The sequence below is a fragment of the Streptomyces qinglanensis genome (assembly GCF_900111245.1).
Classification (GTDB): Bacteria; Actinomycetota; Actinomycetes; order Streptomycetales; family Streptomycetaceae; genus Streptomyces; species Streptomyces qinglanensis.
Genome location: NZ_FOGO01000005.1, coordinates 168,798 through 226,468 on the forward strand (window position 1 = coordinate 168,798; position 57,671 = coordinate 226,468).

The 57,671-nt window shown below is 70.2% G+C and carries 46 protein-coding genes, 1 tRNA gene, 2 pseudogenes and 2 CRISPR repeat arrays (2 of these 51 cut by a window edge); of the genes and pseudogenes, 22 read left to right on the forward strand and 27 right to left on the reverse strand.

The window, feature by feature from the left end:
- Window positions 1-858 carry the 3' portion of a PAC2 family protein gene (locus tag BMX65_RS13285; protein ID WP_075000454.1) on the forward strand. Its footprint begins 129 nt before the window's first position, so 858 of the gene's 987 nt are visible here — the last part of the coding sequence; its start codon lies off the left edge, out of view; it ends in the stop codon at window positions 856-858.
- Between the two features lie 87 nt (window positions 859-945).
- Here the strand turns inward: BMX65_RS13285 and mshC are convergent, their stop codons facing one another.
- From mshC to BMX65_RS13305, 4 genes are all read right to left on the reverse strand, one after another.
- Entirely contained in the window at window positions 946-2,175 is a 1,230-nt protein-coding gene (mshC, locus tag BMX65_RS13290; RefSeq protein WP_075000455.1) for a cysteine--1-D-myo-inosityl 2-amino-2-deoxy-alpha-D-glucopyranoside ligase, read from the reverse strand.
- A 221-nt stretch (window positions 2,176-2,396) separates the two neighbouring features.
- Entirely contained in the window at window positions 2,397-3,392 is a 996-nt protein-coding gene (locus tag BMX65_RS13295; protein ID WP_075000456.1) for an SCO1664 family protein, read from the reverse strand.
- Complete coding sequence (locus BMX65_RS13300; RefSeq protein ID WP_019356417.1) at window positions 3,356-3,946, reverse strand: DUF3090 domain-containing protein; 591 nt, start codon at window positions 3,944-3,946, stop codon at window positions 3,356-3,358. The genes BMX65_RS13295 and BMX65_RS13300 overlap by 37 nt, the downstream gene beginning before the upstream one ends.
- Before the next feature lie 75 nt (window positions 3,947-4,021).
- Window positions 4,022-4,726 (reverse strand): histidine phosphatase family protein, encoded by a 705-nt coding sequence (locus BMX65_RS13305; RefSeq protein ID WP_075000457.1) that lies wholly within the window; start codon window positions 4,724-4,726, stop codon window positions 4,022-4,024.
- Window positions 4,727-4,836: 110 nt separating this feature from the next.
- Between BMX65_RS13305 and corA the strand changes: the two genes are divergently transcribed.
- The gene (gene corA / locus BMX65_RS13310) at window positions 4,837-5,832 is read left to right on the forward strand and encodes a magnesium/cobalt transporter CorA (RefSeq protein WP_075000458.1); all 996 of its coding nucleotides are present in this window, start codon (window positions 4,837-4,839) and stop codon (window positions 5,830-5,832) included.
- A 97-nt stretch (window positions 5,833-5,929) separates the two neighbouring features.
- On the opposite strand, the gene BMX65_RS13315 is transcribed toward corA, so the two are convergent.
- On the reverse strand, window positions 5,930-6,721 hold the full coding sequence (locus tag BMX65_RS13315) for a hypothetical protein (protein ID WP_075000459.1): 792 nt from the start codon (window positions 6,719-6,721) through the stop codon (window positions 5,930-5,932).
- A 326-nt stretch (window positions 6,722-7,047) separates the two neighbouring features.
- Window positions 7,048-8,100 (reverse strand): LLM class F420-dependent oxidoreductase, encoded by a 1,053-nt coding sequence (locus BMX65_RS13320; protein WP_075000639.1) that lies wholly within the window; start codon window positions 8,098-8,100, stop codon window positions 7,048-7,050.
- An 86-nt stretch (window positions 8,101-8,186) separates the two neighbouring features.
- On the opposite strand from BMX65_RS13320, the gene BMX65_RS13325 reads away from it, so the two are divergent.
- Together BMX65_RS13325 and BMX65_RS13330 are read left to right on the forward strand one after the other, a co-directional pair.
- Window positions 8,187-9,242 (forward strand): aldo/keto reductase, encoded by a 1,056-nt coding sequence (locus tag BMX65_RS13325; RefSeq protein WP_075000460.1) that lies wholly within the window; start codon window positions 8,187-8,189, stop codon window positions 9,240-9,242.
- Complete coding sequence (locus BMX65_RS13330) at window positions 9,239-11,485, forward strand: helix-hairpin-helix domain-containing protein (protein ID WP_075000461.1); 2,247 nt, start codon at window positions 9,239-9,241, stop codon at window positions 11,483-11,485. The genes BMX65_RS13325 and BMX65_RS13330 overlap by 4 nt, the downstream gene beginning before the upstream one ends.
- A gap of 45 nt (window positions 11,486-11,530) precedes the next feature.
- Here the strand turns inward: BMX65_RS13330 and BMX65_RS13335 are convergent, their stop codons facing one another.
- Entirely contained in the window at window positions 11,531-12,385 is an 855-nt protein-coding gene (locus BMX65_RS13335; RefSeq protein WP_075000462.1) for a hypothetical protein, read from the reverse strand.
- A gap of 47 nt (window positions 12,386-12,432) precedes the next feature.
- Here BMX65_RS13335 and BMX65_RS13340 point away from each other — a divergent pair, with 47 nt between their 5' ends.
- On the forward strand, window positions 12,433-12,621 hold the full coding sequence (locus tag BMX65_RS13340; RefSeq protein ID WP_075000463.1) for a DUF5703 family protein: 189 nt from the start codon (window positions 12,433-12,435) through the stop codon (window positions 12,619-12,621).
- Between the two features lie 248 nt (window positions 12,622-12,869).
- Here the strand turns inward: BMX65_RS13340 and BMX65_RS32850 are convergent, their stop codons facing one another.
- The 3 genes from BMX65_RS32850 to BMX65_RS13355 form a co-directional block, all read right to left on the reverse strand.
- Window positions 12,870-13,781 (reverse strand): chaplin, encoded by a 912-nt coding sequence (locus tag BMX65_RS32850; protein WP_075000464.1) that lies wholly within the window; start codon window positions 13,779-13,781, stop codon window positions 12,870-12,872.
- 168 nt (window positions 13,782-13,949) lie between these two features.
- Window positions 13,950-14,183, reverse strand: a complete 234-nt coding sequence (chpH, locus tag BMX65_RS13350; RefSeq protein WP_019356427.1) for a chaplin ChpH — start codon at window positions 14,181-14,183, stop codon at window positions 13,950-13,952.
- A gap of 256 nt (window positions 14,184-14,439) precedes the next feature.
- Window positions 14,440-15,771, reverse strand: coding sequence for a M20/M25/M40 family metallo-hydrolase (locus BMX65_RS13355; RefSeq protein WP_075000465.1), 1,332 nt, complete (start codon window positions 15,769-15,771; stop codon window positions 14,440-14,442).
- A 139-nt stretch (window positions 15,772-15,910) separates the two neighbouring features.
- Here BMX65_RS13355 and BMX65_RS13360 point away from each other — a divergent pair.
- A tRNA-Leu gene (locus BMX65_RS13360) sits at window positions 15,911-15,995 on the forward strand.
- Between the two features lie 888 nt (window positions 15,996-16,883).
- On the opposite strand, the pseudogene BMX65_RS33520 reads toward BMX65_RS13360, so the two are convergent.
- The 9 genes and pseudogenes from BMX65_RS33520 to cas3 all read right to left on the reverse strand — a co-directional run.
- Window positions 16,884-17,545 (reverse strand): annotated as a pseudogene (locus BMX65_RS33520) (transposase); the annotation flags it as partial.
- A 498-nt stretch (window positions 17,546-18,043) separates the two neighbouring features.
- A CRISPR array of direct repeats spans window positions 18,044-20,268; the repeat unit is 28 nt; unit sequence GGAACATCCCCGCGGGCGCGGGGTCGAC.
- A gap of 18 nt (window positions 20,269-20,286) precedes the next feature.
- A complete protein-coding gene (cas2e, locus tag BMX65_RS13375) occupies window positions 20,287-20,595 on the reverse strand; it encodes a type I-E CRISPR-associated endoribonuclease Cas2e (RefSeq protein WP_075000468.1) in 309 nt (102 codons plus the stop codon).
- Window positions 20,592-21,572: a type I-E CRISPR-associated endonuclease Cas1e gene (gene cas1e, locus BMX65_RS13380; RefSeq protein WP_075000469.1), complete on the reverse strand. Its 981-nt coding sequence runs from the start codon at window positions 21,570-21,572 to the stop codon at window positions 20,592-20,594. The genes cas2e and cas1e overlap by 4 nt, the downstream gene beginning before the upstream one ends.
- A gap of 3 nt (window positions 21,573-21,575) precedes the next feature.
- Window positions 21,576-22,325, reverse strand: a complete 750-nt coding sequence (gene cas6e / locus BMX65_RS13385) for a type I-E CRISPR-associated protein Cas6/Cse3/CasE (RefSeq protein ID WP_075000640.1) — start codon at window positions 22,323-22,325, stop codon at window positions 21,576-21,578.
- A gap of 5 nt (window positions 22,326-22,330) precedes the next feature.
- Complete coding sequence (cas5e, locus tag BMX65_RS13390; protein ID WP_075000470.1) at window positions 22,331-23,131, reverse strand: type I-E CRISPR-associated protein Cas5/CasD; 801 nt, start codon at window positions 23,129-23,131, stop codon at window positions 22,331-22,333.
- Complete coding sequence (cas7e, locus tag BMX65_RS13395; RefSeq protein ID WP_075000471.1) at window positions 23,128-24,279, reverse strand: type I-E CRISPR-associated protein Cas7/Cse4/CasC; 1,152 nt, start codon at window positions 24,277-24,279, stop codon at window positions 23,128-23,130. Before cas7e ends, cas5e begins: the two co-directional genes overlap by 4 nt.
- A gap of 49 nt (window positions 24,280-24,328) precedes the next feature.
- Window positions 24,329-24,964: a type I-E CRISPR-associated protein Cse2/CasB gene (gene casB, locus BMX65_RS13400; protein ID WP_075000472.1), complete on the reverse strand. Its 636-nt coding sequence runs from the start codon at window positions 24,962-24,964 to the stop codon at window positions 24,329-24,331.
- Window positions 24,957-26,660, reverse strand: coding sequence for a type I-E CRISPR-associated protein Cse1/CasA (gene casA, locus BMX65_RS13405; protein ID WP_075000473.1), 1,704 nt, complete (start codon window positions 26,658-26,660; stop codon window positions 24,957-24,959). The genes casB and casA overlap by 8 nt, the downstream gene beginning before the upstream one ends.
- 217 nt (window positions 26,661-26,877) lie before the next feature.
- Window positions 26,878-29,760, reverse strand: a complete 2,883-nt coding sequence (gene cas3 / locus BMX65_RS13410) for a CRISPR-associated helicase Cas3' (RefSeq protein ID WP_275435048.1) — start codon at window positions 29,758-29,760, stop codon at window positions 26,878-26,880.
- Between the two features lie 384 nt (window positions 29,761-30,144).
- A CRISPR array of direct repeats spans window positions 30,145-30,967; the repeat unit is 28 nt; unit sequence GGAGCATCCCCGCGGGTGCGGGGTCGAC.
- Between the two features lie 1,093 nt (window positions 30,968-32,060).
- On the opposite strand from cas3, the gene BMX65_RS13415 reads away from it, so the two are divergent.
- Window positions 32,061-33,953, forward strand: a complete 1,893-nt coding sequence (locus BMX65_RS13415) for an ABC transporter ATP-binding protein (protein WP_239501885.1) — start codon at window positions 32,061-32,063, stop codon at window positions 33,951-33,953.
- Window positions 33,950-34,876, forward strand: coding sequence for a phosphotransferase (locus BMX65_RS32855; RefSeq protein WP_162637628.1), 927 nt, complete (start codon window positions 33,950-33,952; stop codon window positions 34,874-34,876). The genes BMX65_RS13415 and BMX65_RS32855 overlap by 4 nt, the downstream gene beginning before the upstream one ends.
- Before the next feature lie 246 nt (window positions 34,877-35,122).
- Here the strand turns inward: BMX65_RS32855 and BMX65_RS13430 are convergent, their stop codons facing one another.
- Together BMX65_RS13430 and BMX65_RS13435 are read right to left on the reverse strand one after the other, a co-directional pair.
- Entirely contained in the window at window positions 35,123-35,812 is a 690-nt protein-coding gene (locus BMX65_RS13430; RefSeq protein WP_075000474.1) for a type 1 glutamine amidotransferase domain-containing protein, read from the reverse strand.
- A gap of 86 nt (window positions 35,813-35,898) precedes the next feature.
- Window positions 35,899-36,492: a TetR/AcrR family transcriptional regulator gene (locus BMX65_RS13435; RefSeq protein ID WP_075000475.1), complete on the reverse strand. Its 594-nt coding sequence runs from the start codon at window positions 36,490-36,492 to the stop codon at window positions 35,899-35,901.
- Between the two features lie 96 nt (window positions 36,493-36,588).
- Between BMX65_RS13435 and BMX65_RS32860 the strand changes: the two genes are divergently transcribed.
- From BMX65_RS32860 to BMX65_RS33940, 11 genes are all read left to right on the forward strand, one after another.
- Window positions 36,589-36,735 carry a hypothetical protein gene (locus BMX65_RS32860; protein WP_162637627.1) on the forward strand — a complete coding sequence of 49 codons (147 nt, stop codon included), beginning with the start codon at window positions 36,589-36,591 and terminating at the stop codon, window positions 36,733-36,735.
- A 313-nt stretch (window positions 36,736-37,048) separates the two neighbouring features.
- A complete protein-coding gene (locus tag BMX65_RS13440; protein ID WP_075000476.1) occupies window positions 37,049-38,608 on the forward strand; it encodes a sodium-dependent transporter in 1,560 nt (519 codons plus the stop codon).
- Between the two features lie 3 nt (window positions 38,609-38,611).
- Entirely contained in the window at window positions 38,612-38,743 is a 132-nt protein-coding gene (locus tag BMX65_RS33935; protein ID WP_275435047.1) for a hypothetical protein, read from the forward strand.
- Window positions 38,744-39,457: 714 nt separating this feature from the next.
- Window positions 39,458-41,005 (forward strand): sodium:solute symporter family protein, encoded by a 1,548-nt coding sequence (locus tag BMX65_RS13445; RefSeq protein ID WP_075000477.1) that lies wholly within the window; start codon window positions 39,458-39,460, stop codon window positions 41,003-41,005.
- The gene (locus tag BMX65_RS13450; RefSeq protein WP_075000478.1) at window positions 41,002-41,580 is read left to right on the forward strand and encodes a sigma-70 family RNA polymerase sigma factor; all 579 of its coding nucleotides are present in this window, start codon (window positions 41,002-41,004) and stop codon (window positions 41,578-41,580) included. The genes BMX65_RS13445 and BMX65_RS13450 overlap by 4 nt, the downstream gene beginning before the upstream one ends.
- Window positions 41,577-41,900: a hypothetical protein gene (locus tag BMX65_RS13455; RefSeq protein ID WP_075000479.1), complete on the forward strand. Its 324-nt coding sequence runs from the start codon at window positions 41,577-41,579 to the stop codon at window positions 41,898-41,900. The genes BMX65_RS13450 and BMX65_RS13455 overlap by 4 nt, the downstream gene beginning before the upstream one ends.
- A gap of 180 nt (window positions 41,901-42,080) precedes the next feature.
- The gene (locus tag BMX65_RS13460) at window positions 42,081-42,338 is read left to right on the forward strand and encodes a DUF3311 domain-containing protein (protein WP_177214263.1); all 258 of its coding nucleotides are present in this window, start codon (window positions 42,081-42,083) and stop codon (window positions 42,336-42,338) included.
- 549 nt (window positions 42,339-42,887) lie between these two features.
- Window positions 42,888-44,588 (forward strand): carbon starvation CstA family protein, encoded by a 1,701-nt coding sequence (locus BMX65_RS13465; protein WP_075000480.1) that lies wholly within the window; start codon window positions 42,888-42,890, stop codon window positions 44,586-44,588.
- A complete protein-coding gene (locus tag BMX65_RS13470; RefSeq protein WP_019359067.1) occupies window positions 44,585-44,842 on the forward strand; it encodes a cory-CC-star protein in 258 nt (85 codons plus the stop codon). Before BMX65_RS13465 ends, BMX65_RS13470 begins: the two co-directional genes overlap by 4 nt.
- Entirely contained in the window at window positions 44,833-45,822 is a 990-nt protein-coding gene (locus BMX65_RS13475; protein WP_075000481.1) for an ArsA family ATPase, read from the forward strand. Before BMX65_RS13470 ends, BMX65_RS13475 begins: the two co-directional genes overlap by 10 nt.
- Before the next feature lie 275 nt (window positions 45,823-46,097).
- Window positions 46,098-46,232, forward strand: a complete 135-nt coding sequence (locus BMX65_RS33940; protein ID WP_275435046.1) for a hypothetical protein — start codon at window positions 46,098-46,100, stop codon at window positions 46,230-46,232.
- 66 nt (window positions 46,233-46,298) lie between these two features.
- Here the strand turns inward: BMX65_RS33940 and BMX65_RS13480 are convergent, their stop codons facing one another.
- Entirely contained in the window at window positions 46,299-47,960 is a 1,662-nt protein-coding gene (locus BMX65_RS13480) for a tetratricopeptide repeat protein (protein ID WP_075000482.1), read from the reverse strand.
- 699 nt (window positions 47,961-48,659) lie between these two features.
- Here BMX65_RS13480 and BMX65_RS34280 point away from each other — a divergent pair.
- A pseudogene (locus BMX65_RS34280) lies at window positions 48,660-49,247 on the forward strand (3'-5' exonuclease); the annotation flags it as partial.
- A gap of 183 nt (window positions 49,248-49,430) precedes the next feature.
- On the opposite strand, the gene BMX65_RS13485 reads toward BMX65_RS34280, so the two are convergent.
- Window positions 49,431-51,140: an AAA family ATPase gene (locus BMX65_RS13485; RefSeq protein ID WP_079171868.1), complete on the reverse strand. Its 1,710-nt coding sequence runs from the start codon at window positions 51,138-51,140 to the stop codon at window positions 49,431-49,433.
- A 318-nt stretch (window positions 51,141-51,458) separates the two neighbouring features.
- Between BMX65_RS13485 and BMX65_RS32865 the strand changes: the two genes are divergently transcribed.
- Window positions 51,459-51,626 carry a hypothetical protein gene (locus tag BMX65_RS32865; RefSeq protein WP_162637626.1) on the forward strand — a complete coding sequence of 56 codons (168 nt, stop codon included), beginning with the start codon at window positions 51,459-51,461 and terminating at the stop codon, window positions 51,624-51,626.
- A 392-nt stretch (window positions 51,627-52,018) separates the two neighbouring features.
- Here the strand turns inward: BMX65_RS32865 and BMX65_RS13490 are convergent, their stop codons facing one another.
- The 4 genes from BMX65_RS13490 to BMX65_RS13505 form a co-directional block, all read right to left on the reverse strand.
- Window positions 52,019-52,405 carry a hypothetical protein gene (locus BMX65_RS13490; protein WP_075000483.1) on the reverse strand — a complete coding sequence of 129 codons (387 nt, stop codon included), beginning with the start codon at window positions 52,403-52,405 and terminating at the stop codon, window positions 52,019-52,021.
- Window positions 52,406-52,958: 553 nt separating this feature from the next.
- Window positions 52,959-54,008, reverse strand: coding sequence for a baeRF2 domain-containing protein (locus tag BMX65_RS13495; RefSeq protein ID WP_075000484.1), 1,050 nt, complete (start codon window positions 54,006-54,008; stop codon window positions 52,959-52,961).
- 673 nt (window positions 54,009-54,681) lie between these two features.
- A complete protein-coding gene (locus tag BMX65_RS13500) occupies window positions 54,682-55,512 on the reverse strand; it encodes an alpha/beta fold hydrolase (RefSeq protein WP_075000485.1) in 831 nt (276 codons plus the stop codon).
- 744 nt (window positions 55,513-56,256) lie between these two features.
- Window positions 56,257-57,519: an APC family permease gene (locus tag BMX65_RS13505; RefSeq protein ID WP_079171869.1), complete on the reverse strand. Its 1,263-nt coding sequence runs from the start codon at window positions 57,517-57,519 to the stop codon at window positions 56,257-56,259.
- A gap of 105 nt (window positions 57,520-57,624) precedes the next feature.
- Here BMX65_RS13505 and BMX65_RS13510 point away from each other — a divergent pair, with 105 nt between their 5' ends.
- On the forward strand, window positions 57,625-57,671 hold the start of the coding sequence (locus tag BMX65_RS13510; RefSeq protein WP_075000645.1) for an Lrp/AsnC family transcriptional regulator. It continues 442 nt past the right edge of the window; the window shows 47 of its 489 coding nt (coding positions 1-47); the start codon lies at window positions 57,625-57,627; its stop codon lies off the right edge, out of view.

Sequence of the window (57,671 nt, forward strand, 5' to 3'; positions counted from 1 at the left end):
GTGTTCGCCGCGCTGGACGCGGAGGACTACTACGACTTCCAGGTGAACCGCCCGCAGGTCTTCCTGGAGGACGGTGTCCGCAAGGTCACCTGGCCCACCACGCGGCTGTCCGTCGTCCGGGTCGAGGACGCGGACGGCAAAGGCAGGCGGCGCGACCTGGTCCTGGTGCGCGGCATCGAACCGAGCATGCGGTGGCGCTCGTTCTGCAACGAGATCCTGGGGTTCGCGCACGAGCTGGGGGTCGAGCTCGTGGTGGTGCTGGGCTCCCTCCTCGGTGACACTCCGCACACCCGGCCGGTCCCGGTCACCGGGGTGACCTCGGACTCCGACCTGGCCCGCACCATGAACCTGGAGGAATCCCGCTACGAGGGGCCGACCGGGATCGTCGGCATCCTCCAGGAAGCCTGCACCCATGCGGGCGTGCCGGCGGCCAGTCTGTGGGCGGCCGTACCGCACTACGTCTCCCAGCCGCCCAACCCCAAGGCGACGCTCGCCCTGCTCAACCGGCTGGAGGACCTGCTGGGGGTGCGCGTCCCGATGGGTGAACTGACCGAGGACGCCCGGGCCTGGCAGATCGGTGTCGACCAGCTCGCGGCGGAGGACAGCGAGGTGGCCGAGTACGTCCAGTCGCTGGAAGAGGCCCGGGACACGGCCGAACTGCCGGAAGCCTCGGGAGAGGCCATCGCCAAGGAGTTCGAGCGCTACCTGCGGCACCGCGACGGTTCCGGCTCCGCCGACGGCGGCTCGGTGCCCGGCACGTCCCCCTCGCTGCGGGACCCGGGGCACCAGCCCCCTCCCCCGCCGCCCAAGCCCGGCGGCGAGCCGCCGCGGCCCGGTGAGCCGGACGAGGAGGAGTGACCGGCGGGCCGTCGCGGCGCCGCACGGCCCGGAGGTGACGGGCCTCCCGGCCGCGGGATCGGCCGGGAGGCGGGAAACAGCGGACGGTTACAGCGCGACGCCCAGCAGCGCGTCGACCGTGCGGGAGACCAGTCCGGGAGCGCCCTCGTCGGTGCCGCCCCGTTCGGCCTGCTGCTCGGCCCACGCGTCGACGGCGGCCAGCGCGGCGGGAGCGTCGAGGTCGTCCGCGAGCGCGGTCCGTACCGCCTCCAGCATGGCCTCGGCGGGCGGGCCGTCCGGCCGCGAGACGGCCGAACGCCAGCGGTCGAGACGCTGCTGCGCCGCCTCCAGCACCGCGTCGGTGTACTCCCAGTCGGCGCGGTAGTGGTGCGCCAGCAGGGTGAGCCGGATGACGGCCGGATCGACGCCGTCCTTCCGCAGCTTCGAGACGAAGACGAGGTTGCCCTTCGACTTGGACATCTTCTCGCCGTTCAGCGCGACCATCCCCGCGTGCACATAGCAGCGCGCGAAGGGGAACTCGCCGGTCAGCGCCTGTGCGTGGGAGGCGCCCATCTCGTGGTGCGGGAAGGCCAGATCGGATCCGCCGCCCTGGACGTCGAAGCCCATGCCCAGGTGTTCGAGCGCGATCGCCACGCACTCGATGTGCCAGCCGGGCCGTCCGGGGCCCAGCGTGCCGCCGTCCCAGTGGGGTTCGCCCTCCCGGGCCGCCGTCCACAGTTGCGGGTCGAGGGGGTTCTTCTTACCGGGGCGCTCGGGGTCGCCGCCGCGCTCGGCGGACAGCAGCCGCATCGTTTCTGCGTCGTAGTGCGAGACGGTTCCGAAGTGGGCGTCGGACTCGACCGAGAAGTAGATGTCGCCGTCGAGTTCGTAGGCGGCACCCATGTCCCGCAGCCGCTCGACCAGCGGCACGATGTGCGGGATGGACTCCACGGCGCCGATGTAGTGCTTCGGCGGCAGCATCCGCAGGGCCGTCATGTCCTCGCGGAACAGCGCGGTCTCGCGCTCCGCGAGCGCCGTCCAGTCGATGTTCGTCGCGGCCGCCCGCTCCAGGAGTGGATCGTCCACGTCGGTGACGTTCTGTATGTAGTGCACCTGGCGCTTGGTGTCGAGCCACACGCGCTGTACGAGGTCGAACGCGTTGTAGGTCGCCGCGTGTCCGAGGTGGGTGGCGTCGTAGGGGGTGATGCCACACACGTAGAGGCGGGCGACAGGACCGGGGGTGAGGGTCACTCGGCCACCGGTCGCGGTGTCGTGGATGTCGAGGTCGCGGCCCTGTCCAGGCAGGACGGGGACCTCGGTAGCGGGCCAGGCATGCATGCCTTGAGCCTAACCCGGACTGGTGTTCCGTATCCGTCCGGATGGACGCCGTTCGAGGCCGGCAGGCCCACAGACCCGTCCCGGGCTCGCACAACTGTCCGAGGGTCGGGTGCGGCCGGACTCCGGAGCCGGAGGGCAACCGGACTCCGGGGGCCGGAGCGGGCGGACTCCGGGGGCCGAAGCGGCGGACTCCAGGGGGCCGGAGCGCGGGCGGCCGGAGGTCAGACGGGCGGCCAGGGGATCGCGGGCCACTCACCGCTCGGCAGCGGATGCCGTCCGGAGCTCAGCAGCGCCTCCACCCGCTTGCCCACGGCCTGCACCTCGGCCGGAGTGAGCAGCTCGGCCAGCCGCGCCGCCAGCGGAGCCTCTGCGGCGTCCGCAGGGCCGACCGGGGCGGCGCGGTCGGCGCAGAGCGCGGCGGCGAGGCTGCGCAGCGCCTCGACGGCCTCACCGGTCAGTTCCTCGCCCGCCCAGCCCCACAGCAGGGTGCGCAGCTTGTCGTCCACGTGGAAGGTGACACCGTGGTCGATGGCGTACAGCGCGCCGTCCGGCCGGGGCAGCAGATGGCCGCCCTTGCGGTCGCCGTTGTTGAGCACGGCGTCGAGCACCGCCAGCCGACGCAGCCGCGGGTCGTCCGCGTGCACGAGCAGCGCGGTGCGGCCGCCGCCGACGTCCGCGAAACCGACCGCCTTCCAGCCCTCACCCGGCTCCTCGCCGTCGACCAGCGCGAGCAGCGGTGCCGGCTCCTCCTCCGGCCCGCTCTCCGGCTCACCGTCCGGCCCGCTCTCCGGCCCGCTGTCCGACGCGGCTTCGGCCGCCTCCCCGGACGGTGCGTCCCCGTCGTCGTCATCGGCGGTGTCCGGCGGCTCGCCCACCCACGCCTGGCACATGCCCGGGCCGTAGGGGCCGTCCCGCAGCACGGTGGCGGGTATCAGATCCCAGCCGGTGGCGCGGGAGACCTCGTAGGCCGCGACCTCGCGCCGGGCGAGGTTGCCGTCGGGGAAGTCCCACAGCGGCCGCTCACCGGCGACGGGTTTGTAGACGCAGGGCAGGCTGCTGCCCTCGTGCTCGACGGTGCCGAACAGCACGGTGTTGGACGCGGCAGTGATCTGTCCCCGCACCGTGAGCGTGCCCTGCCGCAGCAGCTCGCGGGTGGCCTCGGCGGCCGGTGCCGTGCCGCTCATTCGCCCCGGCGGTATCCGTTCTGGCGCGGACATACGTGTCCCTCCGGGTCGAGCGGCAGGCTGCACAGCGGGCACGGCGGACGGCCCGCGTTGACGACCTCCATCGCCCGCTTGGCGAAGGCGCGGGCCATGTTCCCGCTGATCCGGACCCGGAGCATCGGGGGCCCGTTCTCGTCGTCCTGGAGCAGCCGCTCCTCCGCGTCGGCCAGGTCCTCGTCCTCGCCGGGCTCCAGTTCCACGATGGCCTGCGCCTCGACGACCATCCGCTCGCCGTCGCCGTCCCAGGCCAGGGCCATGGTGCCGACCCGGAACTCCTCCTCGACCGGGCTCTCCAGCGGCCCGGTGTCATCGACCTCGGAGGGGGCGACGGCGGGCACGGGCGCACTGCCGCCGGAGCGGCGCACCACCTCGTCCAGCAGCTCGTCGATCCGTTCGGCGAGCGCTTCTACCTGCGCCTTCTCCAGGGCCACGCTGGTGGTGCGGCCGCCCGCACTGGCTTGGAGGAAGAAGGTGCGGCGGCCAGGCAGACCGACGGTACCGGCGACGAACCGGTCCGGCGGGTCGTACAGAAATACCTGACGGGACACGTTCTGCTCCGTTGGGTTCGACAGCTTGAGTGGCTTCGGACATCCGCACCCTACTGTGCGTTCCGATCATCGTGCTCATGCGCTTCCGCCAACGGTCGCGTCACCCTCCCCCGCACCTGAGGAGCCGCCCTGCTCGCCCGTTTTCTCCGGTGGCGCGAGGGAGGCCAGCTCCCCGGTGTCGCCGAGCCGCAGCACGAAGGGGCGCAGCGGAGTGTAGGTGAGGGCCGTGGCCGAGCAGGGGGAGACGGATATCCGCTGGAAGAGGTCGAGGTGCATGCCCAGCGCGTCCGCGACGATCGACTTGATGATGTCGCCGTGCGAGCACATCAGATAGACGGCGTCCGCGCCGTGCTCGGCTGCGATGCGGGCGTTCCAGTCGCGGACCGCGTCCACGGCGCGCGCCTGCATGGCCCGCAGCGACTCCCCGCCGGGGAAGGCGGCGGCGGACGGGTGGCCCTGGACGGTGGCCATGAGGGGCTCGTCGTTCAGCTCGGCGAGCTTGCGGCCCGACCAGTCGCCGTAGTCGCACTCGGTGATGCGGTCCTCGGTGTGCACGGGCAGTTCGGGGCGGGCCGCGGTCAGCGGCGCGAGGGTCTCCTGGCAGCGGCGCAGCGGGCTGCTGACCGCGGCGGCCAGCGGGAGGTCGCGGAGCCTGCCGGGCAGACCGGCGGCCTGCTGCTGGCCGTGTCCGTCCAGGGCGACTCCGGGGGTGCGGCCGGCCAGCAGTCCGTCGGTGTTCGCTGTGGACCTGCCATGGCGTACGAGGATCAGCGTCGGCATGCCGCAACCCTAAGCGAGGCGCTGTCGGCGGCGCCGGGTGGTTCTCGTGGCGGCACCCTCTCTGGTTCTCGTGGCGGCTTCCGGTTGTGCGACGGCCCGGGCAGGGCAGAATGCGAAAAGTGATCGTCGACTGCGCGCTCTACCGGCAGGGGCGCCGAGCCGAGCGCCCGGAGGACTTCTCGGCGGCGCTGCGGGAGGCCCGGTCCGCGGCCGAGACGTTTCTGTGGATCGGTCTGCACGAGCCGACCGAGGCCGAGTTCGACCGCGTCACCCGGGACTTCGGACTGCATCCGCTGGCCGTCGAGGACTCGCTGCACGCGCATCAGCGGCCGAAGCTGGAGATCTACGCGGACTCGCTCTTCCTGGTGCTCAAGCCGGTGGACTACGACGAGGGCGACAGCACACTCAGCACCGGTGAGCTGATGGTGTTCGTGGGCGACTCGTTCGTGCTGACCGTCCGGCACGGCCGGACCAACCCGCTCGGATCGGTGCGCGCCCGGCTGGAGGGCGATCCGGAGGTGCTGCGGCACGGTCCCACGGCCGTGATGTACGCGGTCAGCGACACCGTGGTCGACCACTACCTGGAGGTCGCGGCGGCACTGCACACCGACCTCGAGGAGTTGGAGTCCACGGTCTTCGCCCGGAACGCCCGGGCAGGCAGCCGGGACACGGCGAGCCGGATCTACGAGTTCAAGCGGCGGGCGCTGGAGTTCCGCCGGGCGACGACGCCGCTGACCGACCCGATCACCCGGCTGACGGGCGCCCGGGTCCCCTTCGTGCACAAGGACGCGCGGGTGTTCTTCCGGGACGTGGCCGACCATCTCTCGCGGGTGAACGAGCAGGTGGAGTCCATCGACCGGCTGCTGACGGACATCCTGTCCGCCTACCTGGCGCAGATGGGGGTGCGGCAGAACGACGACATGCGCAAGATCTCCGCCTGGGCGGCGATGTTCGCCGTGCCGACGGCCCTCGCGGGGGTGTACGGGATGAACTTCGCACATATGCCGGAGCTGCACCAGGTGTGGGGCTATCCGGTGACCCTGCTGCTGATGGTGACGATCTGCGTGGTGCTCTTCCGGATCTTCAAACGCCGCGACTGGTTCTAGCGTCTCCGCACAGCAGCGGAGGCGCAGCCCTGGTTCCCGCTCCCCGGGGTGGCGTGTGCCGGCGGCGGTCGGCGCGGGGCTCAGGCGTACGCGGGGCTCAGACGTACTCGGCCGCCGCGCCCGACTGACCGGTGCCCAGTGCGTCGCGCCGCTCGGGCATCCGGAGGGCGACCAGCCGGCGCCAGCCGCCCAGCCGCTCCCAGCCGTACCGGCCGTGGATCCCCAGCGCGACCAGCCCGTACCGGAGCCCGGACCAGCCCAGGATGCGGGCCATCCGGCTCATGACGGCCAGGCTGACGTCCCGGTAGACCTTGATCTCGGCGTGCGCGCTCTCGCGCAGCAGGGCGTGGATGGTGCGGGCGTGCCCGGCGCGGGCCAGGCGCAGCAGTTCCTCGTGGCAGTAGGCGAGGTGGTCGTCCTCGTCCCGGGAGATCATCCGCACCGCACGGCCGAGTTCCGGGTGGTCGCCGACCGCCTTGGTGAGCAGGGCCATCTCCTCGGAGGCGCGCTGCTCGGTGACCCGGCTGTGGGCCAGGTAGGCGAGCACGTCGTGCTCGGTCAGCGGCTCGTCCCGGCGCAGCTTCTCGTGCGCCAGGCCGATCCCGAGGCCCTCCAGGATCATCGTGTAGTCGGTGTCGTCGGGGATCTCGGCCGCCTCCAGGCCGCGCTTGTTCAGCAGCGCGAGGAAGATGCGGCCGTGCTTGTCCTCGTCGGCCCCGTGCCGGACGATCTTGGGGGCGAGGTGGCGGGCGCTGTCGGGGACGAGCGCGGCGATGCGGCCGTTCTCCCAGCCGCCCTGCGCCTCGCCGCTGGCGGCGATCGAGCAGAAGAGCCGGAAGGACTCGTCGTTGTCGAGGATTTCCTGGAACAGACTCCTGGCCGAGAGCATCGCCGCCACCTCCGTGCACGAGTTCCCATACAGCACGACATCCGCGAAGAACGAGTCAAATGCCGCTTACGCGAACAGGCAACACGTGAGCGGTCCGGCTGCGCCGAACGCGGGAGCCCCGCGACCCGCCGGCGTAACCGCACCGGCCGGGCCGCGTTGTGCTCCATGACGGCCGTGGCGGGGTCGCCCCGAGCCCCCACCACGGCCGCAGAATTCTTCGGGCGCGTTACGCCTTCGGGCTGTACGGCGCCCTCGCACCCGGCAGCACGGCCGGGTGCCGCTCGGATCCGACGAAGCGGCCCGGGCGGGATTCCTGCGCGCTGCCGCTAGGCGGCGACCCCGGCCTGCTCCAGCGCGTCGACCCCGGCACGCAGCCCGGCCAGCCGCTCCTCCAGCGAGAACCCGGCGGGGGCCAGCGAGAGCGTCGTCACCCCGGCGTCCGCGTAGGCCCGCATCCGCTCGGCGATCCGCTCGACGGGGCCGATCAGGGTGGTGGAGTCGATCAGCTCGCGCGGGATCGCCGCCGCGGCCCCCTCCTTGTCCCCGGCCAGGTACTTCTCCTGGACCTCGGCGGCCTCCTTCTCGTAGCCCATGCGCTGGGCGAGCTTGTTGTAGAAGTTCTGCTTGCGGCTGCCCATGCCGCCCACGTAGAGCGCGGTGTAGGGGCGGAAGAGGTCGGCGAGCGCGTCGATGTCGTCGCCGACGGCCATCGGGACGGTCGGGCACACGTCGAAGCCCTCCATCGTCCGGCCCGCGGCCTCCCGGCCGGCCCGCAGATGCTGGAGCGTGGTCTCCTCGGCGTGCTCCGGGGAGAAGAAGACCAGCAGCACACCGTTGGCGATCTCGCCGGTCTGCTCCAGGTTCTTGGGGCCGATCGCCGCGATGTAGAGCGGGATCTCCTCGCGCTCCGGGTGGACGGTCAGCTTGATCGGCTTGCCGGGTCCGCCGGGCAGCGGAAGCGTCCAGTGCTGTCCCTCGTAGGACAGTCGCTCCCGGGACATGGCGCGGCGGATGATCTCGACGTACTCGCGGGTGCGGGCCAGCGGCTTGTCGAACTTCACCCCGTACCACCCCTCGGACACCTGCGGGCCCGAGACGCCCAGGCCCAGCCGGAAACGGCCGCCGGAGAGCGAGTCGAGCGTGGCGGCCGTCATGGCGGTCATGGCAGGCGCCCGAGCCGGGATCTGGAAGATCCCGGAGGCCACGTCGATCTGCTCGGTGTGGGCCGCCACCCAGGTGAGCACGGTAGCGGCGTCCGAGCCGTACGCCTCGGCCGCCCAGCACACGTCGTAGCCGAGCCGGTCGGCCTCCTGTGCGACGGCGAGGTTGTCCGCATCCATCCCGGCACCCCAGTAGCCGAGGTTGATGCCCAGTCGCATCCCCATCCCGCACCCACTTCCCTTACTGATCAGTAATGTCCCTGACCCCCGGACTCTAACGCCTGCCACAACTACGCTCAACGCCCATGGAGCGAAGGCACCTCGGCCGCACTGGCCTGCGCGTATCCCGGATCGGACTGGGCACTCTGAGCTGGGCGCGCAGCGGCGGGACCGGCGGAGGCGAGCGCGCGGACCCCGGCACGGGACACGAGGCGCACCTGCGGCACGACCAGCACGTACGCAACGCCGCCGACCAGCTCAAGACGTTCTGGGAAGCGGGCGGCACGCTCGTGGACACCGCGGATGTGTACGGGGACGGCGAGGCCGAACACCTGCTGGGGCGGCTGATGCAGGACCTGGTGCCGCGCCGCGACCTGGTGATCGCCACCAAGGCCGGGGGCGTGCCCGATCCGCACCGCCCCTTCGACTGCTCGCGCGGCCACCTCCTGTCCGCGCTGGACGCCTCCCTCGACCGGCTGGGCACCGACCACGTGGACCTGTGGCAGGTGCACGCCTGGGACCCGTACACGCCGCTGGAGGAGACGCTCCAGGCACTCGACACGGCCGTCGGCAGCGGCCGCGCCCGCTACGCCGGGGTGTGCGACTTCTCCGGCTGGCAGCTCGCCAAGGCGGGCACCTGGCAGCGGGCCGCGCCCGGAGTGCGGCAGCCGCTGGCCGCCACCCAGATGGAGTACTCGCTGCTGCAGCGCGGCGTCGAGCGGGAGGTGCTGCCCGCCGCACGGGATCTCGGCATCGGGCTGCTGCCCTCCTCGCCCCTGGGGCGCGGCGTGCTGACCGGCAAGTACCGGGATCCCGGCCCGCCGCCGACCGGGTCGCGCGGCGCCTCCGAGCGGCTGGCCGCGTTCGTGGAGCCGTACCTGGACGGGGCCGCGGCCCGGATCACCGACGCGGTGGCCACAGCGGCCGACGGGCTCGCGCTGCCGCCGCTCCAGGTGGCCCTGGCCTGGGTCCGCGACCGGCCCGGGGTGGTGGCGCCGATCGTCGGCGCACGGACGGCGGAGCAGTTGGCGCAGGCGCTGTCGGTGGAGGGCCTTAGTCTTCCAGACGAAATCCGCGCGGCCCTGGACGACGTCTCGGCCCCCGTGCACCGCTACCCCGACCATGACTGGAGCGAGCTGTGAGCAACGAGAAGGCAGCCGAACTCCTCGCGGCCGTCCGCGCGGTGGAGAGCGGTGAGCGCTCCGCCACCTCCTTCTTCAACGAGCCCGCCGCCGGGCCGGCCGCCCGGAGCGGGCCCCGGGCGCAGCCGGGCGGTCCGGAGTCCGGCGCCGCGGGCGGCCGTGCCGGCGGGGGTCCCGCCGCGATGCCCCCGCCAGGACGTACGGAGCGCCCGGGCCGGCAGGACGGCCCGGTCACCGTCCCTGAAGAGGTGCGCGCCCTGCTGGCCGAGGGCGGGGCCCCGGAGGGGCTGGCCCAGCGCGTGGCCGAGACACTCGGGGAAGGCGCGGACGGCGTGCTGCGCACCGACCCCTGGCAGCTCCTCGCGGTCCCCGGGGTGCTCCCCGAGCAGGCCGACGGCTTCGCCCGAGCGCTGCTCGGCGACGAGGCCGGGCCGGGCGACCCGCGGCGCGCGGTGGCGCTGGTGGTCCGGCTGCTGGAGCGCGCGGCACTGCGGGGCGACACGGTGCTGACACCGGAGGCCCTGGGCCGGGGCCTGTCCGGGCATGCGGTACCGGACCCGGAGGAGGCCGTACGGCAGGCCGTGGAGGCGGGGGCCGTGCTGGTCTTCGAGGACGCACTGGACGCGGGTCCGGTCGCCTCGGCCATGAACGAGAACGACGTCGAGGAGGAGCGCCCGGTCACCGTCCTGGTGGGCCTGGACCGGTACGCGCTCGCGGAGGAGAGCCTCGCCGACGGGCTCGCGCGCCTGGCCGGTACGTTCGCGCCCGCGGAGACGGCGGGCGCCTCGGCGGCCGGTCCGGCGGAGGCGGCAGGCGCCGCGGATACGGCGGATCCCGCGGATCCCGCGGACACGGCGGACACGGCGGACACGGCGGACACGGCGGACCGCGCGCCGAGTGGGGGCGCGGCCGACGACGGCTGGGCGGCTGCCGCCGAGAGCGCCCCCACCTCCTCGGCGCGCGAGCTGATCCGCGCGGTGGCCGGAAGCGGACTGGTCACCCATACCGGTGGTGAGGCGTCCCGCGCGGAGGTCGCCGCCGTGGCCGCCGCCGCAGGGGCACTCGGGCTGCGTGCCGCGGTCCTCACCCATACGGATGAGGCCCGGGAGCGCATGGCCCGCCTCCTCGCCGAGCATCCGGCCTCCTGCCGGGACAGCCATGCGGACAGCAGCGACCCGGACAGCAGCGACCGGGACGGCGGCGCTCCGGCCCCGGCCCCGGTCCCGGCCCCGGACTGCGCCACCGTCGCCGGGGTCCTCGCGGGCACGGAAGGGCCGGAACGGGACGCGGACGGGGCGCTCCTCGTCGACCTGCTGGCCGTCTGCGACGCGCCGCAGTTGGACGCGGAGACGGCCGCGGCACTGCTGGAGGCGCTGCCGGACGGGGCCCGACTGCTGCTCAGCGGAGACCCGGGCGTGCTGGGCGCCGCAGGCCCCGGAGAGGTGTTCGGGGACCTGCTGGCGGCCCGGTACTGCCCGCACGTCGCCTCCCGCACCCCGGACCCCGGGCCGATCGGCGAGCTGGTCTCGGGCGTCGGCATCGGAGAACTGAACCAGGTGGCGGCCCCCGGCAAGGAGGTGGTGATCGTCCCGGTCGCCGACCCCGGTGAGGCCGTGCACCGCACGGTGCAGCTCGTCAAGGACTCGGTGCCCCGCGCCCTCGGCGTCCCGTCCGCCGAGACCCAGGTGATCACTCCCGGGCACGGCGGCTCCGCGGGCACACGGGCGCTCAACGCCGCCCTCAAGGAGCAGCTCAACCCGGGCCCGGGCCGCTTCGGCGGCTTCGACCCCGGCGACCGGGTCGCCCACTCCCCCGCCCCGGGCCGCACGCGCATCGGCACGGTGGCCTCGGCCGGCGCGGAGGGCCTCCAGTTGGCCTGCGGGGACCGCCGGGTGACGGTCCCGCCGGAGCGGGTGCCCGAAACGGTGCGGCACGGCTGGGCCGTGACGGCCCACCAGGCCGCCGGGATCCGCTGGCCCGCGGCCGTCGTGGTGCTGCCCGGGGATGCCACGGAGGCACTGACCCGGGAGTGGGTCTACACGGCCTTCGGCCGGGGCGAGCGCCATCTGTCGGTCGTGCACGGAGCGGGCGACGCGCTCCCCCGCGCGGTGGCCTCGGCCGCGGCACGGGAGCGGACGACCCGGCTGCGGACGCTGCTGACCGAGTCAGCCCGCGCCGCCGAAGCGGCGCGGGCGGCGGAGACGGCCGAGGCAGTACGAGCGGCGGAGGCGGACGACGGCTGAGCCGGAACGGCCGCGACGCCGGAGCGATCCGCCGTGCTGCCCGCGCTACCTGCGGCGGGCGGCGGACACGCCGCTGTCGGCGCCGTCACCGTCCTCGTCGTAGTCGTCCTGGTCGTCGCCCTCCTCGTCGTAGCCGTCCTCGTCGTCCCCTTCCTCGCCGTCCTCGCTTTCCTCGCCTTCGCTGCGGGCCTCGAGAACCAGGTCCTCCTCGTCCTCGTCGAAGACGGAGGAGACGTCGAAACGGCAGATCACGCGCTGCGGGTCCGCCTGGTCGAACGGGGCGGACAGCCACTCACCGGGCTCGGCGGGCTCGTCGACCGCCGTGACCCAGAGGGTGGAGTCCCCCTCCTCCAAGCCGAACTCCTTGTGGCGGGTGGCGATCTCGTCCGGCTCGAACTCGCCGAAGAGCACACCGAGCGCCGCGTGCACGCTGTTGCTCGGTGCCGCGCCCTCGAACCGCTCGTCCTCGGCGGAATCCGGGTCCAGCTCGGTGATCCGCTCGGCCTGGGCCTGCAGCCGGTGCGGCTCGGAGATGACATAGTCCCGCCGGATCAGAACGCTCAGCGCCGTGGGCACATCGGGCCCCGTGTAGGTCGGCAGGCTCTCGCTGCTGGGGATCTCGAACGGGGTGACCTCGTCATAGACCTCGTACAGCAACTCGTCGTAGGTCTCCCCCGCGGCGGCCAGCGCGTCGAAGGCGGCATAGACGGCGGAGTCGAGTTCGGCGGCGTACTGCTCCGCCGACGACGCGTCCCGCTCACCCGCACCGCCCGCTCCGGCAGGCACCCGGGGCTCCCCCGCGCGGCGCTCGACGGCTTCGAGGTGCCGGTCCAGCGCGGCTTTGACCGCTTCGGCGGCGGCGCGTACGTCGGCAGCGGTGGGCTGCGCAGCATCAGACATAGTGCAGACGCTATCGGCAGACGGGGTGCGCACGCACAATAGAGACGATGCCGGAATACGAATTTCGCGACGTGTACGTCCCGCGGGGCGTCTCCCGTAAGGCCGCGACCCAACTGCTGACCGATCAGGCGGAGTACGGGCACTGGGAACTGGCCCGCACCCGGCTGTATCCGGACGGCAGCCGCCGGGTGCGGCTCCGCCGCCGCATCATCCGCCAGCTTCGCCCGACCTGGTGACCGCCGGTCGCGGGTAGCCGCACGGCGAAGGGATGACCGTCGCCGCGGAGCGGGGGAACCGAGGGGGGAAAGCCGGCGGGAGAACCGAGGGGAGAGCAGCCGAGAGGGAACGGGCCCGGCGGTGCGGAGCCCGTTCCCTCGACTTGCCCGGCGCTGCTGCCACGGCTGCGGCGCCGGAGCACCGGCCCGCGCGTCAGGTCGCGGAGTGCCGGTCGATCACAGCACCGGGAGTCGGTGCTGCGCGCTGATCAGCGCTTGGCGGCGGGCCGGGAGCGCCGGTAGAGCACGTATCCCCCGGCGAGCATGCCCAGGCTGACCGGCGCGGCGATGCCGAGCTGCGAGCCGGCACCGGTGTGCGCCAGCTCCCCGCCCGCGTCGTCCCCGGCGTCTTCCGGCGTGTCGGAGACCTGGGCCGCGGCCACGGTCTCCGGCGTGGACGGAGCGTGCACCTCCCCGGAGCTCCCCGGCTGGGTGGGCGTCTCCGGGGTGGACGGCTCACCAGGCTCGTCGGGCGTGGTGGGCTGCTCGGGCTCGTCCGGGTTACCGGGCTCGTCCGGGTTCCCCGGCTCGTCCGGGTTACCGGGCTCGTCCGGGTTCCCCGGCTCATCGGGGTTCCCCGGCTCATCCGGGTTCCCCGGCTCGTCCGGGTTACCGGGCTCATCGGGGTTCCCCGGCTCGTCGGGGTTACCGGGCTCGTCCGGGTACCCGGGGTCGGTGGGTCCCGGGTGCGACGGATTGGCGCAGTCGTTGCCGTGCGCCGGGTTGAGTGCGCCGATCACGTCCACGGTGTTGCCGCAGACGTTCACCGGCACGTCGACCGGCGCCTGTACGTTGTTGCCCGAGCCGACGCCGGGCGAGTCGTGGGCGGCGCCCTGTGCATGGGCCCCGCTTCCGCCCTGCTGGCTGCCGCCGTTGCCGGCGCCGTTCCCGCAACTGTTGCCGGACGCCGGGTTGAGCAGCCCTAGGACGTTGACCGTGTTGCCGCAGATGTTCACCGTGACGTTCACCGGCGCTTGGGCGGTGTTGCCGGAGAGCACTCCCGGCGAGTTCGCGCTGGCGCCCTGGGCGCCGGAGTCTGCGAATGCGGTCCCCCCGGAGACCGCGAGGAGGCCGCCCGCAGCGGCCATGGTGATCAGGCCCTTTCTGGTGCCCTGACGCATGATGTTGGAATCCCTCGCCTAGTGGTGGCTGTTGGTAACCGGCCAGGGGGAGGCGCACCTGCGCGCCCTCCCGCCCCCCGAGACCCGAGGGCCCCGGAGCGCGTGGCGCGTGCTCCGGGGCCGCTCAGGTCCACGTGCCTCACCGATCGCGTCGGATGAGGCGTGACGTCACTGGTTGACGCAGGTGTTGCCGAAGGCCGGGTTCAGCAGCCCGATCACGGAGATCGTGTTGCCGCAGGCGTTCACCGGAACGTGGACCGGGACCTGAACGGTGTTGCCGGAAACGACGCCGGGGGAGTTCACGGCGGCGCCCTGCGCACCGGAGTCGGCAACGGCCATACCCGCACCAGCCAGCACAAGACCGCTGGTGACAGCCGCGGCGGCGATGACCTTCTTGATCATTATTCCTCCTAGTTGGCAATACGACCCCAGCAGGGGGTCGCACTCCCTGTAACGAGGATGGAGGAATGAGGCTACGAACTGACTAGATCATTCACCCGTCCCGGTTACTTCCGCACAGGCTGTCGATTTCAAGCCCCACTGCACCACCCCTTCGGAGGAAACACCCCGGGGAAGCTCGCGAGGATCCGGACGTTGATCGGAAAAGCGCCGGTCACAGCGGGCCGATCAACGCCACGCACCGGTGCCCCGGTGGGCGTCACGCCTGATCCAGGAACCGGTCCAGCACACGGACACCGAACTGGAGTCCGTCGACCGGGACGCGCTCGTCCACCCCGTGGAACATGCCCGCGAAGTCGAGCTCCGGCGGCAGCTTCAGCGGCGCGAAGCCGAAGCAGCGGATTCCCAGGTCGTCGAAGGACTTGGCGTCGGTGCCGCCCGAGAGCATGTACGGCACGGCGCGCGCGATCGGGTCTTCCGCCCGCAGCGAGGACTGCATGGCGTCCACCAGCGCACCGTCGAAGGTCGTCTCCAGCGCCCGGTCGGCGTGCACGTCCTCGCGCCGCACCCGCGGCCCCAGCAGACGGTCCAGATCGGCCAGGAACTCCTCCTCGTGTCCGGGCAGGAACCGCCCGTCCACATGCGCGGTCGCCTGCCCGGGAATGACGTTGACCTTGTAGCCGGCCCCGAGCTGAGTGGGCGCGGCGGTGTTCTGCAGCGTCGCACCGATGATCTTCGCGATGCCGCCGAGCCGGGCGAGCGTCTCCTCCATGTCCTCCGGGTCCAGCTCGACACCGAGCGCGTCGGAGAGCTCGTCCAGGAAGGAGCGGACCGTCTTGGTCACCCGCACCGGGAACCTGTGCCGACCCAGCCGCCCCACGGCCTCGCACAGCTCGGTGATCGCGTTGTCGTCGTTGGTCATGGACCCGTGGCCGGCCGTGCCGTCCACCGTGAGGCGCATCCAGTGCATGCCCTTCTGCGCCGTCTCGACCAGATACAGCCGCAGGTCCTCGTTGACCGTGAAGGAGAACCCGCCGACCTCCCCGATGGCCTCGGTGACCCCCTCGAAGAGGTCCGCGTGGTTGTCGACCAGGTGCCGCGCCCCGTAGACCCCGCCCGCCTCCTCGTCCGCGAGAAAGGCCAGCACGACGTCCCGGGGCGGCTTGCGCCCGGCCCGCATCCGCTCCCGGACCACCGCCAGCGTCATCGCGTCCATGTCCTTCATGTCCACGGCGCCGCGTCCCCACACGCAGCCGTCCGCGATCTCCCCGGAGAAGGGATGCCGCGTCCAGTCGTCGGCATTGGCGGGCACCACGTCGGTGTGCCCGTGGATGAGCAGGGCCGGGCGGGACGGGTCCTCGCCCGTGATCCGCGCCACGGTCGAGGCGCGGCCCGGGCTGGACTCGATGATCTGCGGCTCCAGCCCGACCTCGGCCAGCTTCTCGGCGACGTACTCGGCCGCCGCCCGCTCCCCGGGACCTTCGTTGTTGCCGTAGTTGCTGGTGTCGATCCGGATCAGCTCGCGGCAGAGGTCGACGACCTCGCTCTCGGCGCTAGCGGCACTCGCGGTCGCGGCACTGTCGGCACTCACGCTGCCTCCTCTTCTCGCAGGTAGACCCCCATCCTCCCGCCCGCACCCCGGCGCCCCAAGAGCCGGGTGATCGCAGTCCTCATCAGGTGCTAAGGTTTAACCCGTCGCAAGGCCGCCCACCGGCCCGGCGGCACACCCGGTCGGGGTGGCGGAATGGCAGACGCGCTAGCTTGAGGTGCTAGTGCCCTTTACAGGGCGTGGGGGTTCAAGTCCCCCTCCCGACACACACCATATGTACATGCGGCGGCGGGTCGTGACTCAACAGTCACGGCCTGCCGCCGTTCGTCGTAGGTAAGCGCCAGGCCGAAAGCTTCGTAGATCGGCCGCTTCTCTGCGGGGTCGGCTGCGAGGAGCCGGTCTTTCATGTCACCGAGCGTGCGGATCATGGTTTCCAGCTCAGCTTCGGAAGCGATGCTTTGTGGGCGGCTCCGTTGGGCGCTCCGGAGCCGCTGTTCGACGGCGCTCTTCTCCTGCTGCGTCTCGTTGATCCACTGACCGACCAAGGCTGGGTCCGATCCGGCGTCGAGGGCGGCTCGGTACCCGACGATTCGTCGCTCGCAGTCGGCAAGCTTTTGACGCGCCTCGGCAAGGTCCGGAGATGCCTGTTGTCTCTGCTGGGCGGCGTGCAGCTTACGCAGCGTGTCAGGGAGACGGTCTGGGGAAAAGTGGCGTGCAATCCACCGGTCGAGCTTCGGAACGACGACGGACTCGCGTACATAGACGGTGAGTGGGTGGTCGAGCTGCGCGCTTTTGGCGTACTCGGCTGTGTGGCGGTAGCGGTAATACGGAGCTCCGTTGTTGTGGTTGCCCTGCATCTTGCGTCCGCACAGCGCGTGCCGCATGAGACCACCCAGCGCGTAGGTGCGGTTGCGCTGGCGAGGCTTGCGTTCCACTCCGCCAGTGCTTCGTCGAGCGCGGCGCTTGGTTTGCACGGCGGTGAAGATCGCAGGTTCGACCAAAGGAGTGTGCACAACCTCCGTCGACCACACCCAATCGCTCGGATCGTTCCATTCCAGCTTGGAGCGGTAACCCAAAGTAACGTCTTCGACGTCGACGAGGACGTCTCGCCTGCGTTGCCGATTCCATACTTCGTGGCCCGTGTAACGCGGGTTTTCGTTGGGGCGGATGCGGTGGAACGTGCGGTTGACCAGGTCCTCGGCCGTGGCGACGCCCCGCAGGCGTCTGACCCTGGTGGGCCCGGGCAGACCGTGGATACCGGCCTGCGTCATCAGGACCGAGACGGTCCGCTCGCAGACCTGGATACCCACGGCCATGGTGAGCTCGGCGTGGATCCTGCGGTAGCCGTAGGTGCCCCGGGATGCCACGTGGACCCCGCGGATGAGGCCCGTGAGCCACTCGCGGCGCAGTTGCCGGGGCGTGCTGGGGGTGCGCTTGTGCTTGTAGTAGGACTGCCGGGCGACCCCGGGGATCCGGCAGCGCCTGTCGACCGGAGCCCCGGCATCGACGAGTCGGTCGATCATCGGGTGGAGCCTTTTGGGCGGGGTGTGTCCTCGCCGAGGAACTTCGCCGCCTGCCGGACGATGCCCAGCTCGGTCTCGAGCTCGCGGATCCGCCGGCGGGCAGCCCGCAGCTCAGCGGACTCGCTCGACGGAGTTCCCGGTCGCCGCCCGTTGTCCACGTCGTCCTGCCGCAACCACTTCGACAGCGTGACGGGATGGACACCGAGCTCGACCGCGGTCTGCTTGGCCTGCGTGCCGGCACGGACCAGCGCGACGGCACGCGCCCGGAACTCCGGCGGATAGGGACGAGGCATGACTGACAGCCTTTCGCGAAGGGCTGCCAGTTAGCGACCACATCTGGAACCCAGGACGTGGGGCAGGTCAAGATGTCACCAGACCATGCATCAGCCCCGGGGGTGTTCCGTCCTTTGCTAATGGCCAGAAGAACATCAACACGTGGTCCCCGCGCGCGGGGTCGACCAACGCACGCGTGGGCTGGGTACTCGTTGCGCCGGAACATCTCCGCGGGCGCGGGGTCGACAGCGTGAAGGACTGCTTCTCGCTCTTCGGCACCGGAGCATCCCCGCGGGCGCGGGGTCGACGTGCCCAGCACTGGGCACCCGGCCCCGCCGCCCGGAGCATCCCCGCGGGCGCGGGGTCGACCGTCGCCGACTCGTGCATGCTGCGTGCCATCACGGAGCATCCCCGCGGGCGCGGGGTCGACGGAGTGCACGCCGAACGGGGCGGCAACGGCGGCGGAGCATCGGCGCGGGGTCGACAGAGCCCCGAACTCCTCCCTGTCGGTGCTCGCCGGAGCATCCCCGCGGGCGCGGGGTCGACAACCGCTGGAGCTTGGCGATGCCGTCCTCCGCCGGAGCATCCCCGCGGGCGCGGGGTCGACTGGCGGCTGACCGGTATCGGCGGGTGACGTCGGGGAGCATCCCCGCGGGCGCGGGGTCGACTCGAGATCGAACGTCGACGCGAGGTCGCTCACCGGAGCATCCCCGCGGGCGCGGGGTCGACTACTACCGGAACCCGAACCGGACCGGAGAGGACGGAGCATCCCCGCGGGCGCGGGGTCGACGCGCACTGCCTCAAGCGGCTCCCGCACTCCGAGGGAGCATCCCCGCGGGCGCGGGGTCGACGCGGCGGAGCTGGTGTGCTCGGCGAGGTGGGTCGGAACATCCCCGCGGGCGCGGGGTCGACGGGGAAAAGGTCCGGTACGACACCCACAAGTCGGGAACATCCCCGCGGGCGCGGGGTCGACACCGAGCAGAGCGCGGGCATCACCCTCGCCCAGGGAACATCCCCGCGGGCGCGGGGTCGACGCCTGCACGATGCACCACAGCAGCCCGTGGCGGGGAACATCCCCGCGGGCGCGGGGTCGACGCGTAGGGCCCCCTCTCCCGAAACCGCTGCAACGGAACATCCCCGCGGGCGCGGGGTCGACAACGCCAGCATCATCGGGCCGCACAGCCGGTGGGGAACATCCCCGCGGGCGCGGGGTCGACCAGGCCGGTGGGCTGAGCGTGGGGGAAGGCGCGGGAACATCCCCGCGGGCGCGGGGTCGACGTGGTACGTCGGTGTGAGCTGGGGAAAGTCGCGGGAACATCCCCGCGGGCGCGGGGTCGACGTCGATGGAGTCCTCCTCCCTGCCAGTGGCGGGGGAACATCCCCGCGGGCGCGGGGTCGACCGGCGGGGCCACACCTTTGAACTTGACAGAGGGGGAACATCCCCGCGGGCGCGGGGTCGACGGATCGCGGACCTGGAACAGCAGGTGCGTGACCGGAACATCCCCGCGGGCGCGGGGTCGACCGGCCAGCCTGTCGGCACCATCTGGCGGTGGGCGGAACATCCCCGCGGGCGCGGGGTCGACGACTTCGGGGGGGGAGTGACAGGTGCTCATGCACGGAACATCCCCGCGGGCGCGGGGTCGACTTCTCCGGCGACGCCTCGTTCAGCGGGGCGCAGGGAACATCCCCGCGGGCGCGGGGTCGACGGCCGCAGCCCCGGCAGGCGGTGATGCCCGAGGGGAACATCCCCGCGGGCGCGGGGTCGACGGAGCACGGGCACGACCGAGCAGTGCGCAGAGGGGAACATCCCCGCGGGCGCGGGGTCGACGCTGGTGCCGTACTTCTTCTCCAGCACCCCGTCGGAACATCCCCGCGGGCGCGGGGTCGACCGAGGTGCGCCCCGATGGCGAGGGGCAGAGGTGGGAACATCCCCGCGGGCGCGGGGTCGACCTTGCCCCGGGAGAAGAATGCCTCGTCGTACGCGGAACATCCCCGCGGGCGCGGGGTCGACGTCGCGTACGACATCGCACCGTCGTCCCAGCGCGGAACATCCCCGCGGGCGCGGGGTCGACCGTCCTGGACGCCGCAGCGGCGACCCCTGGGGCGGAACATCCCCGCGGGCGCGGGGTCGACTCGTCCTGGGCGCGGAGGTACCGGAGATACCGAGGAACATCCCCGCGGGCGCGGGGTCGACGTCTTCATGAGCTTGTACGTGGACGGCTTCGGCGGAACATCCCCGCGGGCGCGGGGTCGACATGGAGCGCTTCGCGGTCGACCGCGTCATGTTCGGAACATCCCCGCGGGCGCGGGGTCGACGTCCAGCAGCGCATCGAGGGTGGTGTGCTCCGCGGAACATCCCCGCGGGCGCGGGGTCGACGGGCGAACGCGAGCGTGGCCTGGTCGTCGATGCGGAACATCCCCGCGGGCGCGGGGTCGACCGCGGCCTGACCCACCACGCGCTCCATCACCGCGGAACATCCCCGCGGGCGCGGGGTCGACACCGCTTCTCAGCACGAATCCGTAGTCCAGGACGGAACATCCCCGCGGGCGCGGGGTCGACGGGGCCGGCCGGGCCCCAGACTGCCGGGCGGCAGGAACATCCCCGCGGGCGCGGGGTCGACGCCCACACCCTGCGGCACTTCAAGCGGCTGCCGGGAACATCCCCGCGGGCGCGGGGTCGACGTGGATGTCCCCCGGCCGGAAGACGCCCAGCAGGGAACATCCCCGCGGGCGCGGGGTCGACACTTGCTGAGCAGCGGGTTTATCGCGGTGTGGGGGTGTTTTCGTTCGGTTGGGTTCGGGGGCGGGCGGAGAGGATGAGGCCGTCGAAGTCGATGGGGCGCCAGCGGTCGCGACCTGCGGTACGGGTGGCCCAGCCCTGTTCGTTGGCGGCTGGTTCGACCATGACTGCTTGGCCGTCTCCGATGCGGGTGGCCAGCAGTTCCCATAGTCGGTCGCGGATGCGGCGGCTGGGGTTGCCGACGAAGACTCCGGCGTTGACTTCTACCATCCAGCGAGTGAGGTGGCCGCGCAGTCCTTCGGGGGCGGCGATGAGGAGTATGACCGTCATCGGGCGGGTCCGCTCTCGTCGATTTCGGGGCCGATGACGGCGATGTGGGTGTCCTCGGCGGACCAGTCGGTGCCTCCGGGGACGGTGCCGAGGTGCTCGTCCCACAACAGGTGTGCTTCGGCGTCGTCGATGTCGGTGCCGTCTGGTGTGAGGAGGGTCTTGACGTCTTCGATGATGCGGTTGAGCAGTTTGTCCCGGGCGATGTGGTCACGCAGGCCGAGGCGTGCATCACGTTCGTCCGTGAGGCCGTCGGCGGCCAGATCGAAGGCAAGAGGGATGGTGTAGTCGGCTTTGTAGAGGTCGGCGATGTCGAGGACGAATGAGAGGGCGGAGCCGGTGTGGACGAAGCCGAGGCCAGGGCTGGCGCCGAGCCCGGTGATGACGGCGTGGCAGATGCCGTAGAGGGCGGCGTTGGCTGCGGACAGCAGGCGGTTGAGGTCGTCTCCGGCAGCGTGGGGGTCGCCGGGTTTGTAGATGCGGCCGTTCCACGGCACGCCGGTGCGCTGTGACTGGGTCCGGTAGATCTTGCGGACGCGGGCTCCTTCCCGGCCGCGGAGTTGCTGCATGGTCAGGCCGGAGACGTCTTCGCCGGGAAAGCGCTGGCCGTACATGGCGCGGGCGACGGCGAGGCGTTGCTTGGGTCGGGTGACGAGCCATGCCTGGCGTTGCAGGAGTCCGGCTCCGCGGCTGGGGCCAAGGCCGGCGGCGTACATGCGGACGCCTTGTTCGCCGACCCAGCAGATGGCGGTGCCGGAGTCGGCGAGCAGGCGGATTGCGCCGTGGGTGACGCGTGTGCCGGGGCCGAGGAGCATGACGGCGACCATGGCTGCTGGGACGCGGACGGTTTGCTGTTTGTTGATGATGACGACGGCGTTTTCGTCGCGGTCCAGGTGGCTGCGTTCGACGTACACGCTGGAGACGCGGTCGGCGAGCCGGTGCAGGTCTTGTGGGTCGGCCTTCCACCAGATGTCGGGCACGGCTCAGTTCCTTGTGGCGAGGGGGGCGAGGGTGAGGAGACCGCAGCCGTATGCCTTGGAGGGGCCGATGCCGCCCAGGAGTTTTTCGGTGAACGTGGCGGCGTCGGTGATGCGTAGTCGTCCTTCGAAGGTGACGGCGTGCATGACGACCCGGGCTTCTTTCGATGAGGGTTCTTTGCGGAAGGAGCGGCGGTCTCTGGCGATGATCCGTACGTCGTGGGGTGCTTCGCCCTCGGTGTTGTGGGTGTCTTCGAGGGCAGGTGCTTGGGGGATTTCGAAGCCCCAGCGGTGTGTGCGGGTCAGGAACCAGGCGAGCTGGGTGGTGGCGGTGCGGTGGCCGAGGCGGAAGCTGCGCCGTTCGCCGGCGGCCAGGCGCTCGGCCTGGCGGGGGGTGGGTTTGGCGGGGCGGTTGGTGTTCTGGACGGGGTTCGCGGTCAGCCGGAAGGCGAACTCGCGGCCGAGGGCGAGTTGGTCCAGCAGCGGTTTGTAGTCGCGTATGGCGTGGTGCTCGCCGTCCGCGTCGGGCCAGCCGGCGGCCTCGACGAGGTGGGTCCAGTCCGGGCGGGAGCTGGTGAGGACGAATAGGTGGGGGCGGTGGGGGTTGTCGTCGTCCAGCCGCCAGAGCGTGCGTTCTTCGTCGGGTGTGCCGGGGAGTCCTCCTTGGACGGCGGCGTGCATGGCGCGGGGGCTGGTCAGCAGTTTGCGGCTCTCTGCGCGCAGGGGGTTGATGCGGATGCGGGAGAGGAAGGGCATGTCGGTCACCAGCCCAGGAGGGCGAAGGGGTCGTGGCCGCCGTTGGCGGGCGGCGGTGCGGTGGGGTCGGGGATGAGTCCGGTGGGTGCGCTGAGGTAGGCGTGTCGTACGTGACGGGTGGTGTAGGCCCGGTTCTTCGGGGCGAAGGAGACCGGTACGTCGTCCCGTACGTCCTCTCCCGTCGGGTCGTCGAGGGTCGCGGGGAGGTCGATGCGGTCGGCGTTGCCGTGCTCGCGGCCCCATCGCTTGATGATCCGGCGGGGTGCCTGCCAGGGCGCTTCTCGTAGTGCCTCCTCCAGCGTGCCGGTGCGCAGGCCCAGGTTCATGGGCTGGGCCGGGGTGCAGGAGCGGCGTCCGAGCGCGAGGGGGAAGGCTGGGTGGCGCAGGGCGTGGTCGAGTGCGGTCACCAGTGGCTCGGGGCCGGTGACGGCGGCGAGGAAGACTGCGTCCTGGAGGTAGTAGCGCTGGGTGATGTGGGTGTGCTTGGCGGGTGAGGTGGGTTTCTGGCGTCCTTTGGCGGTGACTGCGGCAGAGAGCAGCGGACGTCCTCGGTAGTCGCTTACGGTGTGGTAATCACGCAGCAGGCTGCCCGGCCGGTCGATGCGAATGCCCAGGTCCAGGCCGGCCAGGTCGTCGAGGTTTGCCTGGCGCGGGCGGCCGGCTGCGGCTGCGAGCAGGCCGATGACGCCGGACTTGGTGGGCTCGGGGCGGGTTTCGCGTCGGTTGTAGGCGCTGCGGTCGCCCCAGGACTGCAGGGGCCCGGCGAGCCGTAGCAGCAGGACGGGGCCGGGCTCGCGGGAGGTCACACCGTCTCCCTTGCCTGTGTGAGGCGGGCGCGGAGACCGGACAGGAGCTCGGGGAAGGCGACCGGTGTGCCGAACGCCTGGGTGAGGGCCTCTGCGGTGTCCTTGGTGCGGGGATCGCCTGTGGTGAAGGTGTGGGTGATGGCGGTGTGGAGAGGCTCGTCGCCCCACATGCGCACCGCTGTGGTGTGCTCCTCGGCGAGACGGCGGGCGGATGCGGCCTGGATACCGGACTCGGCCGGGACGGGTTCTTCGAAGGCGGAGACGAGGTTGACGGGCTGGTCGGTGCGCACGACCACGGCGACGAGGCTGGGGCGGGTGCGGTGGGCGAAGGCGTTCTGGTAGCCGGTCGGGGCGGATCGGGCGAAGCTGTCGACGAACCGGTCGAGTGCGTCGAACACGGCGTCGGTGTCGCCTCCGAGGTTGGCGGTCAGCTGGTCAAGGCCGACGGTGGCGTACCGGTAGAGGGTGGCGGAGTTGAATCCGATGGAGTCGATGTGCCCGGCGCCGGTCTCTTCCTTTTCGTTCTCGTCGTCGACCGCAGTGAAGTAGTCGAATTCGAGTTGTGTTTCATGGGTCGAGAGGGCGTGGGCTACCTGTACGGAAGCGTCGACGTTCAGCGCGGGGATGTCGGCGACCATCCGGCCGAACAGTGCGACGCCCATCGGGTGCCCGGCCTGCAGTGCCGCGGTGACCGGAAGCTCTGTGGCAGCCTCGGCCAGGCCCTTGTCGTCGAGAGCGGCGAGCTCGGCCGCACGGCCGGTGACCAGGGCGGCGATGGCGTCGAGTTGAGCTTGGCCGTAGAAGAGAAGGTAGGCCGTGTCGCCCGCCTTCTTGCCCTGGCTCAGGCCGAGCTGGCCGAGCACCGCGGTGGCGATCCGTGCCGCGGGCTCTGTCTCCAGCCTATTGTTTCGGGCGATGCGTTCGGTGAGCTGGGCCAGGATGCGCTTGGTACGTGTGGCCCGTTCGATCTCGGGGGCCTGGGCGTCGAAGTGCAGCCGCGTGGCGCGTTTCCATGCCTGGGAGGAGACACGCGAGCGGCGCACTCCGCCGTAGACGGCCTCCTTGGGATTTCCCTGATCATCGCGGTTCAGGTTGGCCGGGGGCACGGTCTGTACGACGTGCACGTCGACGAAGCAGTGCGGTGCCATGAAGCTCTCCATGTTGGTCAGGACGGCGGATGAAGGTGGAAAGTGCCGGTCAAGAAGGGGCGGTGGTGGGAGATCCGGCAGGAGCGGTCTCGGTCTTGCCACTCCGGGCCTGGGTCCAGCCGTAGTAGTCCAGGCCCCAGCGCCGGCGTACACGGGAGCGGGAAGGCGGACGCCGCCAGGCATAGAGGTCCTCGCAGAGCCGGTCGTAGTCGAGCGGCTGATCGATGCCCTTGAGCTGCGTGATCAGGCCCCGCAGCCGGTAGTGCAGGGTCTCGGGCGCGGTCGCCGAGAATGCTTGCTCGAAGCGTGAGTCGACGGCCTCCGAACTGGAGCGGTCGTGATGACGCAGCGCGCGCATGGCACGACCGAGGGAGACGCCGCCGCGGTGCATGGGACGCTCTTTGCTCTGCTGATGCAGGCCGAACAGTGCCAGGGCTGCGTGTTCGGCCTCCTGCTCGGCCGAGACCTCGCCGCGCCGTGCGGCGAAGTCGTCGACGGGGCAGGTGTAGAAGGCGAACATGGGCAGCACTGTGCCGACGGGACGGCTCAAGCCCCTGCGCAGGAGGGCCAGATCTTCGCCTGGTGGGCGCTTCTCGGCGGCCGTGCCCTCTTTGCGGTGCCACGTGCCGTCCGTAGCGATGTACTTGTTCCAGATGCGCTGCGTGCGGTGGTCGGTCTCAGACATCGTCGTCTCCCGGCGTATGCGGGCGGCTCGCCTCTCGGCGGTCTTCGGTGGCCCGGTGGAGGATCTCGTTGCAGCGGTTGGTGAAGGACGCTTCGGCCAACGAGGCGCGGTACGTACGGTCCTGCCGGCCTTCGCCCTGGGAGATGGTGCGGCCCGCGTATGCCGCCAGGGGTACGGTCTGCAGCAGGCGATCGGCGATCTCCCAGGCCCTCCGAAGGGCCAGTTGTTCCCACGCGAGCTGCCCGGCCTCGATCGCATCGATGTCTTCGCCCACACGGCGCAGTCCTGCCAGGAGGCGGCGCACCAGCGGGTCCAGGGCGTGCAGGAGAAGTTCACCGGGGCGCTGGCCTTTGTCCCAGGGGATGGGTTCCGCGCCCATGGCGCGCCGCAGATCTGCTGAGAGACGGTTGACGGCCTGGGCCAGTTCTTCGGCCTGTTCTGCTACCTCCAGCACAGCGGCGTGTGCGAAAGTGTCGGCCCCCAGCGCAGCGAGCGGCAGGGGCAGCGCGTCGAACATGACGTCCTCGACGACGGCGGACTGATTGCCGTAGGCCATGCCCGTCAGCTCGACCCGAAGGGGGAAGTCGTCCCCGAGGTCGGCCCGGACCGCACCGGCCTGGTCCAGAAGGATGCTGGTGGCGAACCCTGCCGTGTTCTCACGGGCGTCCCTCGCCTGGCGCTCAGGAGCCAGGAGTGCATCCAGGCCCCGCCAGGCCGCCTTGCCCGGTTGCATGCGCAGCGGCCGGCGCGGCGGTACGGTCTTCCCTTTACGTGACGTGCCGGCACGCGGCTTGCCGGTGGGTTCGAGCCGCCACATGGTGTGCGGGTCGAGTTCAGGTGTGTGTGGCATCCGGTCGCCGGCCGCGACGACGACCCTGGTCACCCGGACCCCCTCGGCTGTCTCTTCGGGGATCAGGCGGATGCGGCGGGACTGCCAGGTCCACACCTCCAGCAGGCCGGCGGGCAGGCGCTCCTGCCACTGAGGTGTGAACACGTCAGCGCGTTTCCACTGCGGCAGGTCATCCGAGCGCAGCGGCGGGCCGACGGGAATGTTCAACAGCAGCGTCTCGTAGAGGGTGCGGCCGGTCGGCAGCGTGACGCCCATCTGCCCCAACGGGCCCGTGGGATTGCCTGTGGTCTTCCCTGCTTTTACCTTCGGGTCCCCTACTGCGCCGGTCTTGATGGCGGCGGTGTCCCAGCAGTGCGCGTGCAGCAGCCAGAGAGCGGCCTGGGAAGGGCTCAGTTTCGGGGGCTCGCCCTCCGTGCGGGCAGCGAAGAGCGGCACGTTATTTCCGGTGGCTTCGGTCGCGACAAGCAGGCCCGCCCCCTTCGTCTCGTTCTTCGCCGTACGCAGGCCCGGCACCTGGGCGAAAGGACGCTGGGGGTGAAAGAGATCGAATGCGTGCTCGTCGAGATAGGCCTCGAGGCACCTGCGCTGTTCCTCGGACCACCGGCCGGCCTCGAACCAGCGCACCCACTCTCGCTCGTCAGCGGGACGCCCCAAGGCATCGACAACCACCGGAAGCAGCAACTGGCGCAGGGCTGCCGACCGTTGCGTGGGCGAACTGACCACCAGTTCGCCCAAGGCGTGGGCCTCCACCAGTGTGTGGCGCAGACCGTGCTCGGCCGCCGGGCCACCCGATGCTGGGGGCAGCGACAGCCATGGGGAGTCGGCTAACGGGAACGAAGAAGGCATGGCTTCCCCTCTAGGCAATTCGTTCTGTCTAGCTCTTCCAGGCTAGCCACAGCAGTGGCCGCCGTGCGGGGAGTTCCGAAAACTGATACTCATCTCCTTGCTGACCTCGCTGACCTCGCGTTGAGGACGAGCTTCATCTCGCACGCGGGGATGACCCGTCGTTGTGTCTGGTCAGCACGTCGACCCCGCGCGTCGCGGGGATGGAGAAGCTGTGCGATCAGCTGCCCGCCTGCTCCTCGTACAGGCCCAGCAGATCGTCGTAGCGCAGGTTCGCCGCGCCCAGCCGGGCGCGGCGAACCCCGTCGAGGACCAGCGCGCGGCTGTGCCGCAGCCAGGGGTGGCCGTGCCAGGCCGGAAGCGGTGTGAGCGTCAAGGCGTCTCGGGTGAGCTTCGGCGGAAGACGCACGGCGGAGCCGAGGACCTCATCCAACAGCTCCGGTGCCACATCCCCGTTGATGCTCAGCGAGCGGCCTCTGAGCGTCCGGAACGACTCCCCCTCGGCGTTCTGCACAACAAGGACGACCTCGACGGACTCCTCACCATCGCGCACCGCCGCCTGCAGCCTCTCCTCACGGCTTCCGGTCGAGACCCCTCCGTAGTGCACACCGGCCAGGGTCGGCTTCTCGTGCTCGCCGCGCCTCGTCAGGAGGAACTCGCGTGCGGACTCCGCACGCCGCCGATCCGCCTCGGCTTGTTCCTCGGCCGCCTGAGCACCTGCCGAACGCCAGGTCCCGGGCAGCAGCTCGGCATGCGTCCCGTAGACCTTCTCCACCAATGCAGGCACGTCTCCCGGCACTGACCACGATCCGCCGTTTCCAGGCAGCAGGGCCGCAGTGCGCAACAGGAGGTGACGGCCGTAGATCTTCTCACTCGCGTAGACGAACGCAGGCTCACGGTCCTCTCGTGCTTGAAAGCCCGTGACGTAGACGCGCGGGAGGCGCAGCCGCGCGGGGCGGAGGGTGTCTGCGTGGCGATGGATGCGCCCCATGCGCTGCAGCAGCAGGTCCACGGGGGCCAGGTCGGTGACCAGCAGGTCGGCATCCACGTCAAACGACTGTTCTGCCAGCTGCGTGGCGACCAGAACGAGCCGCTCACCCCCGGAGCGGCTCTGGCGCTTCGGGCCGAGCGGTTCCAGGCATTCCTCTGTCAGCTCGGCACGGCGCGTGACGGTGAATCGAGCGTGCAGCAGTCGCACTTCTTCCTCGTCGAACCGGCTCCGGAGTTCTTCGTAGGCGCTCTGCGCGCGGGCCACGGAGTTGCGGATGACCAGCGCTGTCCCGCCGTCTGCCAGTTCGTCTTCAAGCAGATCCCCCACAGCCTTGTCGGCAGCCGCCTGGAACGCGTCACGCTCGCCGCTGGTGGCCCGAGGCCCCGGTATGGCCTCCGGCAGCGGCACCACCGCAACCGGAAGATCGTCGCGCCACCCCGGGGAAGCGGCCACATGAAAGAGCGGCATGGCATCCTCGCCGAGCCAGGCAGCAGTCACGCGTGGGTATCCGGCCGCCTCGGGAACCTCGACCGGGTATTCCTCCCGCGATGCGGCACCGGCCATGTAGGAGGTGGCCAAGGCTCGGCGCTGCGCGGGCGGAAGCGTCGCTGACAGCAGCACAACCGGCACCCTTGCCTGCCCCAACCAGCGCAGGGCCTCCAAGAGGAACTGGTTCATGTACACGTCGCACGCGTGGACCTCGTCCAGAACCACGACCTTGCCTGCCAAGCCCGCCATGCGGAGCATGACATGGCGGGTGCGCGTGGCCGCATACAGCAATTGATCCACGGTGCCCACGACGAACGGTGCCAGCAGACCGCGCTTGCCACCCAAGAACCACTCAGCAGGTGCCTGGCGTTCGGCGGAGCATTCTGAGGTGGTGGCCGTCACCCCGTAGGGATCGTCGCCGAGGCCGTACTCATCAACGCCGCAAAAGAGGCCGTCCGGATCTGCGCCGCCTTCGTCCAGGAGACGCTTCCACTCGCTGTTGAAGGCACGCTTACCGTGCAGCAACGCGACCTGGGCAGCAAAACGGGGATCGAGGGCTTCCAGCCAGTTGCGCACACGAGTGAACATCGGATCGCTTGTCGCCTGGGTCGGCATTCCGACGAACACGCCATCCGCACCGAACCGCGCGGCCAGAACCTCGGCCGCCGCCAGAGCCGCCTCGGTCTTGCCCTCACCCATCGGAGCCTCGATGACCAGTATCCCCGGCGCCCCCATTCGCCTGGCTGCCTCGACCACCATCGTCTGCGACGCCCGCGGCGAACACCCGAAACGATCCTGGAACGCCTCCGGGCCGGGAACAGCGATGGTCCCCCAGCCACCACGCAGCCCCAGAGCCTCCCACGCCCTCCGCGCCCGCCGACGGGCTCCGTTCACGGAGAGCGCCCCGAAGTCATCGATGCCCGTGAAGTGACGCTCATCGCTGGCGATCCAGTCCGCCATCACCACCAACCCGCTCAACTGCATCTGCAGCGCGCGCGAGGGGACGACCTCCGGCTGCACCTCGCGAAGATCAGCGAACCCCAGCTCGCGGGTGAGGGCCTCCAGCACTGCTTGCTGAACCTCCGGCCACCGTCCCGTGCCCTTCAACTGACCCTTTGCCTTGGAAGGCTCTCGAAGGTCACGCAGTGTGGGAAACGCGCCGTGATGGCCGGCAACCAATGGCCACACCCAGTCGATCTGCTGGGGGGCCCACCGGGCCGCACTCAGCATCTCCCGGATCAGCAGCCCACCGGCCCAGTCATGACGCCACCGGCTGCGCTTTGCCGCTGCCGCAGCCAGTGGCTCTCGCCACCCCATGCCTGCCGCCTGCACAAGGTCTGCGCCCTCGGGCCACAGCCGCTGGTGGGCCGGAGTGGCCTTCCCGCAATCATGCACACCGCACAACCAGGCCAGGAACAGACGCCCCCGTCCCACACCCCCCGCCACATCGTCCAGAACCTCCCGCGTCGAAGGGGCCAGAAAGCGGTCCCACATCAACTCGGCCACTGCACCCGTATCGAGAAGGTGGGACATCAGCAGGTTCATCCGCCCGCCGGCCCGCTCCTTCGACTTGCCCCATAACACCCCCAGCTCGGCGGCGTACCCCCATCGCTCCACAGCCACCCACTCCTCCCCTAACTCGTCGGCATGGAGCGTAAATGCCAGCACTGACAATCGAGGTTGCTTCAGCCCGATGCCGCCGGAACCCCACCACCACCGGTCCACTCCCTCTTGCGCGCCAGCCAGCGAGCATCCCGGCACTTTCGGCTTCCCGAAGAGGCGGAGAACCCCGGCGCGCAAGGACTGGCCCTCGGTCCAACGCCTCGACGAACCAACTCAAGACCAGCGTCCCTCTGTGGAGGAAGGAAGAAGCGGTGGCGTGATAAGACTCCAGACCATCCCACGCCCGCGAAGGTCGCTGCAGCGGCCTTCGCGGCAACCCACCGCCGGACCGGCCCCGCGGGCGGGGTCGAGCTGACTTCGGCATCACCATGGACGCCGCCCCTCGAAGCATCCCCGCGGGCACGGGGTCGACGGCCGAGCCGACGCGGCGCGGGCGGGCGCAGGCGGAGCATCCCCGCGGGCGCGGGGTGTCGACAAGGGGAAGCCTCTGCCGTGGACGCTCGCGCTGGGAGCATCCCCGCGGGTGCGGGGTCGACCCGGACCTGCCGAGGCAAAAGCGGACAGGCGCCGGAGCATCCCCGCGGGTGCGGGGTCGACTGGTAGAGGGCGGGGCAGCCGGGCGGGAGGAGCGGAGCATCCCCGCGGGTGCGGGGTCGACCGACCGAGGCGGCCCCACAGCCAACGCAGGGGCGGAGCATCCCCGCGGGTGCGGGGTCGACGTCTGCTCGGCGTAGGCCCGCACCGGAAGGAAGGGAGCATCCCCGCGGATGCGGGGTCGACTTGAGGTCCTGCCGGGACAGCTCCAACCCGATCGGAGCATCCCCGCGGGTGCGGGGTCGACGGGATGCCCGGCGAGCTGCCCGACATGGTGGGCGGAGCATCCCCGCGGGTGCGGGGTCGACTTGTCCGCGAGCCCGTCCGCCATGACCTGAGCGGGAGCATCCCCGCGGGTGCGGGGTCGACCCTTATTTTTGTTTCGTCCCGGGTAGAAAAAAGGGAGCATCCCCGCGGGTGCGGGGTCGACCATGTCAGGCTCCCAGCGTCGTTGCGATCGTCGGGAGCATCCCCGCGGGTGCGGGGTCGACTGCCGAGTCGGGGGCGCGGGGGGACAGCCGGGAGGAGCATCCCCGCGGGTGCGGGGTCGACCTCCCACACGCGGACGTAGCCGACGATCCCGTGGGAGCATCCCCGCGGGTGCGGGGTCGACACTTGCTGACCATAGCGTTTGCGCAGTGGCCTAGCCTATTTCATTCAGTTGCTTCTCCACAGTGAGGCTGCTCCGGAGCGCCGGACTCGGCGGAGGCCGCGAGACGGGGACGATCGAAGAGTCGACGCAAGACCCGCGGCACCGCCGCACTGGTCACTCTTGCCGCACGTCCAGCGCCCCGAACGCCACCAGTGTGTGCGTATGGTCGGATACGCCCTCCCGACACGTACTGGTACCCCACGGGAACCGCTCAGGTCCTGGTCGAGATGGCTCTCGACCAGGATTTTTTGCTGCGCGGGGTCATAGCGCAGGCGGATTCCCAGCTTCTTGCAGAGCTCGGCCTGGTCCGTGGAGTCGGCCTGGTGGATGGCCGCCGTGAAGTTCCCGGCTGCTCGGACGAGTGCGGCGATCTCATCCCACGGTAGCGGTGTGCCGTGCTGCGGCTTCGGCGCGCTGTCTCGGAGTCCGGCTGCTGCCTGGGTGCGGTTCGTGGCCGCCCGCAGGAGCTCCTGCCAGGCCGCTGCCCGGAGACGTCGTTCAGGAGCGTCGGGGAAGGACCTGAGAGAGGAGAGGGGCCACGTCGCTGCGTGGCTGGCAAGACCCCGTACGGGGGACCTCACCCCGTTCGAATGACGCTGCGCTCCCACGGGCCCGTCCTGACGCCCCGACGGCTGCAATTCCGAACATTTGACCACTAGGTACCCGTAACGGCGGCCTCTCCGTGCCCGTTTTTAGAGCACCAGTACCCCTCGTGCGCCCAACCGGAGGATGCCATGACCTTCGTGCTTTCCCCTGTGTACGCCCCGGCAGTATTCGAACATTGTCGGCTTGTGGCCCCGCACGCCGAGTCCTCCGGGCACCGCGTTGACGCGACTGCACGCAACAGCACTCGCCCCGAGAAGGGGTGGAGGGCATGAGGAAGTCCGCCAACTCAGGGAACCTCAGGCCATCCTGGGCAGGGGTGAGGCGTCCGGAGCTGCGCAAGAAGGCCGCGCAGTCGGCGAGCGGGATCTCCGAGGCGGAGCGGGAACTCTACGGCGGCCGGTTGCGCTGGGACAGGTCCTTTGTGCATCACGAGGGCGCGCTGATTCGTATGGGGTTCGGGCAGATGGCCGCGGCCCTGCCCCGTATGGCGGGGACCGTGCTGCGCACCGGGTGGAGCGTGGACCGGCGGGCACTGGCCGGTGTCGTCGTGGCGCAGGCCGGGCAGGGTGTGACGGCTGCCTGGGGCCTGGTGGCGGTCAACGGCATCCTGACTCAGTTGTTCGCCGAGGGGCCGACCGCCGACAAGCTGCGCGACGCTCTCCCCGCCCTGGTGGTGCTGGCGGTGGTGTCGGTGGGGGCGGCACTGCTGGCGGCATGGTCGACGGCGATGTCCGGCCGGCTGGAGCCGCAGGTCGAGCGAGCCGTCTCCGCCCGCTACTACGAGGCCGTCACCCGCGTCGAGGTGGAGGCGACCGAGCGGCCCGAGGTGCAGCGCACCCTGGAGGCAGGGAAGTTCGGCACCGACTCCGCGCGGAACATGCTCCGGCTGTCGATGGGCGTGGGCAACGTGCTCATCGGCATGGTCGCCGCAGCCGTCGTCCTGGCGTCCCTGCATTGGGCGCTGCTGCCGATGCTGCTGGCCATCGCTCTTCCGAGAGGGTGGGGTGCGGTGCGCTCGGCCCGCCGTGAGTATGTCTCGCGGCTGCACTGGGTCGATCATCGCCGCGCCATCGCTTCCCTGCTGGCCTATCTGACCCGGCCGCACGCCGCTGGTGAGATTCGTGCCCACGGGGCCGGAGTGAAGCTGCTGGGTGGCTATGAGGAGATGTCCCGGCAGATGGAGGCCGAGCAGCGGCGGCTGGCACGGGCCCAGGCGCACACCGATCTCGTGGCCGGGGCGGGCTCCGGTCTGGCGTCGCTGGGCTGCTACGGGGTGCTGTGGTGGCTGCTGACCAGCGGCGGGTTGCCGCTGGCGGTCGGGGGCACGGCGGTGGTCGCCATCCGCAACTCCACCGCGCGGCTCACCTCTCTCATCCAGCAGGTCAACCGGCTGTATGAGGAGATGCTGTTCCTCACCGACACCAAGAACGCCACTGAACTGGCCTCCCAGCACGCCATCCCGCAGAGCGGCACACCCCTGCCGTCTCCCGTGCGGACCGTCCACGTGGAGAACGTCTCCTACACCTACCCCGGCGCCTCGTCCCCCTCCCTCACGGACGTGAGCGTGTCGGTGCGGCGGGGACAGGTGACCGCGTTGGTCGGTGCGAACGGCTCGGGCAAGACGACCTTGACCAAGATCCTTGCCGGTCTGCTGCTGCCCACCGCCGGAGAGGTGTGGTGGGAGGGGGAACTAGGCGAGAGCGAGCGGGTCGCAGTGCGCGCCGCCGACCGTTCGGAGGTCTTCGCGTCTGTCGGGCTGCTCGCCCAGGACTTCCCGCACTGGGAGATGACCGCCGCCACCAACGTGGCCATCGGCGCCGGCGACCGTCCCCGGGACATGGCGCGGGTCGAACAGGCCGCGCAAGCCGCCGACATCCACACACTGATCGAAGGGCTGCCGCACGGGTGGGACTCGATCTGCTTCAAGGGATACGAGCGCGGCATCCAGCTCTCCGGAGGACAGTGGCAGAAGCTGGGCAACGCCCGCAGCCGGTACCGGAACGCCCCCTTCTTCCTCGTCGACGAGCCCACCTCCGCACTCGACCCGCGCGCCGAGATCGAAGCCTTCGAGGGCCTGTGGTCCCTGGCCGACAACGGCCACGCAGTCGTACTCGTCACACACCGACTCGCCGCCACCGCGAAGGCCGACCACATCTACGTCCTCGACCAGGGCCGCATCGTCGAAGAAGGCACCCACGACCAGCTGATGTCCCGCGGCGACGGCCTCTACCGGGAGATGTTCCAGGCCCAGGCCGCCCAGTACGGACTCTCCTCGCCACCCGCCGACCGCCTCCCTGCACAACGGGCACGTGATGCACCCCAGCACAAGGAGAACCGGTGAACACCGATACCGACACCGAGGACACACCGGAGAGGGCACCGAGCGGTACCGTCCTGAACATCGTCGGCGCCCATCTCTACCGGGAGGACACCGAGAGCCGGGTGCTGCCCGGGCTGCGGAACCCCGACTCCGCCTTCGCAGGAAATACCCGGCACTTCCTGGCCGGTCACTGCCAACAGCAAAGCGCACTCGCCTGCCTCGTGCGGGAAGCGCAGGAGGAGGCCGAGCTGCTGATCGATCCCGAACGGGTCGAACTCGCGCACGTCGTACACCTCGTGGACACCCCCGGCGACAGTCCCAGGACGGGCCTCGTCTTCCGGACGGCTTGGTCGGGCACCCCCAAGGTCCTGGAGTTCGTCCCCGCCACCGACCACCCGCCAGAGTCGAGCCGCCCGGAAACAGAAGTGCGGCGGTTCGCAGAGCAGGCAGTGGGCCGCATCGCGCGGTGGACGGACACCTCTTGGGCGCGGGAGGGCAGCCAGGTATGGCGGGCGGACGGTGCGGCGGGCGGGACCTGGTATGTCAAGGTCCACCAGAACGACCGCTTCCACGACAGGGAAGTCGCCGCCCTTCGCACATGGGTCCCGCACCTGGGCGTGGCCGCGCCCAAGCTGGTGACCGCCGACACACAGCTGCGGGCCGTCGTCGTCACCGCGGTGCCCGGCCGCCCTCTGCACGGCACCGGCCTCTCGCCCAAGGAGCAGCGGCGCTTGTTCCACCGGATCGGCGCCCTTGCCTCGGCCATCCACCGCAGTGCTCCCGCGCCCGCCGCCCGAAAGCCGCTGGGAGTTCCACGTCCACGCCTACGGCCCGGCCGGGTCCGCTCTGGCAAGTCGGCTGATCGACTGCGTGCGGGACTGGGACCAGCACGTGCGCCACAGCGGCTACCCGCCGATGACCGTCCATCCGGCAGACACCCCTGACGACGAACTGCCCGCCGGCGACGTGCTGGACAAGGCAGCATCCCGTCTGGTCTTCCAGTGGCCTGGCGGCCCGGCAGCAGACCATCCCGAGGTCCTCTCCGCAGCCGGCAGCACGCGTGCGTAGCCGAGGGGCATGTCAGAGGGGTGTCACCTCGTGGCCTGCCCGGGCCGCCCGGGCCGAGCCGGCACAAACAGCCGGCCCGGCCGGGTCGGTCACGCGCTCGCGGAGCATGACGACGTAGGCGCTCACACGCCGCCCTTGCTGAGCAGCTCGATCAGGGCGTCGGCTGCGGGAGCCGAGGAGGCCGGGTTCTGCCCGGTGATCAGCAGACCGTCCTGCAGGACGTAGGGCTGCCAGTCGCCGGTCTTGGAGTAGACGCCTCCGAGCTTGGTGAGTTCGTCCTCGACCAGGAAGGGGACGACGTCGGTGAGCTGGACGGCCTCCTCCTCGGTGTTGGCAAAGCCGGTGACGTTCTTGCCTCGCACCAGCGGGGTGCCGTCCTCGTCGACAGTGTGCCGCAGCACGCCGGGGGCGTGGCACACCAGTCCGACCGGCTTGCCCGAGCGCAGAGTCGTCTCGATCAGCCGGGCGGAGACGGTGTCCTCGGCCAGGTCCCAGAGCGGGCCGTGGCCGCCAGGGTAGAAGACCGCGTCGAAGTCGCCGGCCGGGACCGAGTCCAGGCGCACGCTATCGGCCAGTGCCTTGGTCGCCTCCGGGTCGGCCTCGAAGCGCCGGGTGTCGTCGGTCTGGAAGCCGGGCTCGTTGCTCTTGGGGTCCAACGGCGGCTGCCCGCCCTTGGGCGAGGCGAGCACGATCTCCCAGCCGGCCTCCTTGAAGCGGTAGTACGGCGCCGCCAGCTCCTCCAGCCAGAACCCGGTCTTGAGACCGGTGTTGCCCAGCTCGTCGTGCGAGGTGAGAACGATCAGAACCTTCATGACACACTCCTCAGTGCGATTAGACCAGTCTACTATTCGAGGAAACAGGGTCCCCATGACCGGATCGGGCATGGGGTGCGGTCCTGCTACAGGTGCAGCAGTCCGCGGGTTACCGCTGTGACGGTGTCGAGCGGCGCCAGACTGCGATGGATCTTGCACATGACGCTCGCGCCGAGCCACATGTCGTACAGGGCCTGGGCCACGTCCCGGGGATCAGCGTCGACCGAGAGGGATCCGTCCTCCAAGCCGTCGGCGATGGTGCGTGCGATGCGGTCGACGATGGCACTCGTGCCCTCTTTCAGAGCCAGGCGCATCGACTCCGACAGGTCGGCGACCTCTGCGCCGAGCTTCACGGCCAGGCACTTGCCCTGACACTCCTCGACACTCTGCGTCTCCCGCCACTGCTGCCAGTAGGCCATCAGCCGCTCGGCTGCCGACTGGTCGGATCGGGCGAGAATGCCGTCCACGTCCGCGAGGTAGTCTGCGAAATAGCTCTTCAGGATCGCCTCGCCGAACGCGTCCTTCGAGGCGAAGTAGTGATAGAAGGACCCCTTCGGCACACCGACCTCTGCGAGCACCTCGTTGATACCGACGGCGGAATAGCCCTTGCGAGCCATGATCCGCTGGGCGGTGTCGAGGATGCTCCGACGAGTGTCCGTGGTGCGCGTGGTGACCGGCATGTATGAACCGTAGCATCTGAGTAGACCAGTCGTCTAGAACGTTTGGGGCAGAGGGCGACAGCACCGCAGCAGGCTGACCGCTGAGGCAGTCGGGCAGTGACCCGGTCCGGCGAGGAGCACATCGCCATCGTGAACGCCGCCGCGTCGGGCGACGCCGAACTGACCGCGGAGCTCACCCGCAGGCAACTGATCCACAGCCGGGGCATCCGGGCCGGCTGGACCGAAGACGAAGCCGACGCCTGAGACCTCCGGTCACCACCCGGAGAATCCCCGCCGCCTCCCACCTCCCGCCGACCGCGCCGCACTTCGGCTCCGGCATGCCCGTCACCACCCCCGAGTCGGGCATGAACGGCTGGTGAGGCCCCTTCGCCGTGCTCGGCGACAGGCGTCGGAGCAGCCGGAAAAGTTGCTGACGCGACCCTTGCGCCGCCCGGGGTGAGGTGTAATACATTACCGCCACCACGCGCCAGGAACGCTCGGCCCGGAGTCGAGGGGGCGACCACGCGGTGCGGCGCAGCCCTACCAGAGCGCGATGGCCCCAAGCCCTCGGAACGGAGTGAACCTGATCATGGCGCGTCAAAGATCAGACCCGAAGCGAGAGATCTTCTCAAGCCGCTTTGCATTCGTGGCCGCTGCCATCGGGATGGCGGTGGGCACCGGCAACATTTGGCGATTCCCCCGAGATGTCGGAGCGGGCGGAGGCGGTGTGTTCATCATCGCCGTGGTGCTCGCCAACCTGGTCTGGGCGATCCCGCTGCTGATGGCGGAATCGCTCCTCGGATCCCGTAGCCGACGAGGCACCATCGGGGCATTCCGCGAGTTCATGGGCCGCAAGTTCGCCTGGATGGGCGGATTCATGGCCGTGGTCACGGTCGGCATCCTCTTCTACTACACGGTGATCTGCGGCTGGTCGATCCGCTACTTCGTCTACGCGGTGAGCGGCAAGTTCTCCTCGGGCGTCGGCAAGACGCAGACCCAGAACCTGTGGGACAACTTCGTCGGCAATCCGGCACAGACGATCACCTTCCATGTGATCGCGGCCTGCCTGGTCGGTTTCGTTGTGCTCCGCGGCCTCAAGGGCGGCCTGGAGAAGGTACTCAACGTCACAGTGCCGATGCTGTTCGCCGTACTGGTGCTGCTCGCGATCCGTGCCATGACCCTGTCGGGGGCCGGTGACGGGCTGCGCTACCTGTTCGTTCCCGACTGGAGCAGGATGCTCGACGGTGAGATGTGGCTCGGTGCGTTTGTGCAGATGGCCTTCTCCACCGGCGCCGGTTGGGGCCTCTACCTGACCTACTCGGTGTACATGCGCAAGAAGGAGGACTTCGCGCTCAACTCCGGAATCGTGGTCGCCGGCAACCATCTGGCCTCGCTGCTCGCCGGGATCGCCGTCATCTGCACGGTCTTCGCGGTGCAGTCACCGCACTTCGCGGAAGAGGCAGTCTCCGCCGGCGATCAAGGTCTGATGTTCGTCTACCTTGCCGCGCTGTTCGGCCAGATACCCGGCGGTACCTGGTTCTTCGGACCGCTGTTCTTCCTCGTCCTCGTGCTCGCCGGCCTGTCGAGCCTGATCGCCATGATGGAACTCGCGGTGCGCAACGTGATCGACCTCGGCCTCAACCGGAAGAAGGCCGTTGTCGCGATCGTCCTCGTCACGCTTGCCGGGGGCATCCCCTCCGCGCTCGATCTGGATGTGCTGTCCAACCAGGACAATGTCTGGGGGGTCGGATTGCTGATCAGCGGACTGTTCGCGGCGATCGCCATGATGCGCTTCGGCCTCGAACGTGCGCGGCAGACGCTCGACCTCGCGAGCGATTTCAGGGTCGGTGCGTGGTGGAAGGCGCTGATCGCGCTATTCCCCTTGATGTTCGCCGTGGTGTTCGGCTGGTTCATGTACCTGTCCGTCACTGATCCCTCGCAGACCTGGTACGACCCGTTCCAGACCTTCAGCATCGGCACGATGGTGCTCCAGTGGACGGCCCTCTTCGTCGTGATGCTGCTGCTGAACAACCTGTTCTCGCGAAGGCTGAGCCGCGCTGCACACACCGCCCACGGCGATGCACCCGCCGACGGCGGCGGAACGGCAGTCCCCACGCATCAGGGAGAGGAGGGCTGACCCATGGATGTGGAAACCGTGATCTGGACGCTGATTCTCTTCGGCGGGACCGTCGTGGCCGTGGTCTGGCTGAGCTACATCGCCTGGCGCAAGGAACAGGAGACCACCGGCGGCGGTGAGCGGACCGCCGAGTAGGTCACCTCCCGCCCCGCCCGACAGTGCACGCCGGTGCCGCAGCCCACGGCACCCACCGGTGTCCGTACAGTCCGGCGGCCGGCGCGGCGCTCTTCGTCTCGCGGGATGCACACCGTCACTCCTCGGAGCCTGACGGTAGGCCCATGACGCGGAGTGCTGGACGAGCTCCGTCATCTTCTCGGCGATCTCGCAAGAGGATCGCCGGCCTCCGGGCCCGGCATGACTCCTACCCCCTGTCGAGGATGATCCGGGGGAGGTGTCACCGGGCCCGAGGGGTGCCCTCGGAGACGCCGACAGGAGGTCTGACCGCCGCCCGGCCGGGCGCAAGGCCCAGCCGCACCGGTCTGTCGCGTGGACACCGCGAGCAGGTACAGGCCGGCCGGCCACCGGCGTCCGGGCGAACTGGTACCAAAAAGAATGTGTGGCGGTCGGCCTCGGCTCCGCGCCGACGTACCACGGGGTTCACAGAAGACCCACGGCAAGCCCGCGGCAGGCGCGAGAGCAGCACGGCAATCGCGACGCACCGTAGTCAGTGACGCACGGTTCGCGCTATGGCCTACGATCCTCTCCTGGCCGCTGTAGGCCCGTGCAGGAGTTCTCCACCCGTCGGCAGGGTTGACAGTACATTTCTGGCGGATTTCGGTCCCTGTCCTCCGGTCCGGTGGCCCGTGCAACTCTTGCGCAAGGGAACAGGCACACCAAGGACGGTGACCCATGGCCGGTACAGCCATGACTGCGACGTTTCTCGCGGTGCTCGCCGGGGCGTCGCTGCTCGCGGTCACCGCGCGCCGCCTGCGTCCCAACGACCGGCTTCCGTCCCTGGAGGGCTGGGCGCTGGCCGACCGGAGCCTCGGCCCCTTGTGGACCTGGGTGCTGCTCGGCGGCACGATCTTCACGGCGTACACCTTCACCGCCGTACCAGGACTGGCGTACGGCAACGGCGCGCCCGCGTTCTTCGCAGTGCCCTACACGGTGCTCGTCTGCCCGCTCGTCTTCGTCCTGCTGGCCCGGCTGTGGACGGTGGCCCGCCGACACGGCTACATCACAGTCGCCGACTTCGTGCGCGGACGGTACGGATCCGCGCCACTGGCCCTGGTGGTCGCGCTGACCGGGATCCTCGCGACGATGCCGTATCTGGCGCTGCAGCTACTGGGCATACGCGCGGTGCTGACAGCCGGCGGCATGTACCCGCGGGGCGCGACCGGCGATCTGATGATGGTGGCGCTGTTCGCCGGGCTCGCGGTGGCGACCTATCGGCACGGGCTGCGGGCGCCGACCGTCATCTCCGCGCTGAAGGCGGTCGCCGTTTTCGTCTCACTGACCGCCGTGACCTGGCTGGTCCTGGTGCGGCTCGGTGGTCCGGGTGCGGTCTTCGAGGGCGCCGCCCAGCGGCTGGGCTCTCCCGCGCTGCTCCTCAGCCCTGCTCATCAGCCCGCCTATGCCACCCTCGCCCTGGGCTCTGCGCTCGCCCTGCTGATGTACCCGCACGTGCTCACGGCGGGCTTCGCCTCCGACGGTTCGCGCACCCTGCGCAAGACCGCCGTGGCGCTGCCCGCGTGGACCGGACTGCTCGCGCTCTTCGGTTTCCTGGGGATCGCTGCGCTCGCGGTGGGGGTGCGGGCGCCGGAGGGCGCGGCCGAGGCGGCTGTGCCGATGCTGGTGGACCGGTTGATGCCGGGTCCGCTGGCCGGGCTGGTGTTCGGAGCGATCACCGTGGGGGCGCTTGTCCCGGCTGCGGTGATGTCGATCGCGGCCGCGACCAGCTTCGTCCGCAATGTCTATGTCGAGTACGTCCATCCGACGGCCACGCCCAAGCGGCAGGTGCGCGTCGCCAAGTTGGTGTCGCTCACCGCCAAGGTGGGCGCCGTGGCGTTCGTGTTCGGGCTGCGCGATCAGGACGCCGTCAACCTCCAGTTGCTCGGCGGGGTCTGGATCCTGCAGATCTTCCCGGCTGTGGCTGTGGGGCTGTACACCCGATGGCTGCACCCCCGGGCCCTCCTTGCCGGGTGGGGCGTGGGCATGGTGGCCGGGACGTTCCTCGTGGTGCGGGACGGGTTCTCCCCCATCGTGCCACTCGGCACGGATGCCGGACCGCTGGAGATATACGTCGGACTCGTCGCGCTGCTGCTCAATCTGACTGTCGCAGTGGCCGGGAGCGTCGCTCTCGAACGTCTCCGCGTCCCGCGCGGCGCCGACCTCACCGACCTGCCCCCGCGTCTGACCGTCAGGCGGCGCCCCGAGACGGGAGCGAACAACCCATGAGACACAGATCCGGCGTCCCTGTGCCCGTGCCGCAGCCCGCAGTTCCAGCCGACGCACTCACCCCCACGGTCAACGACCCCGCCGACGCGGAGAGGGAGGCCGGTGTGGCTCGGCTGTTCGAACTGCACTACACCCCGATGCTGCGACTCGCCGTGCTGCTGGGAGCCGACGATCCGGAGAACGTGGTGGCCGAGGCCTACTACCAGATCTACCGCAGATGGCGACGGCTGCGGGACACTGCGGCGGCTGAGGCTTATCTGCGCTCCACGGTCTGCAACCTGACGCGGATGCGGATACGCCATCTGCAAACGGCACGCAAGCACGCGGTGAGATCGCCCGACGAGATGGTCGCCTCGGCCGAGAGCACCGCGCTGCTGCGCGACGATCAGCGAGTCCTGATCGACACACTGCGGCAGCTCCCGACCCGGCAGCGTGAGGCGCTGGTGCTGCGGCACTGGCTCGGGCTGAAGGAAAGTGAGATCGCCGCTGCGATGGGAATTTCCTCCGGATCCGTCAAGACTCATACGGCGCGCGGTATCGCAGCGCTGACCCAGGCGATGGAGGCCCGGAAATGAACGACACCAGTCCGGACCGGACGGAAAGGGAACTGGGCGAGGCCCTGGCCGCGTTCGCAGACGGGGTGCGGGGCGCCCCCGACGCCTACAGCGCTGCGCGCGGCGACTGGCTGCGCCGCGAGCGTCGGCGCAGACTCGTCCTCGCGGTGCTCATCGCGGTCGTCTTCACACTGGCCACGCTGATCGGCCTGTGGGTGCTGAACCAGACGCCCTCGGACCGGGGGGTCATCTTTTCCGGCGCGGAGCCCACCAGCGGGGTTCTCGCGTCACTTCCGCGAACCCTTCCCGACTGCCTCGTGCCCTGCGCCTCAGCCGTGTGACCGCTCGACGGGTTCCGGCGGCCGGGCGACTCCCCCTGACGGAGCCCGCCTACGACGCCGATCACGAACCGTACGGAACGCGCGGGAACGCCTCGTTCGCCGAAGGGGTTCGCCGGGGCGGAACCGTCGCTTCGATGTCCTGCTTTATTCGCGTAGTCGGCGAAGGAATGGAGCCGCCGTATGCCGGGGAGAGCTCACACGAGACCAGCCCTGATCACGCCGGCCCGGGTGGTGATCGCCCTGTGTCTCGTCGCCCCGTTCGTCGCGATGCTGTGGGTCGGCTCCTACGCCAGAACCGACCCCGCCTTGATGGGCATCCCGTTCTTCTACTGGTACCAGCTGCTGTGGGTGCTGCTTTCCACAGTGCTGACGATGATCGCCTACCAACTGTGGCGGCGTGACCGGCGGGCACGTCGGAGCGGGGGCGCCGCGAAGTGAAACGGGGCAGTGGCGTCCGGTGTGTGCGTCGCGCTGCTTGAAACCGGGCCCGTCGAGGAGGTACTCCGGCCCCGGCGCAACGGTCGCCGGCCGGGACAGCGGGGCGTGTCCGTGACCTCATGACCCGCCACCTGAAACTCAGGGAAATCTCCTGTCAACCGAATCGGAACCCCCGGCAACTCCTGAGCAGACCGCCGGGCGGACGGCCCGCGGCATCCGAGCAGGAGGCCAGGGGGCACCATTGGCAGACAGCGGGTACGGACTCACGCCGAGCCGGGCGTTGACCGACAGCTTCGAACAGGTGCGTGTGGCCGTGACGGGAGAACTCTTTCACCGCCGCGGCACAGTCGCCGCCCAGGCGCAGCACCCCGTGGCCGGGTACACCGCCGAGCCATGCAAAGCGGACGCAGGTGCCCGCTTCCCCGGTCCGGTCGCCGGCCTCCCTCGGTCGAGGAGGGCCACGCTCCACCGTCCATGCTGTCTGCCTGCCAGGTGCACATCCCGTGCAGGGCAACGGCTCAACTTCCCAGAACCCAGAGAGCGTCTCGCATGAACGCACTTCCGCTGCTGTTGATCGGCCTTGCGATATTCGCGGGCGGATACGTCTTCTACTCGAAATTCCTGGGCAACCGGGTCTACAAACTTGACGCGTCCTTCAAGACACCCGCGCACGAACTGCAGGACGGCGTGGACTACGTCCCGACCAACAAGTTCGTGCTGTGGGGGCACCACTTCACCTCGGTCGCGGGGGCAGCGCCGATCGTCGGCCCCGCAGTCGCCGTGATCTGGGGCTGGGTGCCCGCCTTCCTGTGGGTCACCCTCGGCACGGTCTTCTTCGCGGGCATGCACGACCTGGGTGCTCTGTGGGCCTCGGCGCGCAACAAGGGCCGCTCGATGGGCACACTCTCCGGCCGCTACATCGGCGCCCGGGGCGCGAACCTCTTCCTCGTCGTGATCTTCCTGCTGCTCCTGATGGTGATCGCGGCCTTCGCGGTGGTCATCAAGGACCTGCTGATCTCCACTCCCTCGGCGGTGATCCCCGCCTGGGGCGCGGTCGCGGTGGCGCTGCTGGTCGGCCAGGCGGTCTACCGCTACAGGATGAGCCTCGGCCTGGTCACCGTGGTGGGCGTCGCGGCGCTCTACGGACTGATCCTCCTCGGTGACGCCGTCCCCGTGGAACTGCCCGACCCGATCCTGGGCATGTCCCCGGCGACGTTCTGGATCGTCGCCCTCTTCGTCTACGCCGGCATAGCCTCCCTGTTGCCCGTGTGGGTGCTGCTCCAGCCGCGTGACTACATCAACGGCGTCCAGCTCTTCGTCGGGCTCGGCATCCTGTTCGTCGCAGTGCTGCTGAGCGCCCCGACGGTCGTCGCCCCGGCCTTCAACGACGCCGTGCCCGCGGGCACCCCGGACCTCCTGCCGCTGCTCTTCGTGACCATCGCGTGCGGCGCGATCTCCGGCTTCCACGGCATGGTCTCCTCGGGCACCACTTCGAAGCAGTTGGACAAGGAGACCGACGCCCGCTTCGTCGGCTACTTCGGCGCGGTCGGCGAGGGCATGCTCGCGCTCGGCGCGATCATCGCCGCCATCGCGGGCTACCGCACCATGGCCGACTGGAAGGCCGTCTACACCGCCTTCGGCGAAGGCGGTGTCGGGGCTTTCGTCGAGGGCGGCGGCGAGATCGTCAACAGCGGCCTGGGCCTGTCGGCTTCGCTGAGCTCGACGGTCCTGGCCACCATGGCGATCCTGTTCGCCGCCACCACCATGGACACCGGAATGCGCCTGCTGCGCTTCGTCGTCCAGGAGGCCGGTGAGGTCGCGAAGTTGAAGATCAGCAATGGCGTCGGCACCCTCATCGCGCTCGCCGCCGGTATGGGACTCACCTTCAGCCAGGGCGCCGATGGCGCCGGCGGCCTCCGTATCTGGCCGCTGTTCGGCACCAGCAACCAGTTGCTGGCCTCCCTGACCCTGTCCATCGTCGCAGTCATGCTGATCCGCAAGCGTCGCAACCCGGCTCCTGCGCTGGTGCCGCTCGCCGTCGTGTTCGTGATGGCGTTCTGGGCCGCGCTCGCCCAAGTCGGCGACCTCTACGACGCCCGGGACTGGCTGCTGCTGACCATCGACATCGTCATCATCGTCGCCGCCGTGTGGGTCGCCTTCGAGGCGATCGTCGCGATGCGGCGGGCATCCCAGGAGCCGCCGGAGGCCCCCGACGCCGATATGGCGGAGAAAGCCGAGGTGACAGGGTGACGTCCCGCTGGGCCTCGTTCCGGGCCGGGCTGGAGGAGTTCTACGCCGGCCCCTACCGGCGCACTTTCGCCCGCGCCCGGCGCGAGGAGGACGACCTCTTCCGGATGGTCGTCCTCGCAGAGGCACTGGGCGTGCCTGACCCGGCGGCGTACTACACCGTCGAGCTGATGCCCGCCCTCTATGAGGACTTCCACGCCTGGCACCGCCGGATGGGCATGGACCGCTCGCCACTGGAGCATGTCGGGTGCTGCTAGATCTCCTCACCTCGCGCAGGGTCGTCTTCGTCGGCGGCAAGGGCGGGGTGGGCAAGACGTCCATCGCCGCGGCGCTCGCCCTCGGCCGTGCCAGGGCGGGCGCCCGCGTGCTGCTGGTTTCCACCGACCCCGCCCACAACCTCGGTCACCTCTGGGACCGCCCCGTGGGCGACGAGCCCACGCGCCTCGCCGGCCCCGGGGACCTCGCCCCCGGGGCCGGGACGGCGGGTCACGTCGACGGGCTGGAGATCGACCCCGAGCGCACGGTCGAGCAGCACCTGTCCGCGGTCGCCGGGACGATGCGGCGGCTGCTGCCCGAGCGGATGCACGCACCGGCCGCCCGGCACCTTGAGCTGGCCCGGCTGGCACCCGGCACCCACGAGTCGGCGGTGCTGGAGCGGATCGCCGAGGCGGTGGAGCTCGGGGAGGAGGCGTACGACCTGGTCGTCTTCGACACCGCCCCGTCCGGCCACACGCTGCGGCTGCTCGCGCTGCCCGAACAGCTCGCCTCCTGGACCGAGGCCCTGCTCGCCAACCGTGACCGGTCCGAGCGGTTCGGCGCCGCGGTGCGCGGCCTCGGCGGCGGCGAGCACCGAGACCGCGACGCCGACCTGCGCCGGGTCCTGCTGCGCCGACGCAACCGCTTCTCCCGGCTGCGCAAGGTGGTGACGGACCCGGCGCAGGCAGGGTTCGTAGTCGTGCTGACCGCCGAGCTGCTCCCGATTGCCGAGACCATGGAGGTGTACGAGAAGCTCACCGGCCTCGGCGTCGAGGTGACCGCACTCGTCGCCAACCGCCGTTCCCCCGCGGACGCCGGTGAGGTGCTCGCCCGGCGCCGGGGGCAGGAGGACCAGCACCTCGTCCGGCTGCGGCAGCAGGTGGACGTACCGCTGCTCGAGGTACCGCTGCTGCCGGGGGATCTGGTGGGCACTCAGGCGCTCGCCGCGCTGGCCGATCTGCTCGGCCCCTCCTCGTCCTGAGTTTCCGGAGGATTCCGGACCGCCTGCCGGTCCATGGCGCGCGACGCCCGGCTCCTCCGGGTGGGGACCAACGGGTGCGGTGTCGGCGGCTTGCCAGTAGTGATGACAGGTGTACTGCCAGCGGGGGCGCAAGACGACGAGGCGGGTGCCCGGAGCTGAACGGACAACTGTTCTGATGGCTCGTCGTCGGCAGGAAGGAACCGGCCTCCCTCACGTCGCCGCTGCAACCGTCAGCCGCGCATCGCCCGGCGAGGCTTCCTTGAAGATCGAGTTGGGTGACGACACTGGCCGAGGCCGTACGCGCTCTGGCTCGCAGCCTGGAGGCGGTCCCGTCGCAGGACACGCCGCCGGAGGAAACAGCCCGTGGCGCACGGCTCGCCCACGAGATCCTGCTCTCCCAGAGCCTGTAGCGACGCTGTCACGCTGAACGACACATCCGGCACCACCCGTCCGACGAGGAGCACCGGCAGTGGTTGTCACAGGGAGTCCCTGACAGCCGACAGTCGGCAGAAGCAAGAGGCGTCGACCGGGATGTCAGCCCTGGCCTGGGCGAGGCGCAACTGCTGTTCGATGATGGCGGCCTCTCCCGTGCGATCCTGCCGAGCCAGGCACTCGTGGTAGCCATGCAGGCTCCAGACGTTGCCCGGGTGCTGTTGGGACCGTGGGATGGTGCCGTCCAGACCCAGGTCGGCCCGATACACCGCCTCGGCTTCGTCGATGTGGCCCTGCTCCAGCAGCAGGGCCCCGTAGGCGTGCCGGGTCGGCTGCATCCACCCCCAGGGTTCGTCATAGGGAAGGCTGTCATCGAGTTCGATCGACCGCCGCAGTGCGGCGTAGGCATCGTCGGTGTTCCCCTTGCGGTACTCCACCTCGCCCTCCAGCATCGCGGCCGCCACTGCGAGGATGTCCTGGCAGGTGTTGTTGAAGAGCATGCGCGACTCCGGGACACGCTCCACGGCCTCCCTGAAGAGCTCCCGCTGCGTCTCGGCCACCTCCACCTGACCGGAGGCGGCGTGGGCGACTGCCTTCGCATAGAGCATCATCGCCGTGGTCACGCAGTAGAGCTCGGAGTTCCTCGGCAATTCTGTGTCGATGATGTCCTGCCACATGCCGAAGCGGATCAGCACGTGCATGCGCATGGGAAGGAGGCCCTCGAGCCAGTCCGCCATCGGTGGCACCTCGACGCGGAGGAGCTCCTCAGGAACCGCCGCCTCCAGTTCACTGCACGTCTGCAACGCGACGGCCCGCTGCCCGAGGAACATCGAACCGTAGATCTTGAAGTGATAGTTGTGGCAGCGGTAGAGCGTGTAGAAGTTGATAGGACCGGAACGTGTCACGAACTTCTCGTCCGCCTCGACAGCACGCGTGTTGGAGGAGACCACGCGCGAGTAGTCACCGCACAGCACGTCCAGGTGCGTGGGCATGTGCTGCAGATGACCGGCATCGGGGACGAGATCGCGCAGTCGATCGGCCACGGTCAGGGCCTGCTCCGGCGCGGACGACATCTCCATCAGGTGGATGAACAGATGCAGCACGCCCGGGTGATCCGGCCCGCCCGGCAGTTCCAGCGCGTGCTCGAGTACGGCACGCGTCTCCACGGCAAAAGATCCCGGAGCCGGCTGACCGGTGCGCTGGTCCCACATCTGCCACGGGGTGAGGTTCATCAGCGCGTCGGCGAACAGCGTGCTCACGTCAAGATCCTCGGAATGTTCCGCGTACACCGTGCGCATCGCCTCGGCGTAACGGTGATTCCATACCGAGAGGTCCGACACCGGTTCCGGCTGAGGACAGCGATGCCGGAGCGCGCCGATGAGCGCCCGCTCGACAGGCGTGGCCCCGCCCGCGAGACGTTCCGCCTGGGCAGTCGCCTCAAACGCCCGGGAAACGCTCGTCTCGAGATCGGCCGGGTCGAAACGCTCCCAGGGCTTGTTGTAGTTGGGCTCCACGGCGTAGGCGATGCCCCAGGAAGCCATGGCACACTCCGGGTCAAGCTCGCGGGCCCGCTCAAAGCAGTCGATCGCTTCCTCGTGGTTGAAGGCATAGCTCCACAACAGACCGCGGTCGAACCAGGTCTGCGCCTCTCTCACCCCGGTCGACACCGGCCGGGTGTAGCGGCCGAGATCGTAGTAGTCCGTCATCGAGAGTCTCCTCGGAACGTCGCCCGACGTCGCGTCACGCCGGGCAGTCGTTGAGATGTCAGGACCGCATCGAGCGCGAGACCCTTTGGCGGATCTCTGCGGCCCATGCCGTGGTCGCCGTGGCCGGGGTATGCGTTGCTCTCTACCGCGGGACCGCAGCGTTGCTGCACGGGAGCGTTATCGACCTCCGGCGCTGTCTGCACGGGCGCCGCCGCCCGCGTCGAAGAGCTTGAGTGCAGCGCCCGGTATGCACCGGACCGCCGGTGCACAGGCTGCGGCCAGGAACGTCGCTTCGGCGATCTCTTCCTTGACCACGCCCGTCATCTTCGCAGGGTGACGTGATCCTCGATGCAGTACACACGCCGGGTGACGGCGAACAGCCGTGCAGCCAACCGGGTGCATGCACGCACAACACGCGTCCGGCCCCACCTACGGTCACCCGTTCGTGAATCCCCGTGTCCGCTCGCCTCCTGGCGCCTGTGTGACGCGGCTCCCGGGGTGAGGGCGTGGCACCCCGCCCGCCTCCGGCCCCGGTGTCGACACCCCTCCCTCTTCCGGCAGCATCCGACGGGGCGAGGACCACACCATGAACCACACCCCGGCTGGGCACCACCACCGATCTCACCGTCTCCCCCATCTGTCCGGGGATCGCACCGACGGCGAGCAGATCACCGGCATCGACTTCGTCGACATCCTTGGACCGAGTACTTCCGCGCCCGCCGGGCCGACCGTGGCAGGAGCATCTCCCGCAGCGACCGTGCGGCGATCTGGCAGCTCGCGGAGAGCTTCGCCCAGCGTCTCGACCGGCTCGGCCGACAGACCCTGGGACCAGGTCTCGGCAGCCTGGGCATCAACATCCGCGGCCGATCGTCGCGTCTCAGCCTGAGCTATCGCACCACCCGGCAGATCCTGCGCGACGCGCTGGGCGTCCTGACCCCGGAGAAGTAGGACGACCTCGACGGAAGCACCGAGACCCTCGCCGGCTACCACTCCGTGCTCAGCGGAGGACACCCCCAACTGCGTCCTTCTGACAACGTCCACATCGGCACCATGTTCCGGTTCAAGGGACTGGAGTACCAGCACGTGATCATCGCGGGAGCGAGCGATGGGCTGGTCCCACGCGCCGCAGTGGAGCGGCTCCGTACAAATGGTCCTGGGCGCCCGGGAGGTCCAGCGCGCCCGTTCCCTGCTCTTCGTCGCGCGACCCGGGTCCGCGGCAGCCTGACCGTCTCGTGGCACCGTGCCCCGAGCCCGTTCCTGGAGCCCTTGCTCGGCAAGCAGAGCTGAACGGTGTGGGGCCCAAAAGGGGATCACTGCGCGGTGCGCTGGCATTGCAGGCCAGCGCACCGCAATTGGGCACTCTGGTCATTCTGAGACGACGGGAGTGACACACGGCAGACGGCCGCGCTGCCCCCAGGCAGCGGCTGTGCGCCGGTGATCTCACCGAGCAGCTCGGGTCGCAGGTCAGGGTCAGGGAGCGACCGTGCCGTCGCAGAGCTCCTGGTACGCCTGGGAGATGTCCGCGAAGCGCACAGTGGTGATCTCCTCGCGTGTGGGGGTGCTGGAGCTTCCGTGGAGTTCGTCCAGACGCAAGTCGCGCAGCGCAGTAGCCTTCCGGCACAACTCACGAGCGAAGCGGCCGTTCCCCAGTTGATCGACGAGATCGCTGTCCACTGCTCGCATGCAACAGGTTTCCAGCGCGCTGGCAGCGTCCTCATCAAGAACGTCACCCTGGGACTCCAGGACGCCGCGAGCGATCTGCACGAGCTCATCAGCGGAGTAGGACGGAAAGTCGACCCGCGTGGTGAACCTGGAGGCCAGCCCTGGGTTGCTCGCGAGCAGTTCGGCCATCTCGTGCGGGTAACCCGCCAGAACGACGACGAGCCGGTCCCGGTCGTCCTCAGCGCGCTTCAGCAGGACCTGGAGCGCTTCGGCGCCGAAGGCATCGCCCTTGTAGTAGCCGCTGTTGGACAGGGCATACGCCTCGTCGATGAACAGAACACCATCGAGTGCCGAGTCGATCACTGCACTCGTCTTCACAGCTGTCTCGCCGAGATGCTGACCGACCAGGTCGACACGCTGCGCTTCTACGACCCGTCCCTTTTCGAGCAGTCCCAGTCCCGCGAACACTTTGCCGATCACTCGGGCCACGGTGGTCTTTCCGGTGCCTGGCGGGCCGGCGAACACGAAATGCTGCGGAGCTGAAGTCGAGGGAAGTCCCTGCTCTCGTCGCACGGCAGCCATGCGCAACTGTGCGACGAGCGTGCGCAGTTGGCGTTTGATCGATCCAAGGCCCACCATCCCGTCCAGCAGCGTCATCGCCTCGGTCAACAGCGCCTCCCGCGTTTGAGACTCGGCCAGGGGCGCGGAACCCGCCGCTGGGTCTTCAGGGGAGGTCGTCTGCCGGCTGGGGGCTGCCTTGACCTGAACAGGAACAGCCTGTGCGCGAGTGGCCACGTCAGCGAAGGTAGGGAAACAGCGGAAAGCATACTGAAAGTGGCGCAGGGCCTCTTCCTTCTGCCCCAGCCCCTCGTATGCCATTCCTCGAAAGTAAGCGACCTCGCCGGCGAACCGGCCTTCCTCACCCAATACCTGCGGGAGCGGGGCAAGCGCGTTGAGCGCTTCATGAAAGACGTGCTGCTCGACAAGAGCCCTGGCAACATACAACTGGGATTCATCACGGAAGAACCTGTCGGTGATGTTCCGCGAGAAATCCAGCACAAGCGGCCAGTTCTGCTCCAAGAAGGCGTACCTTGTTGCTGCGAACCGTGTCTCATCGCAGTCGAGATACGCCGTCGAAAGCGACTGCCACGCTTTGTCCAAATAGCCCTCGTCCAGGAGCCTCGCCACGACTGCAAGCCAGAGGTCGCGAGAAGTCTCAAGCCGGAATGTCACGTAAACGCCCAGGTCGAAACGGGACTTCAGCGGCATTCCATGCTTTCTGCGCAAGGCGCCGAAGGAGCCGTGGTTCCGGGACATGGCGTCGATCGCCTCAGCCTGACGATGCCCGGTGGCATGCATGCCCAACCAGGCATCAGCGGCCGACGGATCGTGCTCGACGGCCTGTTCGAAGCGGACCGCTGCCCAGTCCGGGCGTCCCTGCCGCAGGAACCCGATGGCCTCCGTCCAGGTGCGCTCGCACTTCCGGGCGGAGTACCGCGGCGAGGCCGCTCCCTGCATTGCTTCTCCTCTTCGCACAAGCAGCTGGACCTGTCGTTCTCGGGACAGACTATTTCATCCATGGAGCGTCTTCCGTCACACTCCGGAATGGGCTGATCCGGCAGACGGTCACGGATCTCGTCTGCTTGGCGAGCGCCCGGGCAGGGCGGTGAGAACAAAGGCGGCCGTAGCGGGTGGTGAGGAGCGCGGCAGTGGCGGCGAGAGCTCCGCTTGGTGGCAGTCACGAGGTGCCAGGGTCTTCGTCGGCCCCAGCACTCTGGTGCGGGCGCCGAATCGGCAGGGCCATGACGTGGCTTCCGCTGTGCCGTCGAACGCCTGATGCGCGAGATCGCCATCGCCGGTGCGGTGCGCAGCAAGAAGGTGATCACCACCCTTCCGGACCCGGCCGTCGCCAGAGCCTCGGACCACCTGGACCGTGACTTCGTCACCCCGGCCCCCCGAACCCCACCTGGACAGCAGACTCCACTCATGCCGCCGCTCGGGTAGGCATCATCCGTGCCGCCGTCGTCGTGGCCCGTTCTCCCGCCGCATCTGGTTCACCGCTCGGATGCGGGTTCGCAATACACGTCGTCCGCCTGGCCGGACACCTCGGTACCGCCCAGATCGCCTCTCACGCCTCGAACTCGCCACCGCAGAGTGAGTCGACTGGTACTACCACCGTCGGCTCCACGGTGGAGACAGGGCACATCCCACCTGCCGAACACAGAGCCAACTACTACTGAGCAGCCATGAAACCACAGCTCACAGCTACCAACTGAGGCTCTACCGATCCCGGGGCGGTTCATGTCAGTCCGTCTTGGGATCGGCCGAGACGTCTGATTCCCCGATCCATTCACGGATCTCTTTGCAGACGACGGCCATGAGCGGCTCTCCCTTGCTCAGGCGTCAGGGCCGGCTTCGCTGGGGCGCAGGAGCAGGCCCCGGAGCCGCCGTCGGCTCCATGCGAGGCCCAGCAGCTTTCCGCAGACACCCGCGGCGACGCCGAGGAGCACGGTCACCCCGAACAACGGCCACGAGAAGTCTCCGGGGGCGATGGCCAGCCGGTACACGAGAAACGCCGACACTGCCCCGGTGAAAGCCGCGATCCCTGCGGTGCAGCCGCAGTCGTTGAACAGGCGGCGGACCGTTTCCGCCGAACGCCCACGCTCGCCGGTACCAAGCCACGGCAGGAGGACGACAACCTCATCAACGGTCGGACGCCCCAGCCAGGACGCCAGTGCCGCGGCCCGTCGCAGGTCTTCGGCGCGTTGGAGTACCAGGTGCACGGGTCCACCTTTCAGAGCACGTGACGCGTGACGTCACGTTCCGCACGCACACGTGCCGCATGAACCGAGGGCGCCTTGCTTGTCAGGTTATCTCCGCGTCACAGATGTCGCATCTGCACGGATTTGCCCGGATGCACATGCTTCGACATGCCCTCTCCGGCACGCAACGCCTACGACGCGCGGCGGCAGGATGTGACCCAACGGTCACAGCTTGTCGCCGCGCGTCGTAGATGTGGGCGCGTCGTATGCGTGGGTCTGGGCCGAACGCATCGCAGGTCGGTCGTTCGGCTGCGGGTCAGCCGCGAGGACCGGTCTCTTATGCGTCGAGTGTGCGGTCACGGTTTCCGGCACCGCTTCGGAAACAACGTCCGGTGGGCGGGCCCCGCCGAGAACTACCCCTCCGCACCGGCAACCGTGCCGGTGGATCCTGCCTCCTTCGGAACGGTGGGCAGCGGCAGACGGCCGGACCGGGGAGCGCCCGGGTATGAGGCGGGCGAAGGGCCGGGCGGCCGGGCCGGTCGTGCGGTCCGGGCCCGGCCCGGGGGCCTCGGGATCAGCCCTCCGGCGGGAAGCGGAGCACCGCGCCGACGCCGTCCGGCAAACCCGTGCCCGGCTGTACGACGGCCACCGAGGCACCGGTCCGCGCACCGGTCTTCAGCAGGAGTGCCTCGCGCTTGGTGTCCGTGCCCTGTTCGAGGAGCAGGGTGTCGACGGCACCGTTCTCGGCGGCCTTCATCACCTCCGGGTCGCCCTTGGCCGCGAGCCGGTTCGCACCGGCCTGCTCCAGGCGGGCGGCGTGTCCGGCCTCCGCCTCGGTGGAGTGCTGCGCGGCGATCCGCAGCACTTCGTCGAGGAGGGCGGTCTCGGCACCGGAGTCACCGCGCCCGCCGCGGTCCGTCTCCTCCAGCAGCCCGGCGAAGTCGCCGGAGAGCTGTTCGCGAACGGCTGTGCGGCCCTGCACCTCGCCGGCCAGGACGAGGATGTCCGGAGGGAACTCGGCGACAGCCGCGCCGACGGCCGCCGAGATCTCCTTGGCGTTCTGCCGCACGGCTTCGTCGGCCCGGCGCTGGATCCGCCGGTGGGCGAGCGCGCCCTCCCGCACGTGGTGCGGGCTCTCGACGGCGCCGCCCCGCACCTCCTCGCGGGCCACCTCGTCCGGCTCGTGTTCGGCCGCGACGACCAGCCGCCGCAGCTCGGCATCCTCCTGGCCGGTGACCACCAGGAGCACCCGCACGGCCTGCGCCGCTTCCCGCACATGCGCGCCGAGCTCCGGAAGCCTGCCCGCGTACGCCGTGTCGCCGCCCCCGAGAGCCGCGTCCCACGACTCGTCGAGGACGACGCCGTCGCCCGCCGCTGCCACCAGGACACGGCCGTTCGTCTGCGCTTCGCCGAACTGGCCCGACTCCAGCGCCGCCTCCAGAGCGTCCAGCGCCCCGGCGTCGGCATGCTCGCCCTCCAGCCGCTCGCGCAGGTTCTGCCAGCGGAGACGCACCTGTTTCTCCGCGTCCTCGCCCGGAGCACGGCCCTCCAGGTAGACCGTCACGAACGGCCCTTCGTGCGCGTATACGGACTTCAGCTCGTCGAGTTCCATGACGTGCCCCACAACAGTCTCCGTCGGTCGGTGTGTCTCGCGGGACGGGTGTTCCCCGTCTGACATCGGCAGCTTCATGAGCCGCCGTCCGGCCTGCCTGTGTACCCTGCGGGCGCTGTGTAAACGTGCTGGTGGGAAGGGAGCTTCCCGATCTCCTCCGTTCACCGGCATCCGGCCCGACGGGCTGTACCCTCCACCGCGGCTCCACGGGGGCCGTCGGCCCCCTTCGCCTTCGCGGGCATCCCGTCCATCCGATCGCCAGACACACCGCCGAGGCGCAGAAGGCCGTCGCGAACAACTCCCGCACCGTGCTGTTCACATGGAACCAGCGAGAGACGTACGCCGCGTATCTGGCAGCGGCTACGACCGGGGTCCAAGCGCAGGGCGGCAATCCCTTCGGACAGTGGCGTATAGCTGCACGTCGTACGCGCTGACGCGGGCGAAACCCCCTTGCCGGCCCGATTGTCCGCACAGCAGGGAACTTCTTCTTGGAGTCGTCGTCCCGGTCGGGTCGGACCCGTCCCGCAGATCGCCTGGGTGCCGCCTGCGGGCGGGCCGGCAGCGCCACCGCGTCGGACAGTACCGAGAAGGTCAGCGCCGGCAGCACCGCAGCGAGGAGTGTCACGCCGACACCGCTACGCCCCCGGGGAATCGTGCGCCTGCCGCCAGGGCGACGGCGTGCTGGTCAGACGGTACGCGTGGAGGAGGGCAGACCTTGCGGAGTCGTGAGCTCGGCGAGGAGTTCGGCGGTGGCTTCGGGTGACTCGGCGGGGAAGTGGTGGGTTCCCAGGTCGACGAGGACGAACTCGAGGCGGTCCTGGTAGCGGTCGATGGCCTTCTGGCTGGTGAGGGCGCGTATCGCGAACACGGTGATCGGCTGGCTGGTCTCGCGCAGCGCCGCGTCCAAGTCCCAGGACACCAGCCCCTCGATGGAACGCAGTCCCGCCGGCTGCCGCACGCGCGACATCTTCGCCGTGTAGGTCTCGGTCAATGCGGGGTCGGTGCCCTCCGGTGTTCCTCCCGCGACCAGGCCCCGTACCGCCGCGGGGAAGTCCTCACGAAACGCCCGCAGCACCTTCTGCGCCCGGGCCTCTTCCTGGGCGGGGAACAGCGCCAGGTAGTGCAGCGCGTCCAGCGCGACCACGCGCGAGACCCGCTCCGGGAGCATCCGCCCGACCTCGACGGCGACGGCGCCGCCCATCGAGTGCCCGGCGACCACGGTCGCGCCGGCCGACTCGGCCTCCAGCACGGCCACCACGTCGCGGGCGAACTCCTCCATCGTCCACACCGTCCGGGTGGATCGGGACTCGCCGTGCTCGGCCAGGTCCACCGCCAGCACCCGGCAGTCCTCGGGCACGTGGCGCGTCATCGCGTCGAAGTCGCTCCGGTCGCACGCCCAGCCGTGGAGGAGAACCAGTGTCGGCCCGTCGGCCGGGCCGCTCACCGTGTAGCGGATCGTCGTGTCGTCCCCACGCCGGACCTCGCGGTGTGCGGTGGCCCTGTACACATCCGTCATCGCAGAACGTCTCCTTCGTCAGTTCGGCTGTCGTCACTGTCGTCGCTGCCACGGTCGCTGTCGTCTCCGCGGTCGGCGGGCTGCGGTGTCACAGCGCGCGTCGGTACTGGGGCGGTCAGGCAGCCCGGCCAGTGGCCGGGGCTCGCAGGGCGAAGCAGGGGTCGCGGAGCGGCACACCCGGTCATCACCGGCTCCGCTTCTTCGGGCGCTTGTTCTGCGCGGGCCTGTCGACGGACCGCTTCGGCCGACGTTCCTCTGAAGCCGCACGGCGTCGGCCGCGCAGACGGGCACCAGCCGGGACGCGCCTCCGGGCGGCGTCCACGAGCTTCGGTCGTGGAAGAGCCGTGCCGCGGGTCGGAGAAGCGTGCTGGGGGCTGCGGTTCCTCGCGTGTTTCGGGTCGGTCGGCCCGCGGGAGGGCCTCCCGCCCTGTGTCCGGTATGTGCCGTACGGACGAACGGGCCGCTGCCTCCGCCCGCGATGCGCCGAGGGCCCGTCTCGCCGCTTCATACGCGTCGAGCGCCGCAGCACAGTCGCTCAGCCGCTCCTCGTCATGCGCAGGCGGCGGTTGCGCGTGCCCGGCCGGCGTCTCGCCGAAGTCGGTCGTCTCCGCGTCCAGCTCGGCTCGTGTGGCCGGCGGCATGCTCGACATGGTCGAAGAATATGCCGCCCGACGGGCTGACTCGTGCCGGCCGGAACGAGGACCAGCGTCTGCCGAGGACGTGCGGGTCGGTTCGCCGGTGGCGTCAGACGGGTGTCGGCATGGACTGGGGAGTCCGCGTCCACGCCGTCAGGGCCACGGCGAGTGCGACGAGCACGGGCCAGCCCGCGAGCGTCAGGAGGAGGAGCACCACCGCGCAGGCTGTTCCTGCCGCGAGTTGCTGGGCGCCGGTCAGGATGCGCGCGGCGGAGGCCATGCAGCCCAGGTAGACGGCCAGGAAGAGGGTGGTGGGCAGGGCGACGAGCTGTGCGGTCGTCACTGCTCCGGCGCCGACCAGGCCGAGCAGGAGGGCGCTGACGGCGGCGATGGCCACCACGATGCGGACCGATCCGTGCCGCTCGAGCCGGACGGGGCAGCCCTTTCCGGACAGTGTGATCGCTCCTCGCCCCGTGTCACGGACCAGGGCCGCGGCCAGGGAGGCGGCGCCTGTCAGGTAGGCGTTGGTCGCGGCCAGGGTCAGTGCGATCGCGCTCGCGGCAGCCAGTTGCGGGCCCAGGCCGCCGATGGCGACGCGCAACAGGTCGGCCAGCGGCACCGCCCCGTCCGTCGTGGGACCCAGGACTGCGACGGTGGCGCCGGCCATCGCGAGGTAGAGGACCGCGGTGACGGCGAAGGCGACCGCGACGACCCGCGGAAGCTGCCTGCCCGGGTCGCGCAGCCGGACGGTGAGCGGCGCTGCTGCCTCCCAGCCCACGAAGGCGAGCATCAGCGGGGAGGCCGCCCCCGCGACCCCGGACCACCCGTGCGGGGTGAACGGCGTCCAGTGGTCGGCGCGCGCCTCGGGGGCCGCACCGGCCACAGCGAGCACCACCAAGGCGACGAGTACGGCCACCAGCACCAACTGGAGTGAGGTGCCCGTCCGCACGCCGACCAGTCTGATCGCCAGGACCAGCGCCAGCAGGCACACCGCTGCCGCGAACGCTGCCCGGGTGCCGCCCCCGAGCAGCTCGGCGACGTACGCGCCACCGATGAGGCAGACCACCGGGGCCCCGGTGACGACCCCGGCGAGGAAGCACCAGGCGGCAGCATGCCCGGCACGTCGGCCGAGTCCGGCGGCGGTGTATCCGGCGGCGCCGACCGCTGAGCCCATCCGGATGCCGAGTCGGCTGAACACGGCGGCGACGAGGCCGGACAGCACGAGCAGCGCCAGCCAGGCCAGCAGGGAAGCGGGCCCGGCCTTCCGGACGGCGAGGCCGGGCAGCAGCAGCATGCTCGGGCCGAGCAGGGCTCCGATGTACAGGGCCGCGGCTCCGGCTGTGGACAGGGGCGCGGGCGGTGAGTCGGACATGGCGTGAGCATGGCCCGGACCACGCGGCACCCGATGGCGAATTGCGGCGCCCGCAGCCGGTTCTGCGCAATATCGTGCGTCCCGAAGCCCACTACTGTGCACACCATGCCGAGTTCTCATTACGACCGCATCGATCGTTCGATCCTTGAGCA

Coding starts and splice junctions, on each gene's coding strand:
- chpH (WP_019356427.1), bottom strand. CDS start 14,183: ATGATCAAGAAGGTCATCGCCGCCGCGGCTGTCACCAGCGGTCTTGTG.
- BMX65_RS13505 (WP_079171869.1), bottom strand. CDS start 57,519: ATGTCCGACTCACCGCCCGCGCCCCTGTCCACAGCCGGAGCCGCGGCC.
- cas2e (WP_075000468.1), bottom strand. CDS start 20,595: ATGACGGTCATACTCCTCATCGCCGCCCCCGAAGGACTGCGCGGCCAC.
- BMX65_RS13320 (WP_075000639.1), bottom strand. CDS start 8,100: ATGCGACTGGGCATCAACCTCGGCTACTGGGGTGCCGGGATGGATGCG.
- mshC (WP_075000455.1), bottom strand. CDS start 2,175: ATGCATGCCTGGCCCGCTACCGAGGTCCCCGTCCTGCCTGGACAGGGC.
- corA (WP_075000458.1), top strand. CDS start 4,837: ATGCGAAAAGTGATCGTCGACTGCGCGCTCTACCGGCAGGGGCGCCGA.
- cas6e (WP_075000640.1), bottom strand. CDS start 22,325: ATGCCCTTCCTCTCCCGCATCCGCATCAACCCCCTGCGCGCAGAGAGC.
- BMX65_RS13305 (WP_075000457.1), bottom strand. CDS start 4,726: ATGCCGACGCTGATCCTCGTACGCCATGGCAGGTCCACAGCGAACACC.
- BMX65_RS13325 (WP_075000460.1), top strand. CDS start 8,187: ATGGAGCGAAGGCACCTCGGCCGCACTGGCCTGCGCGTATCCCGGATC.
- casB (WP_075000472.1), bottom strand. CDS start 24,964: ATGTCTGAGACCGACCACCGCACGCAGCGCATCTGGAACAAGTACATC.
- BMX65_RS13415 (WP_239501885.1), top strand. CDS start 32,061: ATGGGGTTCGGGCAGATGGCCGCGGCCCTGCCCCGTATGGCGGGGACC.
- BMX65_RS32865 (WP_162637626.1), top strand. CDS start 51,459: ATGCGCGAGATCGCCATCGCCGGTGCGGTGCGCAGCAAGAAGGTGATC.
- BMX65_RS13455 (WP_075000479.1), top strand. CDS start 41,577: ATGAACGACACCAGTCCGGACCGGACGGAAAGGGAACTGGGCGAGGCC.
- BMX65_RS13430 (WP_075000474.1), bottom strand. CDS start 35,812: ATGAAGGTTCTGATCGTTCTCACCTCGCACGACGAGCTGGGCAACACC.
- BMX65_RS33935 (WP_275435047.1), top strand. CDS start 38,612: ATGGATGTGGAAACCGTGATCTGGACGCTGATTCTCTTCGGCGGGACC.
- BMX65_RS13450 (WP_075000478.1), top strand. CDS start 41,002: ATGAGACACAGATCCGGCGTCCCTGTGCCCGTGCCGCAGCCCGCAGTT.
- BMX65_RS13335 (WP_075000462.1), bottom strand. CDS start 12,385: ATGTCTGATGCTGCGCAGCCCACCGCTGCCGACGTACGCGCCGCCGCC.
- cas7e (WP_075000471.1), bottom strand. CDS start 24,279: ATGGCACCGCACTGCTTCGTCGACGTGCACGTCGTACAGACCGTGCCC.
- BMX65_RS13445 (WP_075000477.1), top strand. CDS start 39,458: ATGGCCGGTACAGCCATGACTGCGACGTTTCTCGCGGTGCTCGCCGGG.
- BMX65_RS13500 (WP_075000485.1), bottom strand. CDS start 55,512: ATGACGGATGTGTACAGGGCCACCGCACACCGCGAGGTCCGGCGTGGG.
- casA (WP_075000473.1), bottom strand. CDS start 26,660: ATGCCTTCTTCGTTCCCGTTAGCCGACTCCCCATGGCTGTCGCTGCCC.
- BMX65_RS13465 (WP_075000480.1), top strand. CDS start 42,888: ATGAACGCACTTCCGCTGCTGTTGATCGGCCTTGCGATATTCGCGGGC.
- BMX65_RS13460 (WP_177214263.1), top strand. CDS start 42,081: ATGCCGGGGAGAGCTCACACGAGACCAGCCCTGATCACGCCGGCCCGG.
- BMX65_RS13340 (WP_075000463.1), top strand. CDS start 12,433: ATGCCGGAATACGAATTTCGCGACGTGTACGTCCCGCGGGGCGTCTCC.
- BMX65_RS13295 (WP_075000456.1), bottom strand. CDS start 3,392: ATGTCCGCGCCAGAACGGATACCGCCGGGGCGAATGAGCGGCACGGCA.
- BMX65_RS13435 (WP_075000475.1), bottom strand. CDS start 36,492: ATGCCGGTCACCACGCGCACCACGGACACTCGTCGGAGCATCCTCGAC.
- BMX65_RS13315 (WP_075000459.1), bottom strand. CDS start 6,721: ATGCTCTCGGCCAGGAGTCTGTTCCAGGAAATCCTCGACAACGACGAG.
- BMX65_RS32850 (WP_075000464.1), bottom strand. CDS start 13,781: ATGCGTCAGGGCACCAGAAAGGGCCTGATCACCATGGCCGCTGCGGGC.
- BMX65_RS13480 (WP_075000482.1), bottom strand. CDS start 47,960: ATGACGGACTACTACGATCTCGGCCGCTACACCCGGCCGGTGTCGACC.
- BMX65_RS13485 (WP_079171868.1), bottom strand. CDS start 51,140: ATGCAGGGAGCGGCCTCGCCGCGGTACTCCGCCCGGAAGTGCGAGCGC.